52 protein-coding genes, 1 pseudogene and 1 riboswitch (1 of these 54 running past the window's edge) are annotated in these 57,671 nt (G+C 54.4%); of the genes and pseudogenes, 25 read left to right on the forward strand and 28 right to left on the reverse strand.

The genetic code is table 11. The annotated features are described in order from the left end of the window. Positions 1-310 (forward strand): hypothetical protein (locus V5T82_RS11635; RefSeq protein ID WP_332895812.1); only part of this gene is annotated, 310 nt, incomplete at its 5' end. Here the strand turns inward: V5T82_RS11635 and V5T82_RS11640 are convergent. From V5T82_RS11640 to V5T82_RS11650, 3 genes are all read right to left on the reverse strand, one after another. Continuing rightward, a complete protein-coding gene (locus tag V5T82_RS11640) occupies positions 307-1,992 on the reverse strand; it encodes a M23 family metallopeptidase (protein WP_332895813.1) in 1,686 nt (561 codons plus the stop codon). The genes V5T82_RS11635 and V5T82_RS11640 overlap by 4 nt on opposite strands. Before the next feature lie 184 nt (positions 1,993-2,176). After that, a complete protein-coding gene (locus V5T82_RS11645) occupies positions 2,177-3,094 on the reverse strand; it encodes a hypothetical protein (RefSeq protein ID WP_332895814.1) in 918 nt (305 codons plus the stop codon). Then, a complete protein-coding gene (locus tag V5T82_RS11650) occupies positions 3,060-5,084 on the reverse strand; it encodes a colicin E3/pyocin S6 family cytotoxin (RefSeq protein ID WP_332895815.1) in 2,025 nt (674 codons plus the stop codon). Before V5T82_RS11650 ends, V5T82_RS11645 begins: the two co-directional genes overlap by 35 nt. Between V5T82_RS11650 and V5T82_RS11655 the strand changes: the two genes are divergently transcribed. Beyond that, the gene (locus V5T82_RS11655) at positions 5,083-5,901 is read left to right on the forward strand and encodes a tetratricopeptide repeat protein (protein ID WP_332895816.1); all 819 of its coding nucleotides are present in this window, start codon (positions 5,083-5,085) and stop codon (positions 5,899-5,901) included. The two genes, V5T82_RS11650 and V5T82_RS11655, sit on opposite strands and share 2 nt — an antisense overlap. On the opposite strand, the gene V5T82_RS11660 is transcribed toward V5T82_RS11655, so the two are convergent. Then, positions 5,902-7,968, reverse strand: a complete 2,067-nt coding sequence (locus V5T82_RS11660; RefSeq protein WP_332895817.1) for a hypothetical protein — start codon at positions 7,966-7,968, stop codon at positions 5,902-5,904. It abuts the gene before it with no gap. A gap of 215 nt (positions 7,969-8,183) precedes the next feature. Beyond that, positions 8,184-8,261, reverse strand: a pseudogene (locus V5T82_RS18255) (hypothetical protein); the annotation flags it as partial. Between the two features lie 40 nt (positions 8,262-8,301). Here V5T82_RS18255 and V5T82_RS11665 point away from each other — a divergent pair. Then, positions 8,302-8,928: a tetratricopeptide repeat protein gene (locus V5T82_RS11665; protein ID WP_332895818.1), complete on the forward strand. Its 627-nt coding sequence runs from the start codon at positions 8,302-8,304 to the stop codon at positions 8,926-8,928. On the opposite strand, the gene V5T82_RS11670 is transcribed toward V5T82_RS11665, so the two are convergent. Further along, positions 8,929-10,701, reverse strand: a complete 1,773-nt coding sequence (locus V5T82_RS11670; protein ID WP_332895819.1) for a hypothetical protein — start codon at positions 10,699-10,701, stop codon at positions 8,929-8,931. A gap of 1,568 nt (positions 10,702-12,269) precedes the next feature. Then, a complete protein-coding gene (locus V5T82_RS11675) occupies positions 12,270-13,097 on the reverse strand; it encodes an OmpA family protein (RefSeq protein ID WP_332895820.1) in 828 nt (275 codons plus the stop codon). Between the two features lie 306 nt (positions 13,098-13,403). Between V5T82_RS11675 and V5T82_RS11680 the strand changes: the two genes are divergently transcribed. The 3 genes from V5T82_RS11680 to V5T82_RS11690 all read left to right on the forward strand — a co-directional run bounded on the left by V5T82_RS11680 (position 13,404) and on the right by V5T82_RS11690 (position 18,554). After that, a complete protein-coding gene (locus tag V5T82_RS11680; protein WP_332895821.1) occupies positions 13,404-16,676 on the forward strand; it encodes a PDZ domain-containing protein in 3,273 nt (1,090 codons plus the stop codon). A 92-nt stretch (positions 16,677-16,768) separates the two neighbouring features. Continuing rightward, positions 16,769-17,806: a Ppx/GppA phosphatase family protein gene (locus tag V5T82_RS11685; RefSeq protein WP_332895822.1), complete on the forward strand. Its 1,038-nt coding sequence runs from the start codon at positions 16,769-16,771 to the stop codon at positions 17,804-17,806. 1 nt (position 17,807) lies between these two features. Beyond that, positions 17,808-18,554: an RlmE family RNA methyltransferase gene (locus V5T82_RS11690; RefSeq protein ID WP_332895823.1), complete on the forward strand. Its 747-nt coding sequence runs from the start codon at positions 17,808-17,810 to the stop codon at positions 18,552-18,554. Here the strand turns inward: V5T82_RS11690 and V5T82_RS11695 are convergent. The 3 genes from V5T82_RS11695 to V5T82_RS11705 form a co-directional block, all read right to left on the reverse strand. Further along, complete coding sequence (locus V5T82_RS11695) at positions 18,551-20,284, reverse strand: putative bifunctional diguanylate cyclase/phosphodiesterase (RefSeq protein WP_332895824.1); 1,734 nt, start codon at positions 20,282-20,284, stop codon at positions 18,551-18,553. The two genes, V5T82_RS11690 and V5T82_RS11695, sit on opposite strands and share 4 nt — an antisense overlap. Positions 20,285-20,408: 124 nt before the next feature. After that, the gene (locus V5T82_RS11700; RefSeq protein ID WP_332895825.1) at positions 20,409-20,609 is read right to left on the reverse strand and encodes a hypothetical protein; all 201 of its coding nucleotides are present in this window, start codon (positions 20,607-20,609) and stop codon (positions 20,409-20,411) included. Between the two features lie 2 nt (positions 20,610-20,611). Continuing rightward, positions 20,612-21,388 carry an FKBP-type peptidyl-prolyl cis-trans isomerase gene (locus V5T82_RS11705; RefSeq protein WP_332895826.1) on the reverse strand — a complete coding sequence of 259 codons (777 nt, stop codon included), beginning with the start codon at positions 21,386-21,388 and terminating at the stop codon, positions 20,612-20,614. Positions 21,389-21,602: 214 nt separating this feature from the next. On the opposite strand from V5T82_RS11705, the gene guaB reads away from it, so the two are divergent. Both guaB and V5T82_RS11715 read left to right on the forward strand, forming a co-directional pair. Continuing rightward, positions 21,603-23,063: an IMP dehydrogenase gene (gene guaB / locus V5T82_RS11710; protein ID WP_332895827.1), complete on the forward strand. Its 1,461-nt coding sequence runs from the start codon at positions 21,603-21,605 to the stop codon at positions 23,061-23,063. Positions 23,064-23,150: 87 nt separating this feature from the next. Then, positions 23,151-24,455 (forward strand): RsmB/NOP family class I SAM-dependent RNA methyltransferase, encoded by a 1,305-nt coding sequence (locus tag V5T82_RS11715; RefSeq protein ID WP_332895828.1) that lies wholly within the window; start codon positions 23,151-23,153, stop codon positions 24,453-24,455. Here V5T82_RS11715 and V5T82_RS11720 read toward each other — a convergent pair. Continuing rightward, positions 24,448-25,716, reverse strand: coding sequence for a hypothetical protein (locus tag V5T82_RS11720; RefSeq protein WP_332895829.1), 1,269 nt, complete (start codon positions 25,714-25,716; stop codon positions 24,448-24,450). The two genes, V5T82_RS11715 and V5T82_RS11720, sit on opposite strands and share 8 nt — an antisense overlap. 13 nt (positions 25,717-25,729) lie before the next feature. Further along, positions 25,730-26,203 (reverse strand): hypothetical protein, encoded by a 474-nt coding sequence (locus tag V5T82_RS11725; RefSeq protein ID WP_332895830.1) that lies wholly within the window; start codon positions 26,201-26,203, stop codon positions 25,730-25,732. A 141-nt stretch (positions 26,204-26,344) separates the two neighbouring features. Beyond that, positions 26,345-26,442, forward strand: a riboswitch (TPP riboswitch). Positions 26,443-26,484: 42 nt separating this feature from the next. Between V5T82_RS11725 and thiC the strand changes: the two genes are divergently transcribed. From thiC to guaA, 4 genes are all read left to right on the forward strand, one after another. Further along, entirely contained in the window at positions 26,485-28,275 is a 1,791-nt protein-coding gene (gene thiC / locus V5T82_RS11730) for a phosphomethylpyrimidine synthase ThiC (RefSeq protein WP_332895831.1), read from the forward strand. Positions 28,276-28,354: 79 nt separating this feature from the next. Further along, positions 28,355-29,149 carry a TSUP family transporter gene (locus V5T82_RS11735; protein WP_332895832.1) on the forward strand — a complete coding sequence of 265 codons (795 nt, stop codon included), beginning with the start codon at positions 28,355-28,357 and terminating at the stop codon, positions 29,147-29,149. 14 nt (positions 29,150-29,163) lie between these two features. After that, a complete protein-coding gene (locus V5T82_RS11740) occupies positions 29,164-29,727 on the forward strand; it encodes a hypothetical protein (RefSeq protein WP_332895833.1) in 564 nt (187 codons plus the stop codon). Between the two features lie 79 nt (positions 29,728-29,806). Then, positions 29,807-31,357, forward strand: a complete 1,551-nt coding sequence (gene guaA / locus V5T82_RS11745; protein ID WP_332895834.1) for a glutamine-hydrolyzing GMP synthase — start codon at positions 29,807-29,809, stop codon at positions 31,355-31,357. A 69-nt stretch (positions 31,358-31,426) separates the two neighbouring features. On the opposite strand, the gene V5T82_RS11750 is transcribed toward guaA, so the two are convergent. Further along, positions 31,427-31,972 (reverse strand): hypothetical protein, encoded by a 546-nt coding sequence (locus V5T82_RS11750; protein WP_332895835.1) that lies wholly within the window; start codon positions 31,970-31,972, stop codon positions 31,427-31,429. 256 nt (positions 31,973-32,228) lie between these two features. Between V5T82_RS11750 and V5T82_RS11755 the strand changes: the two genes are divergently transcribed. From V5T82_RS11755 to V5T82_RS11765, 3 genes are all read left to right on the forward strand, one after another. Then, a complete protein-coding gene (locus tag V5T82_RS11755) occupies positions 32,229-32,960 on the forward strand; it encodes a substrate-binding periplasmic protein (RefSeq protein WP_332895836.1) in 732 nt (243 codons plus the stop codon). Positions 32,961-33,028: 68 nt separating this feature from the next. Further along, positions 33,029-33,826, forward strand: a complete 798-nt coding sequence (locus V5T82_RS11760; RefSeq protein ID WP_332895837.1) for a TIGR00266 family protein — start codon at positions 33,029-33,031, stop codon at positions 33,824-33,826. A gap of 155 nt (positions 33,827-33,981) precedes the next feature. After that, positions 33,982-34,404 carry a phosphate-starvation-inducible protein PsiE gene (locus V5T82_RS11765; protein WP_332895838.1) on the forward strand — a complete coding sequence of 141 codons (423 nt, stop codon included), beginning with the start codon at positions 33,982-33,984 and terminating at the stop codon, positions 34,402-34,404. Between the two features lie 2 nt (positions 34,405-34,406). On the opposite strand, the gene V5T82_RS11770 is transcribed toward V5T82_RS11765, so the two are convergent. Both V5T82_RS11770 and V5T82_RS11775 read right to left on the reverse strand, forming a co-directional pair. Next, positions 34,407-35,615 carry a GGDEF domain-containing protein gene (locus tag V5T82_RS11770; protein ID WP_332895839.1) on the reverse strand — a complete coding sequence of 403 codons (1,209 nt, stop codon included), beginning with the start codon at positions 35,613-35,615 and terminating at the stop codon, positions 34,407-34,409. Between the two features lie 120 nt (positions 35,616-35,735). After that, positions 35,736-38,051, reverse strand: coding sequence for a sensor histidine kinase (locus V5T82_RS11775; RefSeq protein WP_332895840.1), 2,316 nt, complete (start codon positions 38,049-38,051; stop codon positions 35,736-35,738). A 324-nt stretch (positions 38,052-38,375) separates the two neighbouring features. On the opposite strand from V5T82_RS11775, the gene V5T82_RS11780 reads away from it, so the two are divergent. From V5T82_RS11780 to V5T82_RS11810, 7 genes are all read left to right on the forward strand, one after another. Next, positions 38,376-39,917, forward strand: a complete 1,542-nt coding sequence (locus V5T82_RS11780) for an ArnT family glycosyltransferase (protein ID WP_332895841.1) — start codon at positions 38,376-38,378, stop codon at positions 39,915-39,917. A 30-nt stretch (positions 39,918-39,947) separates the two neighbouring features. Beyond that, positions 39,948-40,268, forward strand: coding sequence for a peptidylprolyl isomerase (locus V5T82_RS11785; protein ID WP_332895842.1), 321 nt, complete (start codon positions 39,948-39,950; stop codon positions 40,266-40,268). 205 nt (positions 40,269-40,473) lie between these two features. Continuing rightward, positions 40,474-40,659, forward strand: a complete 186-nt coding sequence (locus tag V5T82_RS11790; protein WP_332895843.1) for a hypothetical protein — start codon at positions 40,474-40,476, stop codon at positions 40,657-40,659. 96 nt (positions 40,660-40,755) lie between these two features. Beyond that, positions 40,756-42,633: an ABCB family ABC transporter ATP-binding protein/permease gene (locus V5T82_RS11795; protein ID WP_442917633.1), complete on the forward strand. Its 1,878-nt coding sequence runs from the start codon at positions 40,756-40,758 to the stop codon at positions 42,631-42,633. Then, on the forward strand, positions 42,630-43,079 hold the full coding sequence (locus tag V5T82_RS11800) for an MmcB family DNA repair protein (RefSeq protein ID WP_332895844.1): 450 nt from the start codon (positions 42,630-42,632) through the stop codon (positions 43,077-43,079). Before V5T82_RS11795 ends, V5T82_RS11800 begins: the two co-directional genes overlap by 4 nt. A gap of 510 nt (positions 43,080-43,589) precedes the next feature. Further along, positions 43,590-44,090 carry a Panacea domain-containing protein gene (locus V5T82_RS11805; protein ID WP_332895845.1) on the forward strand — a complete coding sequence of 167 codons (501 nt, stop codon included), beginning with the start codon at positions 43,590-43,592 and terminating at the stop codon, positions 44,088-44,090. A gap of 13 nt (positions 44,091-44,103) precedes the next feature. After that, complete coding sequence (locus V5T82_RS11810; protein WP_332895846.1) at positions 44,104-44,829, forward strand: hypothetical protein; 726 nt, start codon at positions 44,104-44,106, stop codon at positions 44,827-44,829. Between the two features lie 53 nt (positions 44,830-44,882). Here V5T82_RS11810 and mnmA read toward each other — a convergent pair whose 3' ends face one another. The 12 genes from mnmA to cysE all read right to left on the reverse strand — a co-directional run bounded on the left by mnmA (position 44,883) and on the right by cysE (position 54,589). Then, positions 44,883-46,001, reverse strand: coding sequence for a tRNA 2-thiouridine(34) synthase MnmA (gene mnmA / locus V5T82_RS11815; protein ID WP_332895847.1), 1,119 nt, complete (start codon positions 45,999-46,001; stop codon positions 44,883-44,885). Continuing rightward, the gene (locus V5T82_RS11820; protein ID WP_332895848.1) at positions 45,998-46,702 is read right to left on the reverse strand and encodes a DUF599 domain-containing protein; all 705 of its coding nucleotides are present in this window, start codon (positions 46,700-46,702) and stop codon (positions 45,998-46,000) included. The genes mnmA and V5T82_RS11820 overlap by 4 nt, the downstream gene beginning before the upstream one ends. 12 nt (positions 46,703-46,714) lie before the next feature. Next, positions 46,715-46,912, reverse strand: a complete 198-nt coding sequence (gene iscX, locus V5T82_RS11825; protein ID WP_442917635.1) for a Fe-S cluster assembly protein IscX — start codon at positions 46,910-46,912, stop codon at positions 46,715-46,717. A gap of 78 nt (positions 46,913-46,990) precedes the next feature. Continuing rightward, positions 46,991-47,323: a ferredoxin family 2Fe-2S iron-sulfur cluster binding protein gene (locus tag V5T82_RS11830; RefSeq protein WP_332895849.1), complete on the reverse strand. Its 333-nt coding sequence runs from the start codon at positions 47,321-47,323 to the stop codon at positions 46,991-46,993. A gap of 74 nt (positions 47,324-47,397) precedes the next feature. After that, positions 47,398-49,314, reverse strand: a complete 1,917-nt coding sequence (hscA, locus tag V5T82_RS11835; RefSeq protein ID WP_332895850.1) for a Fe-S protein assembly chaperone HscA — start codon at positions 49,312-49,314, stop codon at positions 47,398-47,400. A 31-nt stretch (positions 49,315-49,345) separates the two neighbouring features. Continuing rightward, the gene (gene hscB / locus V5T82_RS11840; RefSeq protein WP_332895851.1) at positions 49,346-49,975 is read right to left on the reverse strand and encodes a Fe-S protein assembly co-chaperone HscB; all 630 of its coding nucleotides are present in this window, start codon (positions 49,973-49,975) and stop codon (positions 49,346-49,348) included. A gap of 76 nt (positions 49,976-50,051) precedes the next feature. Beyond that, positions 50,052-50,390 (reverse strand): HesB/IscA family protein, encoded by a 339-nt coding sequence (locus tag V5T82_RS11845; protein ID WP_332895852.1) that lies wholly within the window; start codon positions 50,388-50,390, stop codon positions 50,052-50,054. Between the two features lie 30 nt (positions 50,391-50,420). Further along, positions 50,421-50,834, reverse strand: a complete 414-nt coding sequence (iscU, locus tag V5T82_RS11850; RefSeq protein ID WP_332895853.1) for a Fe-S cluster assembly scaffold IscU — start codon at positions 50,832-50,834, stop codon at positions 50,421-50,423. A gap of 47 nt (positions 50,835-50,881) precedes the next feature. Continuing rightward, entirely contained in the window at positions 50,882-52,114 is a 1,233-nt protein-coding gene (locus V5T82_RS11855) for an IscS subfamily cysteine desulfurase (protein WP_332895854.1), read from the reverse strand. A gap of 27 nt (positions 52,115-52,141) precedes the next feature. Next, positions 52,142-53,275 carry a cysteine desulfurase family protein gene (locus V5T82_RS11860; protein ID WP_332895855.1) on the reverse strand — a complete coding sequence of 378 codons (1,134 nt, stop codon included), beginning with the start codon at positions 53,273-53,275 and terminating at the stop codon, positions 52,142-52,144. A 42-nt stretch (positions 53,276-53,317) separates the two neighbouring features. Then, a complete protein-coding gene (locus tag V5T82_RS11865) occupies positions 53,318-53,794 on the reverse strand; it encodes an Rrf2 family transcriptional regulator (RefSeq protein ID WP_332895856.1) in 477 nt (158 codons plus the stop codon). Between the two features lie 36 nt (positions 53,795-53,830). Further along, the gene (cysE, locus tag V5T82_RS11870) at positions 53,831-54,589 is read right to left on the reverse strand and encodes a serine O-acetyltransferase (RefSeq protein ID WP_332895857.1); all 759 of its coding nucleotides are present in this window, start codon (positions 54,587-54,589) and stop codon (positions 53,831-53,833) included. Between the two features lie 229 nt (positions 54,590-54,818). Between cysE and V5T82_RS11875 the strand changes: the two genes are divergently transcribed. The 3 genes from V5T82_RS11875 to V5T82_RS11885 all read left to right on the forward strand — a co-directional run bounded on the left by V5T82_RS11875 (position 54,819) and on the right by V5T82_RS11885 (position 57,378). Next, positions 54,819-55,466 (forward strand): alpha/beta hydrolase, encoded by a 648-nt coding sequence (locus tag V5T82_RS11875; RefSeq protein ID WP_332895858.1) that lies wholly within the window; start codon positions 54,819-54,821, stop codon positions 55,464-55,466. Between the two features lie 167 nt (positions 55,467-55,633). Next, the gene (locus V5T82_RS11880; protein WP_332895859.1) at positions 55,634-56,455 is read left to right on the forward strand and encodes a substrate-binding periplasmic protein; all 822 of its coding nucleotides are present in this window, start codon (positions 55,634-55,636) and stop codon (positions 56,453-56,455) included. Between the two features lie 158 nt (positions 56,456-56,613). Further along, entirely contained in the window at positions 56,614-57,378 is a 765-nt protein-coding gene (locus V5T82_RS11885) for a substrate-binding periplasmic protein (RefSeq protein ID WP_332895860.1), read from the forward strand. Positions 57,379-57,388: 10 nt separating this feature from the next. Here V5T82_RS11885 and V5T82_RS11890 read toward each other — a convergent pair whose 3' ends face one another. Further along, a protein-coding gene (locus V5T82_RS11890) for an anhydro-N-acetylmuramic acid kinase (protein WP_332895861.1) crosses the window boundary here: on the reverse strand, positions 57,389-57,671 show its end. Its footprint extends 812 nt past the window's final position; the window shows 283 of its 1,095 coding nt (coding positions 813-1,095); the start codon falls outside the window, past its right edge; the stop codon is at positions 57,389-57,391.

Raw genomic sequence — 57,671 nt, forward strand, 5'->3', positions numbered from 1 at the left:
TGTACAGTATCGCATTAATACAGCAACTGTCCTTACTCAAGACGACATGGAACATGAAGACATTATTCGCGAATTTACAAACCCACCAGATTGGTGGCAACCTGGATTTGTAGATTTTATTGTCTTCCGGCCAAACGAAACCGACGGGACTTGCTCCATTACAAACTGCCGCTTTATTGATAATCCATCTGGACCAACTGGTGACGAATGCTGCAACTACACTTATATCGCCTATCCTGTAAATAATGAGTGGCATATCAAAACTTGGTCATGGTGGGGGGATCATTGCCCCCCCCTTTTCAAGTATTAATTTAAGAAATTAGGTCTGAGATCCTTATACTTTCGCAAACCTGATTTGTTGTAGATCGGCATTTGCAGGTCGCGAACTTCAACATGAACATGATTTTCCATGCCCTCATTGCCCTTTTTTGAGGCAATATCTTGCGCTTGTCCGATATTGGTTTTTCCAGCAACAACCTTGTCGCCAATTTTGATACTCGGCGAGACATAAAAGTGGCGAACAACGTAACCATCTGGGGTTTTAACATCGACAATTTTATATTTACCATCTGGGTATGGAGTACCAATGGCAACGACTTTACCGCTAACTGTTGAGTTTATTGACTCACCTGATTTGGCAATAAAATCTACTCCCCTATGACGACCATGTGTTCTTGATGCATTGTATTCACCACTACCTTGATCATCCAAAGGGCGAACTGCTCCAGTTTTCGTCGGGCTAACCATCGCGGGCGGTAGTTTTTGCCCTTCAATGCCTTCTGCTACCTTGAAGCGGTAAGCTTCGCCAATGTCCTCCTTATTCTGTTGTTCAAATGGGTTTGCCCCTTTGGCTTCACGCGGCGGTTGGTAGGACGGATATTCAGGCCCTTTTTCTCCTGATTTCAGATACTCTGCCGCACTTGCACTGCTATCCGCCACCTGCACACTGGGACCTTCTAGGCTTTCAGGCTTTAGGGGGTCTGGACCCACGGGCAGCTCCATCTCGCGCACATATTTTGCTGCTAACTCGGGGTTTTTGCTGCGCATGTATTCTGCGGTTTCTTGCAGTTCAGCTTCAGCTTGTGGACCACCGTGTTTCAAAGCATCTTGGGCATAGGGTTTGTAATCCGTGACGTCCGTCTTTTTCAGCAAGGCATCCCCTTCCCGGGCGACTGCAGAGGCACTTTCAGCCGAAAGCGGTTGTGCCTTTGGCTTGTTGAGATGCGCCTTGGGGCCGGACCAGACTTCTTGCACGCGCGACGGTTTGTTTGCGGCCGCTTGGGCAGACTTCACACGTTGGCGCGTGGCGTCGGAGAAGGTGGAGATCTGTCGCTTTGGTTTCAGTTGTTTGATCGTCTTAAAATCGTTGACGCGCAGGTATCTGCCCGTCAACGGGTCTTGCATGGGACCCTCCGGGCCTTGCAACACCGGGTTGGTTTTGGATTTGGGAACCTTGAGTGCCAGCGAGGCGTTACTGAGGGAGGACGTTTGTCGCGGTGTGCCCAGCGCGTTGTTGGGTTGCGTGCGCTTTGGCGTGCTCCGACCAACGCCACTAGCGGCTTGGCCGTTGATGCCCGGCGTGCGAAACGACGTCGTATCCTTCGTCGCAAATTGATCCGAAAACACGTCGCTGATCCCACCAGTTGAGCCCTTGCTTTGCGGCCCCATGGCGTCAATGGTGTCGGACAGGCCGCTTTGCAAAGACGAGCCCAAAGCATTTCCTAAGGTCGAGCCCAACGGCCCGCCTATGGTGTCACTGACTTTTCCTGCTGCGTAATTCCCCACCGCCCCGGTGAAGGCATTTTTCAAGCCGCCGCTGATGTCGGTGTAGGACCCGTTGCCCAAGAAGCCACCAACCGTGCCGCCGAGGATTTTCCCCACGGGGCCACCAACCTTTTCGCTGATCTTGCGCGAGGCATAATCGCCGACATATTTCCCCGCAAGACTACCCACCGCCGACCCGGCAACGGGACCGAAGAAACTGCCCGCCATGGCGCCGAGAGCGGACCCGATGAAAAATTCCGGAAGACCCGTTTCGGGATTGATGGAGCCGCCGTCGGTGACGCGGACAGGTCATATGATAAATCAATTTACTCTGACCCCATTGACACCTATTTACTCTGACCCCATTGACACCTATGACCCCATTGACACCTACACCGAACCATATCTTTGATCAAAAGTCTCCGGCATCTGGTTCTTCGTCTACGACTTCGCTCGGAACGAATGGCGGGACATATTCATAAGCCCAATCTGGTTCGCGGTCTTGAGCCACGCGCCACCATTTTTCACCGTCCAAACCATCGGGCAGAGCAACACTGAAAGGGTTCCGGGGAATGCTAGGGTCGAGCCCTTTTGCGCGCATGCGCTTTTCCCATTCCGGCCGCAAGGGCTGCGGAAGCTTGTGACCACATCGGTGGCAGTAATTGACCGGAACAATTTCGATGGGTTGATGACAAACAGGTTTGTCCATATCAATAATCCGGATGCCGAACTCCCGTGTATGCGGCAGGTACGCATACATGCCACCTGCCCAAAACCAGAGCGGCCAACAGCTTTCACAATGATGTGCAGGTATGTCGGACCACCGGCTTTGGCCGGGGCAATCGGGGTCTTGAAATGGGGTCCATTCTGCTCCCGCAGCAACAAACGGCTCAAGCTCCCACCAATCCGTTTGCCCATCAGGTGGCCTGATTTTCGTCAAAGGCGGCTCCGGCCAACGATATTCGACATCCCGGGGCACGGCCCGGTTCATCCACCATTGCTCAGAATGATATTCCTCTGGCAAGTCCAAAGGCGAAATCGTGTCGTAGTCCGATTCCTCAATCAATCCCTCTGAATAGGCGTAGTGCTTCCAATCATAACAATGAATCGGCAAAGCTTCCCCAGTCCAAGGGCAAAAGCCTTCGCCACCATAGGGTAAAACCCCCTCGGCCAGCGGCTTTGCCATGACTTCGCGCGGGACGTCACCGGGCTGGATGAACGGTATTCCAAACACGCGCTCCACCGGGCCATAGAAGAGGGCGACGTTGGGGTTTGCCAACGCCGCCTGCATTTCTTCACACGTATCTTTGTCCGTCAGAATGAAAGTCATATACCAGATCGATCTTTCGTTTCGGTTTCGCGGGCTTAATGAGCTCGCCCGTCACAGGGTCCACGACACCGTCGTGAATCAGCTGTCTTCCTTGCATGCGATAGCGTTCCATTTCGCCACCATGGTTAGGGTCCCAGTCATAATACCGTTTCTCACTGCCTTTCAACCCATTCGTGCGCAAGTCAAGCCTCCCTCCTTTAGCACTCTTCAAATCCTTTACCTCAGGCAACCTCTTATATATACCATAAGGTGTGCTGCGCACCTCGTTTTTTTTGAGGTATTCTTTGCGATCTTTGAGATCGCGTCGGTACTGTTCACTGTTTTGATAAGCCTCAACTTTGGTTTTAGCAGGGGACTTTTTGTGAAACAGGCCATCATCTCGCGACTTGTTCCCCTTGTGAAGGGGGCCCACATCTTTTGCCCCCCGCACGCCCGCGCCTTCTGCGCCAAATAGGACGCCTTGCTCGGATGGGCTGATGGGGCCTTGGGTGAGGTCGTGGTAGCGTTCACCTAACATTTGAACCCGGCGCTTAGGGTCTTGTTGATTCAGGGCATCGTTTAAGTATTTGGCTTCATCAGAGCCTTTGCCATAGACCTTGTCGATTTCTGAACGCATTTGGTTTGGATCGCTGTAGTCTCCTTTCACGAGCTTGTTGAGCAGCGTCCCCCGCGTTGGGTCATAACTTTTTGTTGGATCAGAAACGTGCCGAACATTCGGGTCAACATTAGGATTTTCAATCCGGTTGTCGTTGGCATCCCACCACTGCCCATGTTCATCCTGGCGCGGGGCGTCGAATTCGGAATCCGTTTTTGACTGAGCCGGGTTTTGTAGCCCTGCTTTATCCAACTCCAACGCTTTGAACACCTTTTCGCCATGACCGGGGTGGCGTTGTTCAATTTGGTTGAGAAGGTCTTGCGTGTTGGCTTTACCTTGCTCACCACCTGTTGCGAGGGTGTCGTCAATGTAAGGCTTCATACTGGAGAAGTCCGTCGTTTTAACCACCGACCCTGCCGTGCGCGCGTTGGCAGAAGATGTTTCGGCGGATACGCCCGGTTGTGGTTTCGGCTTATTCAGATGTGCCTTCGGACCCGACCAGACTTCTTGAACACGGGGCTCGGCTTTTGGGGCTTTGAGTTCCATGCTCTGGGCGTGCTTGGTGTTTTGGGCACGGTAGACATGTGGGCGGGGGGTGTTTGAAATTTCCTTTGTTTGAGCTTTGGGGGCTTTGGGGCCGGACCAGACTTCTTGCACGCGCGACGGTTTGTTTGCGGCCGCTTGGGCAGACTTCACACGTTGGCGCGTGGCGTCGGAGAAGGTGGATATCTGTCGCTTTGGTTTCGGTTGTTTGAGCGGTTTAAAATCGTTGACGCGCAGGTATCGGCCCGTCAGCGGGTCTTGCATGGGACCCTCCGGGCCTTGTAACACCGGGTTGGTTTTGGATTTGGGAACCTTGGGTGCCAGCGAGGCGTTGTTGAGGGAGGACGTTTGGCGCGGTGTGCCCAACGCGTTGTTGGGTTGCGTGCGCTTTGGCGTGCTCCGGCCAGCGCTACCAGCGGCTTGACCGTTAAAGCCCGGCGTGCGAAACGACGTCGTGTCCTTGGTCGCAAATTGATCCGAAAGTGCGCCGCTGATGCCTCCGGTTTGCCCGCTTGTTTTCGGGCCCATGGCGTCAATGGTGTCGGACAGGCCGCTTTGCAAAGACGAGCCCAAAGCATTGCCTAAGGTCGAGCCCAACGGCCCGCCTATGGTGTCACTGACTTTTCCAGCTGCGTAATTCCCCACCGCCCCGGTGAAGGCATTTTTCAAGCCGCCGCCGATGTCGGTGTAAGACCCGTTGCCCAAAAACCCCCCAACGGTGCCACCGAGGATTTGACCCACGGGACCGCCAACCTTTTCGCTAATCTTGCGCGAGGCATAATCGCCAACGTATTTCCCCGCAAGACTACCCACCGCCGACCCGGCAACAGGGCCGAAGAAACTGCCAGCCATGGCGCCGAGAGCAGAGCCGATGAAAAACTCCGGCAGACCCGTTTCGGGATTGATGGAGCCGCCGTCGGTGACGCGGCAGGGATATACAAAATCAATTTACTCTGACCCCGGTGCCTGTTCGCTGATGCCCCTTGGGCGGCACAGTTCCATACCTCTTTTCAACGGTTTAACCCAAGGCTATACTCACGCCATGATGGATTTTCGCTCAAAACTTCTTGGACTGCTTTTGTGCTGCAGCCTTGTCGGTGGGTGTGTTGAAGACAGTTCGTCAACACTTCCCTCCACGCCGCTGGAGCGTGGTTTGGCGTTGTACTTTGACAAGGACTACCAAGCCGCCAAACCGATTTTGCTACCGTTGGCCGAAGCCGGGGAGCCCATGGCGATGCATGCCATCGGCTACATGCATGACTTCGGTTTGACCATGCCCAAAGACCCGAGCCAAGCCTGCGACTGGTATGAAAAGGCCGCCCAGGCGGACTTGGCCAAGTCTATGTATAGCTTGGCTAGATGCTATCATTTTGGTAAAGGTCGAAAACCAGACGACGAACAGCTGCATCACTGGCTTTTGAAAGCAGCCAATCATGGACACATACGTTCAATGATTAACCTTGCCGGTATGGACGAAACTGAAGGTGAAACATATCGGTTTTGGATGAACAGGGCCGTACAGGCTGGAAGTAAATTCGCCGCTGTTGATCTGTGGTTCTTTGGGTATGAAAACGATGTCCCAGGTTTACGCAGCCAGGACATCGTTTGCAATTTCATCAGAATTACCCTGTTCGGAGAAGATATTGATGCTTGTGACGACCTAATCTGATTATTGATCTCCAGGCCATGTTTTACGATTTCTCCTTTTACGCTCAACCGCCACATCCAAAGCCATATTGGCACCAGTATCTACCGCAGTTTCGGTCACATTCCGTGCACCTGTGGCGAGAAGATCGCGCCCTTCCCTTTTTACGCCATCCCCCAACCAAGAGCGCACACGCGGCCCCGCCCAATTCGCGACTTTGCCGCCGCCAACACGGCTCAATGGTGTCGTGGCGAAGGAGAATGCACCACGGGCGCGCGCATGTTTGATTTGCTGTTGGCGCGATCCGCCATCCAAAGCGACACGTTCCGCCGTTTTCCCCGCTTCGGTAAATGGTGCGGCAATCAAATCACCAGCGACATAGGCTAGACCTTTACCAAAGCGACGATGCAAGGCGACACCGGGCATGTCTTTATAAGCATCGGGCGGTGACAAGTGGTCCAATTTCTTGTTGATGTTGCGCGTGGTGTTGGGGCTCAAGGGTTGACCCATGGTCGCTTTCACCCCAGACACAATTTGCTTTCCTTTCTCGGCAATGGGAACTTTGAACGCATTGCCATGAAAGACGGATGAGGCTTTGCGTTGGCCTTTATACACAGCATCACGCTCGCGACGCTCAACCCATTTTGTATATTTACGCATGTCCGCTTCATAGGAAGGTGACGATGGGTCGGGGGCCTCTTTCCACATATAATTGCTGTACCGGGCATCGCTGTATCCCTTTTGGAAAAGTTGCAATTCTTCCGGCATGGAGTTGATCAAGTCCGGATCCGATTGTGCCAAAGCATGGAGCTTTTGCCCCAGCGCAACAGTGCTCTTTTCATCACTTCCGCGCACGACCCGTAATTCATTTTCCCACTTCTTGATGGCATCGCGTTCACGCTGAACCTTTGCTTGGGCAGACCCGGAACGCGCAATTTTACGTTCTTCATCCGTCATGTAACTGTCGTTATGTGCGCCAGAGGAGGCCGACTGAGAATCAAGAACCTCTCGATTTCCTCCGCGCGCACGCTTGCGTTCTTGCGCATTTAAGGTGCGCCCTTCTTTGGGCGCAGGCGATGCGCTGGCATTGTGAGTGTGCAACTTGTTTTGATATTTGTCCTGCGCGGCGCGGAACGTGTCTTGGGTATCTTTCGGCTTATTCAGGTGTGCCCTTGGACCCGACCAGACTTCTTGAACACGGGGCTCGGCTTTTGCTCCACTGAGCTCCATGGTTTGGGCGTGCTTGGTGTTTTGGGTGCGGGTGATGTGTTGGCGGGTGATGTGTGAGGGGGGGGTTGAAATCTCCTTTGTTTGGGCTTTGGGGGCTTTGGGGCCGGACCAGACTTCTTGCACGCGCGACGGTTTGTTTGCGGCCGCTTGGGCAGACTTCACACGTTGGCGCGTGGCGTCGGAGAAGGTGGAGATCTGTCGCTTTGGTTTCAGTTGTTTGATCGTCTTAAAATCGTTGACGCGCAGGTATCTGCCCGTCAACGGGTCTTGCATGGGACCCTCCGGGCCTTGCAACACCGGGTTGGTTTTGGATTTGGGAACCTTGAGTGCCAGCGAGGCGTTACTGAGGGAGGACGTTTGTCGCGGTGTGCCCAGCGCGTTGTTGGGTTGCGTGCGCTTTGGCGTGCTCCGGGCAACTCCACCAGCGGCTTGGCCGTTGATGCCCGGCGTGCGAAACGACGTCGTATCCTTCGTCGCAAATTGATCCGAAAACACGTCGCTGATCCCACCAGTTGAGCCCTTGCTTTGCGGCCCCATGGCGTCAATGGTGTCGGACAGGCCGCTTTGCAAAGACGAGCCCAAAGCATTGCCTAAGGTCGAGCCCAACGGCCCGCCTATGGTGTCACTGACTTTTCCTGCTGCGTAATTCCCCACCGCCCCGGTGAAGGCATTTTTCAAGCCGCCGCTGATGTCGGTGTAAGACCCGTTGCCCAAAAATCCACCAACCGTGCCGCCGAGGATTTGCCCCACGGGACCACCAACCTTTTCGCTGATCTTGCGCGAGGCATAATCGCCGACGTATTTCCCCGCAAGACTACCCACAGCCGACCCGGCAACAGGGCCGAAGAAACTGCCAGCCATGGCGCCGAGAGCGGAGCCGATGAAAAACTCCGGCAGACCCGTTTCAGGGTTGATGGAGCCGCCGTCGGTGACGCGGTGAAGCAGCTCGGCCTCTGCGGGGTGATGTGAGCCAAGATGGTGTCGCCGTTGCGGCCCTTGGATTGCAAGTGCTGGGCCATGGCTTTAACGGTTTCACCCTCGGCATTGATGACGCCGTCGACCTTTAGGCCTTGTTTGGATTGAAAGTCTTTGATGGCGTCAAAGAGGTCGCGGTCGGGGTATTCGCTGATGCCCCTTGGGCGGCACTGGTCCATATCTCTTTTCAACAGTTAAACCCAAGGCTATACTCACGCCATGATGGATTTCTGTTCAAAACTTCTTGGACTGCTTTTGTGCTGCAGCCTTGTCGGTGGGTGTGTTGAAGACAGTTCGTCAACACTTCCCTCCACGCCGTTTGAGCGTGGCTTGGCGTTGTACTTTGACAAGGACTACCAAGCCGCCAAGCCGATTTTGCTACCTTTGGCCGAAGCTGGGGAGCCCATGGCCATGCATGCCATGGGTTACATGTATGAGAATGGTTTGACCACGTCCAAAGACCCGAGAAGGGCCTGCGATTGGTACGAAAAGGCCGCCCAGGCGGGATTGGCCAAGTCAATGTACAGCTTGAGTAACTGTTACTATTTTGGAGAAGGTAGAAAACTAGATGAAGACAAGATGCATCATTGGCTTCTGGAGGCAGCCAATGATGGTCTTATTTACGCTATGGTTAATCTGGCGGCTAATGACGAAACCGAAGGCGAAGTTTATCGGTATTGGATGAACAAAGCTGCTAAGGCTGGAAATAAAAATGCTGCTGTGAGCCTATGGATGTTCGGGTATGAAGACGATGTCCCGGATTTGCGCACCCAGGACATCGTCTGCAATTTTATCCGTATCCTTATTTTTGATGAGGACATCACAGCATGTGACGATTTAAAATAGTTACTGTGGTTGATTGCGAGACTTATCTTTTCTCCTTTTGCGCTCAACCGCCACATCCAAAGCCATATTGGCCCCAGCATCCACACCCGTTTCGGCCAAGTTCCGTGCACCTGTGGCGAGAAGATCGCGCCCTTCCCTTTTTACGCCATCCCCCAACCAAGAGCGCACACGCGGCCCCGCCCAATTCGCGACTTTGCCGCCGCCAACACGGCTCAATGGTGTCGTGGCGAAGGAGAATGCACCACGGGCGCGCGCATGTTTGATTTGCTGTTGGCGCGATCCGCCATCCAAAGCGACACGTTCCGCCGTTTTCCCCGCTTCGGTAAATGGTGCAGCAATCAAATCACCAGCGACATAGGCTAGACCTTTACCAAAGCGACGATGCAAGGCGACACCGGGCATGTCTTTATAAGCATCGGGCGGTGACAGGTGGTCCAATTTCTTGTTGATGTTGCGCGTGGTGTTGGGGCTTAAGGGTTGACCCATGGTCGCTTTCACCCCAGACACAATTTGCTTTCCTTTCTCGGCAATGGGAACTTTGAACGCATTGCCATGAAAGACGGATGAGGCTTTGCGTTGGCCTTTATACACAGCATCACGCTCGCGACGCTCAACCCATTTTGTATATTTACGCATGTCCGCTTCATAGGAAGGTGACGATGGGTCGGGGGCCTCTTTCCACATATAATTGCTGTACCGGGCATCGCTGTATCCCTTTTGGAAAAGTTGCAATTCTTCCGGCATGGAGTTGATCAAGTCCGGATCCGATTGTGCCAAAGCATGGAGCTTTTGCCCCAGCGCAACAGTGCTCTTTTCATCACTTCCGCGCACGACCCGTAATTCATTTTCCCACTTCTTGATGGCATCGCGTTCACGCTGAACCTTTGCTTGGGCAGACCCGGAACGCGAAATTTTACGTTCATCATCCGTCATGTAACTGTCGTTATGTGCGCCAGAGGAGGCCGACTGAGAATCAAGAACCTCTCGATTGCCCCCACGCGCACGCTTGCGTTCTTGCGCATTTAAGGTGCGCCCTTTTTTGGGTGCAGGCGATGCGCTAGCATTGTGGGTGTGCAACTTGTTTTGGTACTTGTCCTGAGCCGCGCGGAACATGTCTTGGGTGTCTTTCGGCTTATTCAGGTGCGCCTTTGGTCCCGACCAGACTTCTTGAACGCGGGGCTCGGCTTTTGCTGCACTGAGCTCCATGGTTTGGGCGTGCTTGGTGTTTTGGGCGCGGGCGACGTGTGGGCGGGTGTTTGAAAGCTCTTTTGTTTGGGCTTTGGGGGCCATGGGGCCGGACCAGACTTCTTGCACGCGCGACGGTTTGTTTGCTGCCGCTTGGGCAGACTTCACACGTTGGCGCGTGGCGTCGGAGAAGGTGGAGATCTGTCGCTTTGGTTTCGGTTGTTTGAGCGGCTTAAAATCATTGACGCGCAGGTATCTGCCCGTCAACGGGTCTTGCATGGGACCCTCCGGGCCTTGCAACACCGGGTTGGTTTTGGATTTGGGAACCTTGGGTGCCAGCGATGCGTTGCTGAGGGAAGACGTTTGTCGCGGTGTGCCCAACGCGTTGTTGGGTTGTGTGCGCTTTGGCGTGCTCCGGCCAGCGCCACCATCGGCTTGGCCGTTAAAGCCCGGTGTGCGAAACGACGTCGTGTCCTTCGTCGCAAATTGATCCGAAAGTGCGCCGCTGATGCCTCCGGTTTGGCCGCTTGTTTGCGGGCCCATGGCGTCAATGGTATCGGACAGGCCGCTTTGCAAAGACGAGCCCAAAGCATTGCCTAAGGTNGTGGGCGGGTGTTTGAAAGCTCTTTTGTTTGGGCTTTGGGGGCCATGGGGCCGGACCAGACTTCTTGCACGCGCGACGGTTTGTTTGCTGCCGCTTGGGCAGACTTCACACGTTGGCGCGTGGCGTCGGAGAAGGTGGAGATCTGTCGCTTTGGTTTCGGTTGTTTGAGCGGCTTAAAATCATTGACGCGCAGGTATCTGCCCGTCAACGGGTCTTGCATGGGACCCTCCGGGCCTTGCAACACCGGGTTGGTTTTGGATTTGGGAACCTTGGGTGCCAGCGATGCGTTGCTGAGGGAAGACGTTTGTCGCGGTGTGCCCAACGCGTTGTTGGGTTGTGTGCGCTTTGGCGTGCTCCGGCCAGCGCCACCATCGGCTTGGCCGTTAAAGCCCGGTGTGCGAAACGACGTCGTGTCCTTCGTCGCAAATTGATCCGAAAGTGCGCCGCTGATGCCTCCGGTTTGGCCGCTTGTTTGCGGGCCCATGGCGTCAATGGTATCGGACAGGCCGCTTTGCAAAGACGAGCCCAAAGCATTGCCTAAGGTCGAGCCCAACGGCCCACCTATGGTGTCACTGACTTTACCAGCAGCGTAATTCCCCACCGCCCCGGTGAAGGCATTTTTCAAGCCGCCGCTGATGTCGGTGTAGGACCCGTTACCCAAGAAGCCACCAACCGTGCCGCCGAGGATTTGCCCCACGGGACCACCGACCTTCTTGCTGATTTTCTGTGCGGCGTAGTTGCCGATCATCTGTCCGCCAACATTGCCGACAAAAGAGCCCACCCCTGGGCCCATAAAGCTGGTGGCCATGGCACCTAACGCCGAGCCAATGAAGAACTCCGGCAGGCCGGTGTCTGGGTTGATGGACCCGCCGTCGGTGACGCGGTGAAGCAGCTCGGCCTCTGCGGGGGTGATGTGAGCCAAGATGGTGTCGCCGTGCCGCCCATGACGGCGCACCAACTCGGCGGCGGTCTTCAGTGACGTTTCGGTTTCTCCACCCGGCTTCATCACACCGTCGTTTTTGAGCCCCGTGCCCTTTTGAAAGGTTTTGATGGCATCAAACAACGCCCGGTCGGGCACGTCTGTCACGCCCCAGTCGGGGGCTTCGTAAAGCCCCAGCTCTTGCAAGGTCAGTTTGGCTGATAAAACGTCGGCAGGATCGGCAGCGGCATTCGCTGCCAGGGATGATTTGAGTTGGACACATTTTGGCATGGATTAAAATCCTATATTAAGAGCATGCAGAAACACTCACGCCCTAAAGCGCGGTTCCGGAGCATACCGGGGTTAACAAAAACGGGAGGTGCGTCTGCGGTCTCAGACCGTCAGAAAGAAAATGCCTAGCGTGCCAACACAATACCGGGCTGCTCCGTCTGCCATTCAAAGCTCACGACTAAGCCCAACAGAAGCACCATGAAACAAAAGATAAAACATAACGCAAACAAAGTCAAGAATTATTTCCTATTTGCGGTCACCTCACATGTTTTACAGAGCGGTGCATGCACAAAAAAAGGGAGAGCCGAAGCTCTCCCTTTTGCATTTGGTGTTGCCGGGAACTTATTTGAACACGACTTCCACACGACGGTTGAGGCGGCTCTTCACGCCGTCATCCGTGGCTTCCATCGGGCTGGTCTCACCCGCATGGGAGCTGGAAATTTGCGTCCCGATGCCTTGAACCATCAAAGCCTTCGCAACCGCTTCTGCGCGTTTTTGGGACAACATCATGTTGTAGTCCGCGTTGCCGGAGGTGTCGGTATGGCCAATCACGGTGGCTTGTTTGACGCCAGCTTTTTTCGCTGCTTCTACAGCCACTTTCACTTGTGACATTGCGCCGCTGGAAACTTCTGCGCTGTCGAATGCGAAGTAAACGATCAACGGCTTGAGTTCAGGCTTAGCCATCACCGGTTTTTCGCCGACACAATCAGGCAGTGCCGTTTCAAAGCTGGTTTTCGCAGCTGCGATGTGATCGGGCTGGTGGCCTTCTTCGGATTGTTCCATCCAATGTTCAAGGAACGTTTGTGCGCGGGCACATGCATCTGAGTTCACTTGCGGAGCATTGGTGCCCAAAGCTTTCGTCAGACTTGCGTGGCCCATTTTGATGCCGTCCATATCGGCTTTCAAAGCGCGTGCGCTCGGGTCTTGCAACATCGGCGCTTGACCCATAGCAGCCATTTTCGCGTTGTCGTTAAAGAAGGCCACGGACTGCCAGTCACCTTCTTCTTTTTCAAATACCGCACGTTCACTATAGCGTTTGTGCAAGGCTGAAGCATACGCATCGCCCTGATCAGACATCATCTTAACGCCTTCAACGTCGTAGGAGCTGGCACAAGCGGCCAGCATACCCATAGCGCCCAACAGAGCACTGGCTTTCATTACATTCTTCATGGAGTTCCTCCCGAAATTACAAAAACAAAGGTCGAAATATTTATCTGGCCACTCAACCGAGAGTCTACGCATCCCACACTTAGATGTGAACCGAAATCCGTCGTTTCAATGGGAAACCGACACTCAAGTTCAAGAAATATCACTTATTTGCCTATTACATTACCCAAATGAGTTACACTCTTATGATCTTGAGACGGATGAGGACCGTAAGTGCGCATATATCGACCAGTTTTTATTGTTTTGGCATCATTGCTTGTATCGGCCCTCACAGCATGCCAAGCCACCCACCAATATGCTCCCCTCACCTTGACAAGCCTGAACTCAGGTCAATCGCGGGCGCTGGACATTGCCGCCACAGGCCCATGGCGTGACAGCGCCGTAAACGTCAAAGCCGGCGAACGTTACACAATTGCGACACAAGGCACATGGTCAGCCGGTCCATTTTGTGGAAACACGGATGCGGGCGGGCTCAAAACCGAAACTTTGATGTGCATGAAGGCCATTTTCGCCAATGCCTTCCCCCACCCCGACGCGCCCATCGGCGCTCTCATCGCCAAAGTCGGTAAGGACGGTCAACCGTTTGTCGTCTCAGATGCCCAGCCCCTTTCGATTGAACAAGACGGCACCTTGTTTTTGCGCATGAACGACCCGGACGCGATCATGTTCGACAATTCAGGATTTATCGAAGTCACAATTGAGCGACACCAAGAAACGACGGCCCAAATTCCCGAACAGTCCCCTGAACAGTCAATGGAGCTGGAGAGCGTCGGGCCTCAAGCTACGCCCCATGCACCCACGACACCGCGCGCGCCCCTTCGCTTACAACCGAACAAAACGAACCAACACGTCCATGTTCCCCGCGCCCAAGGCACGGGTTTTTACGGAGCGGAACAAGACATCGGCTTTAATGTGTTGGACAATATGGCCTATGACCTCCACACAGGGCAGCTCACCCTTGGCGGACACTTCGATCCGAGCTTAGGCGGTCCGCGCATTCCTTATCTGCAACACCTTGCCACACTGTTGGAGCAGCCTGAGCCGCAAGTGTCTTTGGACTGGACGCGCGAATTTGAAAGCCGCATTGCCGCCTTTTTCGATCGCATGGACAATGCTGAAAACATGGCCCGACTGGTGGGCTCTGGACGTTTGATGGATGACAACGGAAATGTCACACACAAGGGTCGTGTCTTTCTGCCCGTCTTCGGCGTAAAGGCCTTCGACCATGGCCGAACGGCAGGCGCACTGGGGGCAGAGACCCGTATGAAAGAACTGGGGGTGTTGGAGATCACATCCATCACACCCGGCTCGGCGGCGGATCGTGCAGGCTTGCGCGTCGGCCAAACCATCCACCACGTCAGCCGCAACGGTGGCCTCGCACAGCAGCCTTTCCTTCCTGCGACACTCACGCGTTTCGTTCGTTTTGCGGGCGAAGGTGCGCAGATCCAATTTCATATGGATGGTTACAATCCCGACACGGCAATACCCGTCACCCTGGATGGATATGCGGGAGATTCCTGGGCGCACATGACGCGCTACGACATTATTGAGCGGATCATGCGGGCCGGGAACAAGCCCAAGGCTGCAAACGTGATCCAAGCGGTCGGCGAATTCGTGCGCAACCAAAGCACGCCTGCGGGCGAACTCGCCATGCAGTCGATCATGTACGCGACCAATTCCAACCAAGTTTTTGAAACCAACAAAGCCCGCTACACCGCAGGCGACATGTCCAAAGCGGACATGATGGCGGATTGGATGCGTGCCTTGGTTTTGGGCATGGAAGACGCTATGGAGCTGCCCCGCAATGCATTGCTCAGCGTTTGGGAAACTGAATACCAGCGCACCGGCGATGCTTTGGGTGTCATTGATACCGTGATCGGGGAAATGAACCGCTTGGCCGCGCCTATGGTCGCAACAGCCCTGCGCACGGCACTTTATAAAAACGATCACATCTCAATGCCGATTTCGATTTTGGACCCGTCGTTGGATTTCACACCCGAAGTCACCCCCCGCTTTGTCGGCTTGGACCCGACGTCAGAACTTGCCCGCTTGTTTGTCGAAGCCGACTATATCGCCAAAGCCATCGTACATATGCCGGTATTGTCCGATCACGTCAGCGGATACAAAACCGAATACGAATTCGGCGAAGCCCGTCCGGGCGCCGTCACGGATACGTCCAACCGGCTGTGGATCGAGCCCGGACGCATGCAGGTCCAGCGCAATCGCGACAATTCCGCGCTGCAATTTGGCAAAACCGAAATGCGCATCAATGTTGCGCGCGCCATCAGCAGCCAAGCGGAACGTTATGACGATGGCTATTCACGTTACCTCACGCGCCTGTATGCGGACCTGGCCAAAGAGTTCTCCCCTCTCCACGAATTGCGTGAAGCGGCTAAGTTGGCTGTGGCGGCACGCTGGATCAAAAGCTTGGACCCTGGGTTTAAACTGCCCCCAAAGGGTCGCACGCGGCTCGACCTGCCAGAAACGTTGGAAGGGTTCGTCACACTGATTTGGTCCCCGAAACGCGTCAAAGTCAGCCTAATCGCACCCGGCGGCATCGATTTTAAAGTGCCTCCTATAGGTCCGTCCGGCCCCGTATTTCCCGGCGCCCAACGCGTGAACATTCCCATTGACGCCTCTGTGGTGGACCTCAGCACGTTTGACGTTGTGACGCCAAAACCCTTTGAGCCTGCGGTGCAAACAAAGGTCACGCCAAATCACAGACGTTTGCTCACACAACCACCCGTGCCGTCCAGTGTCCGACTGGTCGGGCGCGCGACGAAGGGGCAACGCACACTGAGCAGACTTGACGGGTTTCGCACGCAAGCTCTTGCACACGAAAATCGCTGCGACGGCGAACTGTCCCGGGCGACCAGTGAACATCTTGTTTATGTCCGTTCCATCGCGCAAAAACTGCAAGGGGTCGAAGATGCCCTGAACGCCATCACCGCGCAGCTGCCCGAACGTCAACGCACATTTGCACGCCTCAATATCGTCTTTAAAGACGAACAAGCCCATTTGCGCGAAGCAGCCTTGGATTTAGCATCCAGCGGCTTGCTCGGCGTTTATGACGAGCTTAAAGGGGCAAAGACATTTCGCTCCATCCAAGATTTTGAAACGCTGCTCGACACACTGCGCGCTTCCAAAAGCAAACTTCGGGATCTTTCGTTAAAGCTCGCCAACTTAGACCTCGCCATCAGCGCCGCTGCAGCGCGTTCCTTAGAAGAGCGGGAACAAGCAACCTTGGACCTGCTTCACTTTGTCAAAGACAGCATCGGCGATGCCTCAAACGTATCAGGTAGCCCGGCACTGACACGTGCACTTCGCGTTTCTGCAGCAACGTTAAACATCGGCGCAAAAGCCCAACGTGCCGTTGACGCTGTGGCCAGTCTGTACATGTTACAAGACGCAGCCGAAACCCTGAACAGCCTTGAAACCGTCACAGAAGCCGAGGGTGAAGGGCTGAAAACCAGTCTGCTGGCGCTGCAACGCACGTTGGCTGACGAGCTGAGCACAGCATTGTCTCACCCGCTCATGATGGATCTGCAAAACCCCTCGGCCAAGCTTGACTGCGCCAAGTGATGCATTGCGCCGTTTGTCCCTTTGCACTCAAGAGAGGCGTGCGCTATTGTGGGAAAATGAAAACCATGCGCGAGATATGGACTCTTTAGAATATGACGCCTCCCCGCCCTCAGTCCGCCATCAACAAGAGCGAGTTGTTCACGAACCCGGCGACGGCCTATGCCGCCATCGATTTGGGGACAAACAACTGTCGCATGCTGGTCGCACGCCCACACAAAAACAATTTCCGTGTGGTCGATAGCTTTTCACGTATCGTCCGCCTGGGCGAAGGCGTCGCCAGCGAAGGCCGCCTGCAAGAAGAGGCCATCAAGCGCACCGTGAATGCTTTGAAAGTCTGCCACGCCAAAATCCGCTCGTCCGGGGCCAGACGCGTGCGCTCGGTTGCTACTGAAGCCTGTCGCCGAGCGGAAAACGGGGATGAATTCTTGGCCCGCGTCAAAGAAGAAGCCTGCCTGGACTTAGAAGCCATCAGCCCTCAAGAAGAAGCGGAACTGACCTTAAGAGGTTGCGCGCCCTTGTTGGATCAAGCCCGCCCGCATGCCTTGGTGTTCGACATCGGCGGAGGTTCGACCGAAGTGGTGTGGATTGACGCCACACACAAAAATGGACCGCAAACCCGCGATGTCATTTCCCTGCCCCACGGCGTGGTGACCTTGACCGAAGATTTCGACGGGCGCACCAACGCGGGCGAATCTTATGAAGAGATCGTCGACTTGATCGCGCGCAATCTCGAAGCCTTTGATCAACGCAATGGCATTTCCAAAGCCGTCGCCGAAGACCGCGTGCAGATGTTAGGCACATCGGGAACAGTGACGACGTTAGGTGCGCTTCATCTTCAACTCAGCCGCTACGACCGCTCCCGCGTGGATGGGTTGAGCCTCGGCTTTGGCGACATCTGCGATGTGGTAACGTATTTGGGCAACCTAGACGCCGAGCAGCGCTTGCAACATCCCTGCATCGGGCCGCGCCGATCCGATCTGATCATGGCGGGCTGTGCCGTGTTAGACGCGGTCTGCCGCCGCTGGCCGGTGGGCTCGCTGGTCGTTGCCGACCGCGGCATTCGCGAAGGCATCTTGCTGAACCTAATGAACGAAGACGGCTATAGCTTCACCAGCCGGGACGGAGACTAGCATGGTTAAGCCGCCCAAAGGCTTCAAAGGTTCCAAACGCCGCCAAAGTGACGGCGAAGGCAAAGTGCGCATGAAGCACGAAAAAGTCAAAACCGCACGCGGACGCAAGTATTCATCCAAACTGTGGTTGGAACGCCAATTGAACGACCCTTATGTGGTCGAAGCCAAACGCAAAGGCTATCGTTCGCGCGCGGCGTTCAAGCTGCTGCAACTCAATGAGAAGTTTCACGTCTTAAAATCCGGCGCACGCATTGTGGATTTGGGCGCAGCCCCCGGTGGCTGGTGCCAAGTTGCTGCCGACGTCGTGCTGAAAGGCAAAAACGGCCACAAAGGCAAAATCGTCGGCATTGATTTGCTGGAGATGGAGCCCCTGCCCAACGTCACCTTGTTTGAAAAAGACTTCACCGATGACGATGCCCCCGACATGCTCAAAGATGCATTGGGCGGTGAAGCCGATGTGGTGATGAGCGACATGGCCGCCTGGGCCACGGGTCACAAAGCCACCGACCACTTACGCATTATCGGGCTCACCGAAGTCGCGCTGGAATTTGCCTTGGAAGTGCTCACGCCGGGCGGGCTGTTCTTGTCTAAAGTTTTGCAAGGCGGTGGCGAAGGCGATTTGCTCAACACCATGAAAAAGCATTTCAAAACGGTGAAACACGCCAAGCCCGATGCATCGCGTTCCGACTCGGCTGAGATGTATGTGGTGGCGATCGGCTTTAAGGGCCGTCCTACAGACAACGGCTAAATGTGATAGCTGATCTGCTCGCAACGGATCTTGTCATCACCGTTTTGGCGACGGCAAAATTCCACGAATTCATCGGACGGTAAGGGCTTACTGTAGAAATAGCCCTGGACAAAATCACACCCGACTTGGGATAAGAAGCTCACTTGCGAGGCTGTCTCTGCGCCTTCGGCAACGACCTTAAAGTTGAGCTTGTGCGCCATACTGGTGATGGCGTCCACCAACACCGCGTCGGCGGAATTGTTTTCCATGTTGTCGATAAAGGCTTTGTCGATCTTAATCGTGTCGACGGGCATGCGGGTCAGATAGCTCAAAGACGAATAGCCCGTACCAAAATCGTCAATGGCCATGGACACGCCGAGCTTTTTAATCCCTTCCAATTTTTCATGCACCATCTGCGTGTTTTCCATCATCAGACCTTCGGTGATCTCAAGACGAAGTGTGTTGGCTAAGGCTTTGTGCTCTTCCACAATCTCTTGAACCGATTTTGCGCAATCGCCTTTGACGCATTGGCTGGGGGAGAGATTGACCGAAACCCTAAGCGGCGGCAGTCCAATATCTTGCCAAACCTTCAAATCCATAAGCGCTTTGCGGATGGTCCAATCGCCGATGCTTAAGATAAGATCCGTGTCCTCTGCAATCGGAATAAACTCCGCAGGCGGAATCCAGCCCCGATCGATATGTTGCCAACGCAACAAGGCCTCTGCGCCCACGACATTTTCTGTGAGCAGGTCGATGATGGGCTGGTAGTTCAGCATCAACTCGTCATTTTCGAGCGCTTTGTACAGATCGCTTTCAATTTTCACGCGGTTCGTCACAAGGTCGCTGACTTCCTTGCAATGGTATTCGACGGAACCCTGGCCCTGCTTTTTGGCTTCCTCAAGCGCACTATCAGCATGCGACAACAAGCTTTCTTCCACATTACTGAGCTCTTTTGTTAACTCTTCGGAGAACGCTGAGGTGGGGAAAGCCGACACCCCAATGCTGATGGACAAACGCACTTCCGTCCCGTCGTAGGTGAAGGGAATAGCCAGCGCCTTTTGTACCTTGTCGACAATTTTGCGGATGGTGAGTTCATCTCTCATGCCAACCAAAATGACGGCAAATTCATCCCCGCCCAGGCGTGCAACGGTGTCGGTGTCGCGCACGCACCCGGTGATGCGCTCAGCCACCTGCGACAAGATCACGTCACCCGCTTCATACCCCAGCAATGTGTTGACCTGCTTAAACCGGTCAATGTTGAGCACCAAAAGAACGGTCGATAATTTGTCGCGTCTTGCGCGGGCTAAGGCTTGAGACAAGCGGTCGAAAAAGAAATCACGACTGGGTAAATTGGTAAGCGACGCCAAGCCTTTTTGCTCGACGCCTTCAAGCTCCTCACCGCGCAGTGGATAAACTGCGACATATCTGGCCCCTTCGGACTGCTCACCGCCAATGGCCGAGATCACCAATTGGCGCGCAAAAATCTCACCGTCCTTTTTACGATTGATAATCCGCCCTTGCCAACGTCCGTCTTGGTCAAGCGTGGTCCAGAGGTCTTGGTAAAACTGTTGATCGTGCTGCCCCGAACTCAATACGTTCGGATTTTGACCCAACATGTCATCGTTCGTGAAACCGGTTAAGTCCGTGAACGCATCGTTCACAAATTCGATACGGTTGTCCGAATTTGTGATCACGACTGGATTATCAACCAGGTCCAAGACCTCAGTCAGATTTTTAATGTTTTCAATCATCTGATCCCACGATCAATCTCAAAAGCACGTATTGTCATACTAATGAAAGAGCGCCCCTTATTCAACTTTAGCAGTTCAGTTGAAAAAAGCGAGGACCTCGTCGTCGAAGTGTAAAGTGACGGGGTTAATCTTGGGCGGTCTTCGGCTTCTTATTCTTCTCATCCGTGCTGAAACGAAAGCGTCCAAAGAGGATGCAGCCCTTCATGCCGGGATCGCAGACAGGCATGGTGTTGCCGTCCTCGTCCTCAACTTCCCCAATGACGGATTTCATGGAGACGCGTTTACAACGCCCACGCAGCTCGTAAGAACAGCCCCAACCGCTCATGCTTAGCCTTCCGGAATTTGTGCTTTAACCACGGGGTTGCCGTCTTTGATCCACTTTGTAATGCCGTCGGTGACGTTGTAGATCTTTTCGTAGCCCAGCTGGTCGGCCAGTGCTTTAGACAGAAATGACGTGCGACTGCCGGTGCGGCAGATCACGATGACTTCATCACCTAAGCCAGCAACCTCTTGGAATTGCGGCACGAACGCCTTGTTGAATTTGGCCCGGGCGTCAAACGCCGTAATGAGTTTGGAGCCTTCAACCACACCGGTCTTTTTCCATTCGTCTTTGCGGCGAATGTCAACAATCGGCACGCCGCGCGACAGCATCTCTTTAAGCTCGCCATTGTCAATGTTGGTGAAGTTCGGACCGACAACGTCCAACAGTTCCACGTGGAATTTCAACGTCGCGTTCGGCGGGATCGCATCGCCAGCGCCGCGCTTGCCGTAGCCCAGTTCCGGCGGGATGATCAGTTCGCGCTTGCCACCGACTTTCATGCCTTGCACGCCTAACTCCCAACCCGGAATGACGCGACCTTCACCCAGCGTGAAAGTGAACGGTGTGCCGCGATCCAAGCTGGAATCGAACTTGTTGCCGTCCAGCGTCCAGCCCGTGTAGTGCACGTGCACTTCGGAAAAGACCTGGGCTTCTTTACCGTCGCCGACTTTTAAATCGTTGACTTCCAACGCCGGGCCGTCCGCAGCCAGAGCCGAAGCCGAGAAGCCCCCCATCACAGCCACAATCAACGTGGCGAGGGTTTTCTTCAAAGATTTCACAGTCATGCGGGCTTCCGATCTTGTCTATTTTTAAGCGTGTGCGCGGTTCGTTGTGATCCATGATATAGTGTGAAAAATACGGCCAGACAATGGCGGAATTCCGGGGTTGAGCGGCGCCCCATTTAGAACGTCTAAAAATCGCGGTTTTCCGTATCAAAACGGCTTGGCAAGCGGGCACTTATCTGTATGATTACGCGCCAACTCTGGACCAGGAGGTGGCATGTCCATCCAAGAAGCTCTCACATTCGATGACGTACTGCTAACCCCGCGGGAATCCGACGTTTTACCCGCCGAGGTGGACACGCGTACGCAGCTCACCAAAACCATCACTTTGGGAATCCCGTTGCTGTCCGCCGCCATGGACACAGTGACCGAAGGCAAAATGGCCATCACCATGGCGCAAATGGGCGGCATGGGTGTGGTTCACAAAAACCTGGATGTGGAAGAACAGGCGGCCGAAGTGCTCAAGGTCAAAAAGTTCGAAGCGGGCATGGTTGCCAACCCCGTCACCATCACGCCGGAAGCGACCCTGGCCGAAGTCATGGCGCTGAAAGACCAGTTTGGTTTTTCCGGTATTCCGGTGGTCGAAGAGGGTTCTCAAAAGTTGGTCGGCATCATCACCAACCGTGATGTGCGCTTTGCCCGCGACCCGTCCCAAAAAGTCGGCGAGTTGATGACCAAAGAAGTCGTCACCGCGCCGTTGGGGGTTGATCGTGACGAAGCCATGCGCTTGCTTCACCAAAATCGTATCGAAAAGCTGGTGGTGGTCGATGAAAGCGGCCGTTGCATTGGCCTGATCACGGTGAACGATATTCAAAAGGCTCAAGAACACCCCAACGCGTGTAAAGACGACCAAGGCCGTCTGCGCGTTGCGGCGGCCACCGGCGTTGGTCCCGCCGGAATTGAGCGCGCCGAAGCTCTGGTCGCTGCGGGCGTCGATCTTTTGGTTATCGACACGGCCCACGGTCACTCCAAGGGTGTGGCCGACGCGGTTCGCGAAATCAAAGCCCAATCCAACGAAGTGCAAATCATGGCCGGCAACATCGCCACGGGCGAAGCCGCCGAAGCCTTGATCGCAGCGGGCGCGGACGTCGTGAAAGTCGGCATCGGACCGGGCACCATCTGCACCACGCGCATGGTCGCAGGTGTGGGCGTTCCGCAATTGTCAGCCGTTTTGGAAACCGCTGAAGTTTGCAAAAAGACCGGCACGCCTTTGGTGGCCGACGGCGGCATTAAGTATTCCGGCGACATCGCCAAAGCCATCGCGGCGGGTGCCAACGCGTGCATGATGGGCTCCATCTTCGCAGGCACCGACGAAAGCCCGGGCGAAGTGTTCTTGTACCAAGGCCGTTCTTACAAATCGTACCGCGGCATGGGCTCCATGGGCGCCATGGCGAAGGGCTCCAAAGACCGCTATTTCCAAGGCGACGTGTCCGACAACCAAAAGCTGGTCCCCGAAGGCATCGAAGGCCGCGTGGCTTACAAAGGGCCCGTGGGTCCGGTCATCCACCAAATGGTCGGCGGATTGAAAGCGTCTATGGGCTATACGGGATCGCGCACCATCGACAACATGCAAGAACGCGCCATCTTCCGCCGCATCACCGGTGCGGGCTTACGTGAAAGCCATGTGCACGATGTCACCATTACGCGCGAAGCGCCGAACTATAGGTCTGGAAGCTAAAGCTTCCTAAGCCCCACTTTTTTAATGCCGCACGCGGCTCTGCCGCTTCGCGGTGGGCGCCGGGCTTGTGCACAATAAGGAACGATTATGCTCCCTGCCGCACGAACCGAAGCTGCCATTTATCTGTTGGGCAAAATTGCCGATGAACGCCGTCCGGCGGACGACATTGTGCGCGCGTGGTTTCAAGCGCGTCGGTTTGTCGGCGCGAAAGACCGCCGCGCCATTCGAGAGCGGGTCTATAGCGTCTTGCGTTCTCTCAACCGTTTAGACTGGCACTTGGGCGAGGCCGAGACGTCTGCGCGCAACCGCGTGCTGGCCGCCATCGTACTGGAAGGCGGGGACGCCGAGGCTAACTTCGACGGCTCCAAACATGGCCCCACCGCACTCACAGACATTGAGCGTGCCTTGGCCGAACGCCTCGCGGGAAAATCCTTGGACGACCCGGCCCAGCCCGACCATGTGCAGGCCGAACTGGCCGAATGGCTCAGCGACAAACTCAAGCCTGTGCTCGGCGATGCGTTCGAAGATGAAATGGCTGCCCTCAACGAGCCTGCGCCCATGGACCTGCGGGTCGCGTTAGGACGCGTATCGCGCGACCAAGCCCTGAAGGCTTTGGCCAAAGGCGGCATTCAAACCGAACTCACGCCGTTCTCACCCATGGGCCTGCGCCTGCACGCCCACACCGACGTCGGACGCACACAAGCCTTTCGCAAGGGCTTTGTCGAAGTCCAAGACGAAGGCTCGCAACTGTTGGCGCTGTTGGTCGGAGCCAAGTCGAACATGCGTGTACTGGACTACTGTGCCGGTGCAGGCGGCAAGACTTTGGCGATTGCGGATCGCATGGGGCTGACGGACGGCATGTCCACCGGCGAGTTGGTCGCCACCGACATCGAAGCCGCCCGCCTGGACCGCATGACCCAACGCCTCAAACGCGCCAAGCTCATGGACAAGGTGAAACGTATTACGCTGGACGGCACAGAACAACTGGGCGATTTCGACCGCGTGTTGATCGACGCCCCGTGCTCCGGCTCCGGTACCTGGCGCCGCCACCCCGAACAAAAACGCCGCCTGACCAAAGGGCGCTTGGAAGAGCTGCTCATCACGCAAATCAATATCCTGACCAACGCAGCCCCCATGGTAAAACCCGGCGGCCGCCTGATCTACGCCACCTGCTCGCTGCTGGCGGATGAAAACGAACAACCGGTCGAAGCATTTTTAAACAACCACCCAAACTTCCAACGCATCCCCATCCAGCAAGCCTGGGCCGAAACCATCAAGAAAGTCCCGTGTCCAGAAATGAAGACAGACGACCTCCGCCTCACCCCGGCCGAGCATGGGACGGATGGGTTCTTTGTGTGTGTGATGTGTAAATCCAATGAAGGCTTTAAATAGAAGATTCTTCAACAACAACCATTTCCGAGATAAACCTCATCAATGGAACTTCTTTGATAAGCTCACGATCATCACTAAATGGAGTGTATTTTCCCATATCTCCATCTTTACTATGAACTAAAGCATTTCTTGTTGAATATATCCTTTTAGACAAACTTTTATATATAGCATCTTCATCATCCAGCTCTAAATCCACTACTTTCCCGCCAGAAAAGGGGACTGATTTTTCAGAATAGTACTCAATCAAACCTTCATCATAATCGTTTAACTTCACAATCAAATCATCAACATCAACATACTTCATCAAACATAATTTTAGAGCTTCAGATTCACTAAAACTTATACTATCCCTTTTTATTTGAAGAGATTTATTAATCTTTTTGATCAGAGCAGCAATATCAGATTTCCTCTTGTAAGAAAAACCTGGGCTCGTGATGTTTTCTCGAACTTTTTCAACTAGATCCTCGTTAAATACCGTTTCAAAAAAGTGCTCAAGCACGTGATAATAAGAGAGATATTCGATTACAGGATTATCTGTTGAGACTGCCAGCAAGTAATGCTGAACAAGTGTCTCATTATAGATTCTTTTTGGAGGGTCTAGCTCTTCAATACGTGACCTTCTCATTCTACTGATACGACCACGCCTCATAATCTCTTCCAGCAACCGCTGAGGAACAAGAGCAATATCTAAGTTATACCCTATATGAAATAGGACTGAGTGAGTAAGTTTCGAAAACCTGGATGCTGTGACGCTCCTATCAGAAGAAATTTTTAGTGATAAGAAGCGGAAAGAAGTTAGCCGTATGAAATCGAATGGGGAAACTTTATCGCCTTCATCAAGAACCCTTTCTAGTCTGCCTCCAGGAAAGGGCCCTGAGCGCATAGTCCTAGGAGAAAGCTTCTTTGACATCTCGCCGAGCAACCAGAGCAAGTACCGATCTGAGGCTGGTGACAATTCATACGTCACGTGTTCTTCTTCATTTGTAAATCGAATGCAATCATCTCTAAGCCTTCGAATAGGGAAAGATGTTTCCTCCCTTACGATAACCTCATAATTATTGTCATTATGAAGCGAGGTCTCATCATATTGAGTAAAATGTTCCAAGCCTTCCAAAAGAGACCGTAAATACTCTTTATTTAAGGTCAAACAAGCGTCCTCAAACCTTCTGTTTTCGAAGGTGAAAACGTAATCATTATCCACCAACTCACATGTTGAGCGGCAATAACCCGAAAGTATTTCTAATGCTTCATTTAATTCCATAATTCAATTTCTCTCAATACTGCGGCCGCATCAGATTATCCACGTACCCCCACGGTGACGTGAACGAGCTTTGGCCGCGGTGGATGTCGTAGGTCATTTGGCCCATCTGGCCGTTCATGGACGAGATGTGTACCGACATGTTGCGGATGTCGCCGGTCATGGTTTGCATGGAGATGCGCATGGCGTCCATGTCTGCGGCCATCAGTTGCTCAATGCGCGACATCTCCGCCGTCATCTCATCAACGCTGCCGTCCAAGTGCTTCATGGTCTTGCGCATGGAGTGCATATCGCCCGCCATGCTTTGCATATTCCCGCCCATGCCGACGATCACTTGAGTCATTTTCGCCATGTTCGACGCCATGGAGTACATCACCACCGCAAAGAACACCATCACCACACCGCCGCCGAGCGCGCCGAGGATGATCCATGGACGCCAAGAAGTCGTTGGTTTTTCAGTCTGTTCTGTTGTGGTTTCGGGATTGCTCATTGCTCGCTCCATACTTATCCAGTCCACGGAATGGCTACCATAAATTGTGCCGTAACAACACTTAAAACCTCATGTGATGACAATTTTATGGGCGGCTTCATAAAGCAAAGCTTGACCTTTGGGCTCGGCTTCTCCAGATTCACCTCATCCGAGGGGCGGCCCCGAGTTTAGGAGCCTGAGACGAACCCTTTGAACCTGATCCGGGTGATGCCGGCGGAGGGACGGAGCTTATCTCTTCATAGAGCGTCCCCCCGGCACCCCAATACTGAGGAGCCTGTTTTATGGACGCCAAAACCGAGACCATCAACGTCACCACCGGACCTATTCAAGGGTCGCACAAACACTATGTGGACGGTCCGGGTGGCATCAAAGTCGCCATGCGCGCGATCCCGTTGGAGCCCAGCTCGGGCGAAGCCGACGTCTTGGTCTATGACGCATCAGGCCCCTACACCGATCCCGACGTCGCCATCGACATCAACAAGGGCTTGGACAAACTCCGCCACGACTGGATCTTGGCCCGTAGCGATGTGGAACAATACGACGGGCGCGACGTCCAGCCGGAAGACAACGGCAAAAACGCCTCCGTCCCCGAATGCCCGGCGGTGAACAAACGCCCGCTGCGCGCCAAGGACGGTCAAGCGGTCTCCCAACTCGCCTACGCCAAACGCGGCATTGTGACGCCGGAAATGGAATACGTTGCCATCCGCGAAAACGAAGGGCGTATGGAAGCCTACAAAATCGGCGATGGCGAAGACTTCGGGGCGGAGCTGCCGGAAATGGTCACGGGCGAATTTGTGCGCGCTGAAATCGCGCGCGGCCGTGCGGTGTTGCCCGCCAACATCAACCACCCGGAATCTGAGCCCATGATCATCGGGCGCAATTTCCTCACCAAAATCAACGCCAACATCGGCAACTCCGCCGTGACCAGCTCGGTCGCCCAAGAAGTCGACAAAATGGTGTGGTCGACGCGCTGGGGTGCGGACACGGTGATGGACCTGTCCACGGGCAACGACATCCACAACATCCGCGAATGGATCATCCGCAATTCCCCTGTGCCCATCGGCACGGTGCCCATGTATCAAGCTTTGGAAAAAGTCGGCGGCATTGCCGAAGACCTGACCTGGGAGGTTTTCCGGGACACCTTGGTGGAACAAGCCGAACAAGGCGTGGATTACTGGACCATTCACGCAGGCCTTCGTTTGGCCCACATTCCACTGACGGCCAAGCGCACCACGGGGATTGTGTCGCGCGGTGGTTCCATCATCGCCAAGTGGTGTTTGACGTACCACAAAGAAAGTTTCCTTTACGAACACTTCGACGAAATTTGCGATTTGGCGGCGCAGTACGACGTGGGCCTCAGCCTCGGCGACGGTCTGCGCCCCGGCTCCATCGCGGATGCCAACGACGCCGCACAATTTGCCGAGCTGGAAACCCTGGGTGAGCTGCAAAAAATCTGCTTTGCCAAAGACGTTCAAGTCTTCATCGAAGGCCCCGGCCACGTGCCCATGCACAAAATCAAAGTGAACATGGAAAAGCAGTTGGAAGTCTGCGGCGAAGCCCCGTTCTATACGCTTGGGCCCCTGGTGACCGACATTGCACCCGGGTACGATCACATCACGTCCGCCATCGGTGCCGCCATGATCGGGTGGTACGGCACGGCCATGCTGTGCTACGTCACACCGAAAGAACACTTAGGCCTGCCCGATCGCGACGACGTAAAAGTCGGTGTGGTGACCTACAAGCTTGCCGCCCATGCCGCCGATCTCGCCAAAGGCCACCCCGGCGCACAAATCCGTGACGACGCCATGAGCCGCGCGCGCTTTGAGTTCCGCTGGAAAGACCAGTTCCACCTTGGCCTCGACCCGGACACCGCAATGCAATACCACGACGAAACCTTGCCGTCCGAAGGGGCCAAGCAAGCGCACTTCTGTTCCATGTGTGGGCCGAAGTTCTGCTCCATGAAAATCAGTCATGAGGTCAAAGCTGTCGCCCAACAAGGCATGAACGAAATGAGCAAAAAGTTCATCGAAGAAGGCGGCGAGATCTATCACAAGACCGACGCGGCGGAGTAATCCACCCTATCGCTTTGGCCTATATACAACCAGAGGCATAACTCTTTATGCTGTTGGTTGAATTTGGGCGGGCATACGTATGGAATTTGGTTATGAGGTTCTGGGCTGGCTGTTTTTGGCCGGACTGGCAGGTGGGTTCGTGGACTCCATTGCGGGTGGCGGCGGTCTCATTTGCGTGCCTGCGCTGATGATGTCCGGAATGAACCCAGCCGCCGCGCTTGCGACCAACAAAGCCCAAGCCATGTTCGGCACGTTCACCGCGACGTACACTTATGCTCGCAAAGGCCACGTCAAACTATCCGACATGAAAGTCGCCATCGCGTTTACGGCGGTGGGCTCCGTCATTGGCACATTTTTGGTGCAGTATTTGGCGTCCGACATCATGACCCAGATCATCCCGTTCTTGCTGGTCGGTGCGGCCCTGTATTTCCTGTTCGGACCCAAAATTGGTGAAGCCGACCGTCATCACCTGATGGAACAGGTCCCCTTCTATCTGGTTTTCGGATTGAGCCTCGGCTTTTACGACGGCTTTTTCGGACCGGGCACGGGCAGCTTTTGGTCCCTCGCGTTTGTGGCGGTCCTGGGCTTTAACATGCTCAAAGCCACAGCGCACACCAAGGTCGTGAACTTCACGTCCAACTTTTCATCGTTTGTATTTTTTGCCTTCGCGGGCCACGTGCTGTGGGTTCCCGCTCTGACCATGGCGGCCGGACAACTGATCGGCGCCCGGATCGGGGCCAACACAGCCATAAAACACGGCAGCCGCGTGATCAAGCCCTTGCTGGTCACGGTGTCGCTGGTCATCACCGCAAAGCTGGTTTATGACGACCCGGAAAATGTGCTACACGTATTGGTGCGCCAGCTCATCGGCTAGAGGAGCCCCCAGATATGTCGCCCACACCGTTCGAAGCCCACTTGGATGTCACCAAATCTCTGGTCGGGATGGCCTTGATGATCTTGATCGCCGTCGGCGGCTTGGTTTTTGCCTGGACCAAACGCGGCGGCGCGGAAGGCAGCACCTTTAGCGGCCCAATGATCATCGGCGTGGCCGTGTTTTTCGTCATGGCGGGCGTGGCGTTCAAGCAGTTCAAGACCTATCAAAAAGGCCAAACGGGTCCGGTGGTGCGGATTGACCAGAGCGGCATCTTGGATGTGCGCGTTGGATCGAAAGTCATCCCCTGGTCCGCCATCACCGATGCCAAAATCGCCAATGTGGCCACAGGTGGAAAGCTGAAGGCCACCGACGACGACAAGCGCGAATACGAGACCATGGGCATCGTCTTAACGGTCACCAACGCCGCCAGCTACGCCGACGGAGACGGTGCTTTGGCCGCGGCAGGCAAAGCCGTGGGCGAAGCCACGGGCCACGACGTCATCCACATGCGCGCAGACGGCCTCAAAACCACCCCGGAAGAGATTTTGGCCGCCATTGAGGCCCATCGGACCAAGTAGGAATCCCCTAGCGAATCACCTGCGTTTGAGCTAATGTCCGGCCATTCTTATAGCCCCAGGACGTCATAGGTTTTCACCCATGCATGAGCGCATTCTCATCATCGATTTCGGTTCTCAAGTCACCCAGTTGATCGCACGGCGTGTGCGTGAAAGCGGTGTGTATTCCGAAATCCAACCGTTTAACGCCGTCACGTTGGATTCCATCAAGGAATTCAACCCCAAAGGCGTGATCTTGTCGGGTGGACCGGCGTCCGTCACGGGCATTGACACGCCCCGCGCCCCCGAAGGCTTGTTTGACTTAGGGCTGCCCGTTTTCGGCATTTGCTATGGCGAACAAACCATGTGTGCTCAGCTGGGTGGCAGCGTTGAAGAATCCGACCACCGTGAATTTGGTCGCGCCTACGTCGACGTGGTCGAAGACTGTGAACTGTTCCACGGCGTGTGGGACGTGGGCGCCAAAGAACAGGTGTGGATGAGCCACGGCGACAAAATCAACGCCATTCCCGAGGGCTTTCGCCCGGTGGCCGTGACCGAGGGCTCGCCCTTTGCCGCCATCGCCAACGATGAAAAACATTTTTACGGCGTGCAATTCCACCCCGAAGTGGTGCACACGCCCCACGGCGCAAAGCTGATCGAAAACTTCACCCACCGGGTCTGCGGTTGCCAAGGCGACTGGACCATGGGCAAGTTCCGCGAAGAAGAAATCGCCAAAGTCCGCGAACAAGTGGGTGACGGCCAAGTGATCTGCGGCCTGTCCGGCGGTGTGGACAGCTCCGTCGTCGCCGTTTTGCTGCACGAAGCCATTGGTGATCAGCTCACCTGTGTGTTTGTCGATACCGGTTTGATGCGCAAAGGCGAAGCCGAAGAAGTCGTGTCGATGTTCCGCGACAACTACAAAATCAAACTGGTCCACCGCGATGCTTCGGATTTGTTCATCGGCAAACTGGACGGCGTGTCGGACCCCGAAAAGAAACGCAAAATCATTGGTGCGACCTTTATCGATGTGTTCGAAGAAGAAGCCAAAAACATCGGCGGTGCCGACTTCTTAGCCCAAGGCACGCTCTATCCGGACGTGATCGAGTCGGTGTCTTTCACAGGTGGGCCGTCGGTCACCATCAAATCCCACCACAACGTGGGCGGCTTGCCCGAACGCATGAACATGCAACTGGTCGAACCCCTGCGTGAACTGTTCAAAGACGAAGTGCGCGTTTTGGGCCGTGAGCTGGGCTTGCCGGAAAACTTTGTCGGCCGCCATCCGTTCCCAGGCCCGGGCCTTGCCATCCGTTTGCCGGGCGGCATCAGCGCCGAGAAACTGGAAATCCTGCGCAACGCCGACGCGGTGTATCTGGAAGAAATCCGCAACGCCGGGCTCTACGATGCGATTTGGCAGGCCTTTGCCGTGCTGCTTCCGGTGCAAACCGTGGGCGTCATGGGCGATGCTCGAACGTATGATTATGTCTGTGCTCTGCGCGCCGTGACCTCCACCGATGGCATGACGGCTGACTTCTATCATTTCGATATGGAATTCTTAGCCCGCGTGAGCAATCGCATCATCAACGAAGTCAAGGGCATCAACCGGGTGACCTACGACATCACGTCGAAGCCGCCGGGAACCATCGAGTGGGAATAACTCAGCCCACGTTCAATTGAGCGCTTCAATCTCTGCTCGCGCCCTTCTCGAGGTGCTTACTGGTCGTCTTCATGGGCCGTCTTCACGGGCCCGGCGGTCCACTTTGCGAGACGGATGGCTGGCCCAGTCCATATCGTCGCCGAAATCGACAAAAGCTTCATAGTGGGCATGGGGGGCAGGTATCCGGCTTGCATGTTTGATCGGACACCAGTGGTACTCCGTCCTTGCCGCCAGTTCCCGCCCAAAAGCCATGACACCATTTGCATAGCCGCAATACATACAATGGAACTTTTCCATTGCATTGAGATAGGTCAGCTTGTGACGATCAATGACGATGAAATCTGATCGAGGTGCGCGGGCGATCCCCCATAATCTGAAGCAGACCGCTTGGTAGATGACGAGGCAAACATCCAAAAAGAAAATGGGAACAATCATGCCGTAGATAAACGGACCCGACAATTGCGTCTGCCACGGCAGCCCTAAGACATACCTCCAAACGGGTATAACCGTAGGCGGAGTTGCAGGGGCTGCAGTTCCGGTTGAACCAGAGCTCTTTGAGTTGTGGTCTTGGTCAAATTCCGTTTCCGGTGTGTCCTTTTCAGGATGATCAGACATTTAATTCCCTCGTTGGTCCATGCGCGTTCCCCGCTACGTTGAAAAGCAGTTGCCGTGTGTGTTGCTCTGCGCCCCCAATTCATGTTTCTAACATAATCTGCCATAGCGTTGATGAGAAGAGGCGTCTTTGACCTGTCACCATTGCCGGCACGCACGATATTGTGCTGACTTCTGTGTCGGGCTAAAGTGACTCAGTCCGTGGAATGGGGAAACGTGCGTGCACTGAATTCAAATTATAGTCGTCCTTAGCTTAACTGTGCTGACCGCCCTGTGGTCAACGCCTCTGTATGCCGACGTTCGTGCAAAAAACGAACTTGTCATCGCCACGCGTGATAAAGCCATAACCAACCGCTTTGCAGAACTTGTTCTAAAAAAAGTATATGCCAGCCTGGGTATACCTGTGCGTTTCCAAGTCTACCCCGACGCCCGTTCTGTCATGGAGGCCAACAAAGGCCATGCTGACGGTGGAGCAGCGCGCTTATCTGTGGTATTGAACACGTATCAAAATTTACGGTTGGTTCCGGTGCCGCTGTTTTACTCAGAACTTTCGGCGTTTGTTCGAAGCGACTATGCCCTGGACATCTCGGACTGGGAATCCCTTGGACAATACCGTCTGGCTACGGTTCAAGGTTTCAAACTCGTCCAAGACAAGCTTGCCGATTTTTCCCTACACACTTTTAGCACATCCCAAGAGGTCATCCAGCGCGTCGAGGCCAGCCGGATTGAGGTTGGTGTGCTCAACCGCTTTTTGGGACAATTGGCAGCCCAACGCCTGAACGCTAAATTCGTTAAAGATGTGAGCCCCCCACTGGAGCGGTTGCCCGTGTTTCATATGGTTCACAAAAACCAAGAGCACCTGGTCCCCAAACTCACCGATGCTTTGCGCGACATGCAAGACCGGGGAGAGCTGCAATCTCTTTGGAACACTTTTGTGCAAGAACACTTAGCCAAAGCAAACGAAGCGAACCGCACACAAGAAACGGATTGAGACCTAAGAGCAGACCCCATTCACGCCGTTTATAGTCTGACAAGCCATCGACACAGGAGAAAACCGCCATGTCCCGTCAATGTCATGAAGTTGAATACAAACTGATCGGTGACGACATTCAAGTCGTCGAAGTCATTCTCGATCCCGGAGAAACAGTCATCGCCGAAGCCGGTGCCATGAACTACATGGAAGGCGGCATCCAGTTCGAAGCCAAAATGGGTGACGGCTCCAACCCCGACGCGGGTATGTTCGGCAAGCTTTTGGAAGTGGGCAAACGCGCCATCACGGGCGAAAGCATTTTCATGACCCACTTCACCCACACAGGAGCGGGAAAATCCCGTGTTGCCTTCGCAGCCCCCTACCCCGGTAAAATCAAAGCTGTCGATATGGCCGCTATTGGTGGCGAGCTGATCTGCCAAAAAGATGCCTTTTTGTGTGCGGCGTTGGGCACGAAGGTGGACATCGCGTTCAGCAAACGCCTTGGCGCAGGCTTCTTTGGTGGAGAAGGATTTATTCTGCAACGCTTAAGCGGCGACGGTTTAGCCTTTTTCCATGCGGGCGGCACCATCATTGAAAAGGAACTCAACGGTGAGACTTTACGGGTCGACACAGGCTGTATCGCTGCCTTTACCTCCGGCATTGATTACGACATTCAACGCGCGGGCAACCTGAAGTCCATGTTCTTTGGCGGCGAAGGTTTGTTCCTCGCCACGCTCAGCGGGCACGGCAAGGTCTATTTGCAAAGCCTGCCGTTTTCCCGCCTGGCCGACCGCGTTTTGGCCATGGCTCCATCCATTGGGGGCAGCGACAAAGGCGAAGGCTCGGTCCTGGGCGGTGTCGGTCGTCTCTTGGATGGCGACAACTAGAGGCAAAACCTTCCTAAACAACCGATAAGGCACGCTGAGATTTCCCAGTGTGCCTTTCGAGCCATGCAGAACGGCAATACCCTCCCTTGCCAAAGGACAATTCACTTCTGCGACCACAGCGCTTATGATGGGCTCTTCAGTAATGGAGTAGATGAATGTTAGACCCTGTCGATAAAGCCGCCGCGTCGGCCATTCACATCGCCGAAAAAATCGGCCTGTTCTTGATCGCGATCGCGACCATCATCGCCATCGGCCAGGAAGTCGAGGTTATGATCAGCATCAAGACGGTGCGTCTAGCGGATCTTCTGTTGCTGTTCATCTATCTGGAAGTGCTCACCATGGTGTCGAGCTACTTAAAATCCGGAGCCATGCCCATCCGCATGCCGCTCTACATCGCCATGGTCGCCTTGGCGCGTTACATCGTGCTGGACGTCAAGGGGATGGAGAACTGGGAACTGATTGCTGTCACCAGCGGCATCTTAATCATCTCACTGGCCGTCTTGGTGCACCGTTTCGGCCATGTGACATACCCCTACCCAGGGGCCAGCGTCAAAGATGACGAAATAGACGTCAAATAGACCTACTCGGCAGCAACCGGAACCGGGCCTGACACCACACGATCGCGACCTTTTTCCTTGGCTTGGTAGAGGTTTGCATCCGCGTGTTCGAAGACATCTGCAAGATCATCGCCTGGACGCGGCACAATGGTGGCCACGCCGACACTAATGGTGATGTGATCGGCCGCACTGGAATGTTCGTGCAGGATGTTTTTAGCCGCGACCGCTTCGCGCAGTTTTTCCGCAATCTCGTCAGCACGTTCATTGGGCGTATCGGGTAAGATGCAAGAAAACTCTTCACCGCCATAGCGCGCCAACAAATCGGTCGAGCGCACAATGACATCAGCCATGGCCTGTGCCACTTGGATCAAGCAATCATCGCCAGCGCCGTGACCGTAGGAATCGTTGTAGTTTTTGAAGTGGTCGATGTCCATCAAGATGATCGACAAGGGTGTGGATGAGCGCATCGCGCGAGACCACTCCATTTCCATAAAGTCGTCCAACATACGCCGATTGGCAATGCCCGTCAGGCCGTCCGTCGTCGACAGCTCAGCCAGTTCGTCACGGTGCTTGCGCAAACGCCGGGTATTGCGGGCTTCACGCAAAGTCACCAACATACCAATCAACGCCGCAAGGGCCACCGCCGCGCCGCTCAAAAACAGCATGTTTTTCTGGGTTTTGGCTATGTCCCTAGCTGCGGATTCGGCTTCGCGGGCAGAAGCGGCTTCAACAACCGTTATGAAGCGGTTTATTTCTTCGATAACGGCAGATTGTCCATCCAGGGCGACGCGCATTTGGTTGAGCGCTGACTCGTTGTCGCCACCATCCACAACCAAATCCATAGCAGCATCGATAACCGGACGGGCCTGCGAGACGCGCCCAATGAGAATATCCATCGCCACTTTCTCTGGCGGCGTCATGCGCAACTCGACGAGCTTTTCTCGCGCCTGCAAAAAGTTTAGAGCCTTGGAATTGTAGAGTTCGCGCTGTTCATCGCGGTCGAAAAAGTCATCCATGGTGGTGGCGAACGTCAGGTGAAAGGAGCGTTCGCGCACTGCTTCGCGCAGCAAAAAGGCTGCACGGACTTTCTCCCGGAACAAGGCATCGCGTTGCCATGCACCACGGGTCTGATCCAAGTGTTCAAAACCGATATAGATACTGCCCATCATGCAGGCCAGTATGGCACCAAAGCCTATGCCTAAACCGACTGTGGTCTGACGAAATATCCTCACGCTCCCCCCCTAGGAAGTGTATGGCGCCTCATGTCTTCTTTCATTGTGTTTGTGTATTTAATCAGCCGATCACCACAAAGTCGAGCTTCTTCACACAAAAAGTCAACTTAAGGTCAATTTTCAGCGCCAAAGAACCCGGTCTGATGGCAGCGTCATAATGGCCCGGGTCCCGGCACCCAGATTGCTTTCCAGGTTCAAGGTGCCGCCGTGCTTTTCGACCAATTTACGGCTGAGCGGCAACCCCAGACCGACCCCATCATATTTGCGCGATAGGGACGTATCCACCTGGCCAAACATGGAAAAGACCTTTTCGATATCTTTGGAATCAATGCCTATACCTTCGTCGATAACGCTAATGCACAAATCCTCCCCTGGCTGGCACGTGGCCTGGATCTGGATGGTGCCCCCTTTTTCGGTGAACTTGATGCCATTGTGCAATAGATTCAGCAGCACCTGCTTGATCCGGCGCTGATCGGCTGTGACGGATGGGAGGTTCACGGATTCCTCAAACTTCACCACATTGCCATGTTCATCCGCACGGCCTTGCACCAACGCCACACATTCATTAATCATGTCTTGGACGGGGAAAGCGTCTTCGTGCAAGGGGAACTCATCCGTTTCTATGCGCGAAACGTCTAAGATGTCATTGATCAAGCCATAGAGATGGCGACCCGAGCCGGAAATGTATCCCAGGTATTCCAAATACCGGTCTTCACCCACGGGGCCGTAAGTTTCACTTTCCATCATTTCGGAATAGCCAATAATGGCATTAAGCGGCGTGCGAAGCTCATGAGACATATTCGCCAAAAACTCTGTTTTTGTGCGATTGGCCTGCTCCGCACGATCTTTGGCTTCTCGAAGCTCGTCTTCTTTATAATGACGGCGGATAACCCCCGCCAAGGCATCGGCCACGGACCACACCAAACGGTGCTCATGTTCGTTCACTTTATGCCCGTGGGGAATATAGAGATTCAACACACCCAACGTTTCTTCTGCATACTTAATAGGGACACAAAAGTGTCCGTGCTCCTGCATCCCAGCCGGGTGATGGGTGTGGTCATCATCGACACAGCTTTTTTCGATGGCCTCGCTGCGTTCCGCGACTTTACCGCACAAGCACGCACCATAATCAATGTTGCCACACATCGCACGCAGTTCATCGGAAAGGTTGGATTGCGCACGCATTTCCAAAGTTTGATTTTCCTGATCGGTCAAAAAAACGCACCCCTTGCCTTGCAAATCCAAATTATGCCGATCCAAAATCAGCTCCAAGGCCTGCTGTAAAATGTAGTCGAGATCATCCGACGTCAGCGACAAGCGCAAGATGGAGGCAACAATGCCGTTATCATCGGCGAGTATGCGCGCTTCGTCCTCGGCACGTTTTTGTACGGACAGATCACTGATCACGCCAACGAATTTGGTCTCGCCTGAAATCTGCATGCGGTTCAAGCCAAGCCAGATGGGGAAGCTTTCACCGTCTTTGCGCAACCCCACGAGCTCACGCCCGCCCCCCATAATGCCCGCCGGTCCACCTGCGTTGTACTTGTTCAAATATCCATCATGACGCCGCGCATCGCTTTCCGGCATCAACATATTCACACTTTCGCCGATAACCTCGTGCGCGGCATAACCAAATATCTTTTGTGAAGCTGGGTTAAAGGCTTCGATCCGCCCTCTGTTATCCGTGGTCACGATGCTGTCGGCGGCGGTTTCAAAAATGGTACGAAAGTGCGTTTCGCGTTCCGCCAACATCGAAGTGCGTTCTTCCACCCGCCGTTCCAACTCTTTGGTGTGTGCCAACTCCCGGCGCACAACAAACGTCCCGATCAACAAGGACAACAGAAACAAGAACCCTCCCAAAACCGGAATGGTATGCATTTCGTTAGACCGGGCTTTGTGCAATTCAGAAAGCTTTTGATTGGTTTCGCTTTCCACCACTTTGACAAAATGATTGAGCGCCTTGTGCACCATTTCATAGTGATTGAGGGCATCACTGATTTGCGCCTGCACATGCAAGCCCCACTGCTCTTCCACGGCGATATCCATCGCCGCTTCAACGGTCGGCTGGGTATCGCGCACGCTGGCAAGAATGGCTTCGAAGGCTTCTTTTTCACGCACGCTTAAAGCGTTGAGGTTGATCAGGTTTTGCGCATTGATGAAATTGACGGCCTCGGCATCCATTTTCAGGCGAATTTCGTCCCGATCGAAATAGTCGTCCAAGGTCGTGGCACGAAACAGACTGTATGTCCGCTTTTCCGCCGCATCGCGCATTTTGTAGGCCGCGAAATTCTTGTTCAATAAATCCGCGCGCAGCTGGTCTTCCGCGATCATGTTGTTGATGAGAATGAAGAACATCAACAGCAAGCTCGCCATGCCCAACAGGGTCACAGCGAAACCGACAATCAGAAGCTTCGTACTCTTTAATCTCTCGATCATATCCGTTCGTTGCACACTTTATTTTGTTTATGCCTCATGCCCCTCACGCAAGTAGGAGGCTTTGCGCATGCAAACGTGATCGTTTAGGGGAATGTTTTCCCTCTAGAACCACTCATCAAACAAAACCTTACGTCTGAAACGTATAATTATCAAATGATAGTTTTAACAATTACAAAGTTTACAAAAAAAATTAATTCAAACTTTGAGTGTTATTGTAGTCATTTCACGAATTGCATATGTGCATCCTCTTAGAGGCCCGTTTGCCATCTTGAATGAAGGTGATAGGATCGCGCAGTTCCAACCGTATGCAGTTCATTCCTTTTCATGACCAAAGCCCTTTCCCTCTTGCAAAAGCCCTTAGCTGTTCACGGCTTGGTATTCGCTATCGTCTGCGCCTATGCCTTGATCCGCCTGACGTTGATGAGTGCATTGGGGGGGGATGAAGCCGAACAGGTCCTGTTTGCCCAAGCGCTCACCTGGGGCTACGACGTCACGAATCCGCCGCTCTACACTTGGATGTTGAGCGGCATATTCGTCGTGTTGGGTAAAAGTGCTGCGGTCTTGATGGCGGTGAAACTGACGGTCGTCGGTTTGCTCTACATCACACTCTACCACGCGGCGCGCATGTGCTTGGGTCCGGGGCGTGAACTTGACTGGGCCCTCGTCGGCTTATCTCCGGTCTTACTGTTCGTTGTCGCCTGGCATGCCATCTTTAGCTACAGCCACAGCCTGCTCAATGGCGTCTTTGTCGTGGTGACGTTCATGGTGTTGCTCAAAATCGCCACGCAGGCGCAGTGGCGTTGGTATGCCTTGCTGGGCTTGGTGGCCGGGTTAGGCGTGCTGACGAAGTATTCCTATGTGATGTTCTTAATCGCCGTCCTAGTGGCCGGCGTAACGCTCCCGGCGATCCGTGCACGGTTGTTCAACGCCAAGATTTTCCTGAGCCTTATCATTGCCCTCACCATCATCACACCGCATGGATTGTGGCTGCTGGATGCGTCCAAGCAGATGGAAGACGCCGTTGTCTATAAACTGCAGATGGACCAAGACTTGAGCTACGTCCAAGGCGTCGCCAAGGGGCTTTGGAACTTGATCCGCGCTTCGTTTGCGTTCCTCTCTCCGCTGTGGCTGGTGTTGCTGTTGGTGTTCCCGGCTTTTGTGAAACGGCCTGCAGACTGCGACGCCCTCCCCTTCTCATTCGTCGAACAACTTTTGCGCCGCACGTTTTTGATTGTCGTGGCTTTGATGATTTTGATGGTTCTGGGTGGCGCAACCCAGTTCCGCCCGAACTACCTGTTCTTGCTGATCTTGCTGCCGCTTTGGGTGTTTGTGCGCTTACCCGTTGAAGCGAACCCCAACACACGGCGCAAAGTGTACGCGGGCATCGTCATGGCTGGATGTGCGGCGTCCGTCTTGGGATTGGCCGTCAAAGCCGTCACAGATCCAATGAACTGCACCAAGTGCCAACACCTGATGGACTACGCCACAATTGCCGAGGAACTGCGCGCGCGCGGTTTTGAAGGCGGATCCATATTGGCGCACTGGTATCCCAACCCGCTGCCGGGAAATCTAGGCTTAGAGTTTGAAGAGGCCCGAATTGTGTCCACCAAATTCCCAACCTTAACCCCGCCCTTAGCAAAGAATGCGGATGGGCAGTGTCTGCTCATTGCCATCTCGGCCAACCAAGGCGGCTCGGATATGGCGAATTTGTCTGCGCGTGCAAAAGAAGCCTTCAACCTCGACATTGCCCGCGACTATCCCTTGCAAAGCTTCACCGTCCCCTACGAACGTATGTCTGGACATTCGGTCCAAATTGACTATGTCTTGCTGAACGCAAATGAACACGATCTGGCCGATTGCCGATGATCAAAACACCCCAATTAAAGGAGCCCCTCTATGTCCGATAAAGTTTCCGCCTCTCACATCCTGCTGATGTATGCAGGGTCCATGCGGTCCACCGCCACCCGTTCCAAAGAAGAGGCCCAGGAACAAATCGCCGCTTTGAAAGCGGACATCGACGGCGGCGCCGACTTCGCTGACTTGGCGAAAGAACACTCCGACTGTCCGTCGGGCAACGACGGCGGCTCTCTGGGTACCTTTGGCAAAGGCCAAATGGTCAAAGAATTCGAAGACTCCGCCTTTTCCATGGACGTGGGCGAAACCAGCGATGTGGTTGAAACCGATTTCGGCTATCACCTGATCCAGCGCACGGGCTAATCCAGCTCCACGCTTCACAAAATCAAAACCCCGCCGTCTTCCTGAGATGGCGGGGTTGTTTTTGTCGGGCGTCCAACAAAATGCCTGAGTAATCCTAATATCATATGGCTGCGGCGCAGAGAATCCGATATACGAGGTTGGACATTACGTCAGAGTGCCCAACACTCATAATCAATGCTTAAAAACCCAGGACTGAGCTCCCGCCATGCAGGACTACGAACGTCTTAATTTGATCCGCGCGCAAGCCAGAATCGCCAAGCAGGCTTTGCGTGGCGTGCCCAAAGACGCGGCAGCTCCTCTGGTCGAAAATCTGGAACAAGCCGTCTTGGCCATAGAGGCCATTGCGTTGCTGTCCGACGAAGACTTCCACTCCAAAGACACCGCCGCTTAAGCGCATCTTTTTTGCGGCCCGGATATGGCGTAAGCACTTCAACGCGCTTATGATCAAAGCCAACAGCAAGACAGCATTCCCCATGAGAGGGCCCCAATGAAAGGCATGAAAGGGCGGATTCCGCCCGAAGACCAGAGCGCGCCCCGCAATGATTGGCACACCATCCGCACGTTGATGCCCTATTTGTGGCCCAGCACGCGGTTCGATTTGCGCGTGCGCGTGATCCTCGCCATGGTGTTTTTGTTGACAGCCAAGGGCGCCACCGTGACCGTGCCGATTTTGCTCAAATACGCCGTGGATGAGTTGAGCGCGCCGACCATGTTGATCGGTCTTGCCGCTGTGCCCGTTGGCTTGTTGTTGGCTTACGGTGCTGCACGGGTGATTTCGCTGGCGTTCAAAGAATTGCAGTCCGCCGTGTTTGCCAACGTCACCCACTTTGCCATCCGCGAAGTGGCGCTGGAAACGTTTAAGCACCTGCACAAGCTCTCACTGCGCTTTCACTTGGAACGCCAAACCGGGGGGCTCAGCCGCGCCATCGAACGGGGCTCCAGCGGCATTGAGTTTTTGTTGCGCATGTTGTTGTTCAACATCGTGCCGACCATGTTCGAAATCGCCATGGTGGGGGTGTTGATGTGGGCGTTGTTGAGCGGCTCGTTCGCACTCGCCACCATGGGCACCATTGCGGCCTATATCGTGTGGACCGTGGCGCTGACCAATTGGCGCACGCGGTTTCGCCGGGAAATGAACGAAAACGATTCGGTTGCGCACACCAAAGCCATCGACAGTTTGCTCAACTACGAAACCGTCAAATACTTCGGCAACGAAGCGCACGAATCCCAGCGTTTCGACGTGGCGCTCGCGGGCTATGAAAAAGCCGCCATCAAGTCCAAAACGTCCCTCGCCCTGCTCAACACCGGACAAGGGGCCATCATCGCCATTGGTGTCACCATCGTCATGCTCATGGCCGGCTTTGGCGTTGCGGACGGATCGCTCACCGTGGGCGATTTTGTGTTGGTGAACACGTATCTGTTACAGCTCTACCTGCCGCTCAATTTCTTGGGCTCGTCGTACCGCGAAATCAAACACTCGCTCACCGATATGGAAGAGATGTTCTCTCTCCTCGACGCCAACGAAGAGATCGAGGACGCCGACAGCGCCGAGCCGCTCAACGTCACGGGCGGTGAAGTGAAGTTTGAAAATGTCAACTTCGCCTACGACCCGCGCCGCCCGGTTTTGAAAAACGTGAGCTTCTCCGTGCCTTCGGGAAAATCCGTCGCCATCGTCGGCTCATCCGGTGCGGGCAAGTCCACCATTTCACGCTTGCTGTTTCGCTTTTACGATATTGACGACGGCAGCATCTCCATCGACGGGCAAGACATCCGCGATGTGCAACAGGCGAGCCTGCGCGCCGCCATCGGTATCGTCCCGCAAGACACGGTGCTGTTCAACGACACGGTCTATTACAACATTGCCTATGGCCGCCCCGGCGCGACACCGTCAGAAATTGAAGAGGCCGCCAAGCTCGCCAAAATCCACGACTTTATCCAGAGCTTGCCCGACGGCTATCAAACCATCGTCGGCGAGCGCGGCCTGAAACTGTCCGGCGGGGAAAAACAACGCGTCGCCATCGCGCGCACCATTTTGAAAGCACCGCAAATTTTGCTGTTCGACGAAGCCACCTCGGCGCTGGACACCCACACGGAAAAAGAAATCCAGGCGTCCTTGCGCGAAGTCGCTGCGGGCCGCACGTCGTTGGTGATCGCGCACCGTTTGTCCACGGTGGTGGACAGTGACGAGATTTTGGTGCTCGACCAAGGGGAAGTGGCGGAGCGTGGAACCCATGCTGACTTGTTGGCCAAAGACGGTCTTTACGCCGCCATGTGGCAGCGCCAGCAAGAGGCCAGCGAAGCCATCGAGACACTTAAACGCACGGGCGAGCAAGCCGACAGGGTGGCTGCTGAAGTGGCGAAATGACGGAGACACTTACCGCACAAGACATCTCACGCGGGGTTCTCCGCATGCTCGCCACCCAAGGCTATCGCGGCGTCACGGAACTGCCGCTCACCAACAACCGGCGCTGCGACATTGCGGCGCTGGGGCCGCGTGGTGAGGTGGTGATTGTGGAAATCAAAAGCTCGCGAAATGACTTTCAGTCCGACACCAAGTGGCCGGAGTACGTAGACCACTGCGAACGCTTTTTCTTCGCCGTCGCACCGGACTTTCCGGTTGAGCTGCTGCCAATTGAGCAAGGCCTGATCATCTCCGACGGCTACAGCGCCGACATCATCCGCGACGTCGAACCGCGCAAACTCGCCCCGGCCCGGCGCAAGTCCATCACACTGAGGATTGCGCGCACGGCGGCCCATCGATTGCACGCTGAGCTTGATCCTGCATTCGATCAAAGCAAGTCGCCGATTTAACGTCCACAATGGCCGAAACCCAGCCCGAGTAAGGCAATATTTAGAACAAAACCACCCCGTTTTAGAACAAAAACACCCCGTCGCTCCTGCGAAGGCAGGAGCCTATGGGCTTCTCGTTTTAGAGTCTCTAACGGTTCCAGCTGAGCAACCGCCCATGGATTCCTGCCTTCGCAGGAATGACGACTATTGGGGCTTCACGCAGGGAGTGGGGGGGATAAGCTTGTGTCCGAGCATCTGTTCACGGGCATTGAGAATGTGGCATTTGAGATGGATGCTTGAAGGGTTGCCTAGACACAATTCTTAAGTAGGGAGCCATATATCGATTCTTTTTTCATTCTCATACTGAATGGCTTACAACGGATAATCTTTTAGTTTCAGCCCCATTTTAATTGATCAATGGATTCAATGGGCTGATCAACATATTGCGCTACAAACAGTACAAGCAACATCATATGGTTGATTTGTACGCTATGAACTGCTAGAACACTTCAAGAACATGGAACTATGACAATGAGTTATGATGGACGGGCTATTGCAAACTTCGTCTTGGACTATTGTGAGGATAACGGTCACCCAATAACAAACCTCTCTCTGCAAAAGATTGTCTACTTTTGCCACGTTTGGTCACTGATAACCTTGGGAAGACCATTAATCCGGCACCAATTTGAAGCTTGGAAATATGGGCCAGTACTTCAGTATCTGTATAGAGAGTTCAAGTCATTTGACGATGACATTATTACAAACCGAGCGAAGCAACTTGACCCCAAAACAGGAATAAAGCAAAACGCTGTTTGTGATTTTGACCCAGTTACAGAAGAACTCTTAAGAGATGTAGTTAAATTTTATAGCCAGCTTAGCGCTGGCCAGTTGGTAGACTTAAGCCATGTAACGGGAGGACCATGGCATCAAGTCTGGAATCATGATGGTGACGTTCAACCTGGAATGAAAATTGAAAATAAAGACATTCTTGAATTTTATTCCAAGGCATCGGCTCCATTCACAATACAATGAGGTTAATCACCATATGACTAAACTCAGAGTACCTTCCCTTCAGCATTTAGCGCGTAACTGGCACCCTGATTCGAAAAAAATCACTAAATCATTAGTCCGATTAGCAGAGAATCCGCCAAGATTTAATTACAACCCTTTAAGTAGCGCAGCATTAGACCTGTTGTTGTTTGGTCAACCTTATGATCAAGTTCGGCTAGGAATAATTCGTGCTGTTAAACGTGAAGGTGTACGCGATAACTATCTGGAAATACTCTCTCTGATGCACAAGCACTTTGAAAGTATATCTCCTGACTTCGTGCAACAAGTTGACACAAGGATGTATCCAATCACACGGGGGCTAATGATCCCCTTTACGCCGCCTCTCATCTATGGCCTTGGAGGACAAATCTATTTCCCTTGGCTTAGTTTTTGGCGTGCTAACCCTTTATCTAATAAGCGTCTTGCATTGTTCGTATCGCTTGTACGAGAAGTTCTGGTTGAAGATCCTGATCTCGAAAATGCACGTTTCCAAATTTATGACTTCAGTGCACCTAAGCCAAAAACTCCGCGAGAACTAGCTATTATTGAAGCAAGAGATGTTCCTACGCTATCTCAGGATGAAACAAAAGAGATGCTAGAAATATTTGCCGAAGGTTTCTTCAATGCCCAAGCTGAACTTGCAGGTAAAGTATCAACGCAAAAAGATACGGAACGGCAAGATTCCTTCGAAGACCATCGTCAGCGCGACCTTTTTAAGTAAATTGATTTCATGCAGAGAGTGTTTCTACGAGGACTATTATATAGTCCTCGTACTCACCCCTTCTCAATCCACCCACCACCCAACAGCCGCTCGCCGTCGTAGAACACGCAAGCCTGCCCGGGCGCGATGGCGGAGAAAGGTTCTTTGAGGTGGACTGTGGCGCGGCCGTCTTGCATTGGCGTGATGTGTGCGGGGACGGCGGGGCTTAAGGAGCGGAGCTTGACGACGCAGTCGATGCCGTCCGCCGGTATCGTGTCCCCATCCCCAATCCAGTTGACGTCGCGGATGGTGAGCGCGTTCGCGAGCAGGTCGGCTTTGCAGCCCACTACCACTTGGTTGGTGTCCGCATCAATCTTCACCACGTAGATGGGTTCGGGGCCGGAGATGCCGAGGCCTCTGCGTTGGCCCACCGTGTATTTGATCACGCCGTCGTGTTGGCCCAAAACGTTGCCGTCCATATCCACAACATCGCCGGGCTCCAGTGCGCCGGGGCGAAGTTTGTTGACCACGTCTAAGTACTTACCTTCGGGCACAAAGCAGATGTCTTGGCTGTCGGGTTTTTTGGCGATGTCTAAGCCTAAGCGCTCGGCCTCGGCCCGCGCTTCGTCTTTGGTGCACGCACCCAGTGGAAACCACAACATCTCCACAGCGTCCCCGGGCGTGGAAAACAGGAAATAGCTTTGATCGCGGCTATGGTCTTGGCCCCGGTGCAGCTCCGCCCCATCCGGACCGTCCAAGCGCCGCACATAGTGCCCGGTCACCAGAGCCTCCGCACCTAAGTCCTTGGCTTTGTCCAACAAGTCTTTGAACTTGATGGTGTCGTTGCAATGCACGCACGGGATCGGCGTTTCGCCCGCCAGGTACGTGTCGGCAAAGACCTCCATAACCTCGGCCTTAAAGCGTTCTTCGAAGTCCAGGACATAGTGCGGGATGCCAATGTCGTCGGCCACGCGGCGCGCATCGTGGATGTCGCGGCCCGCGCAGCACGTGCCGGGCTTGTCGATGGCGATGCCGTGGTCATAAAGCTGCATGGTGATGCCCACCACGTCGAAGCCTGCTTCTTTCAACAAGGCCGCCGTCACAGAGCTGTCCACCCCGCCGGACATGGCAACGACCACACGGGTCTCGGCGGGCGGTTTGTTGTGGGCACTTTGGGGCAGGTCGAGCTTCACGGCTTGCCCCCCATGCCCGGAATGCTGTGAAGATACCCCAAGGTTTGAGAACGAAATTCCCGGCGATAGACCACCGCCGTCACCCAAACAGTCGCAATGGCAAACAGCACCGGATGCAAAAACCAGCTGAGCGCGGCAAGCCCGTAATAGTAAGACCGCATGGCGCGGTTGAAGTTGGCCACGGCCAAAGCGAGAACTTCAGACGCCCCTTCGGCAAAGGCCTGGGCGTCATCGCTGTCGGCCTCGGACGGCGGCGGCGCAGCACCCACCAAAATGACGGAGTAGTTGAATTGGCGCAAAGACCAAGCACATTTGAAAAACGCGTAGATGAAAATCAGGAGTAGGAGCAGGATTTTCAGCTCCCACGTGGCTTTGGAGGCCTCGCTCAAGTACGGCACACCCTCGACCAACGCTTGAACCTTATCGAGCGAGCCCAAAATCGCCAACAGCCCGGCCAAGATCAGCAACGTGATGGACGAAAACAGTCCGACGCTGCGCATCAAGGCGCTCATGATGGTGGTGTCCACCATGCGCATGTCACGGCGCAAAAGCTGCTGCATCCAGCCTGCACGGTGCTTTTTCATCACACTCATCAAATTGTGCCCGCCGTGTTTGAGACGGTCGGCATAAAGGATATAGCCATTCCAGACGATGAAAAACCACGCAAGTGCGGCCAAGTCGATGATGGCGATGTCGGGCATCGGGTTTCCTAATCAGTCGTCGCGTTCTTCGAGCCACGCCATTTGGATGGCTTCCAAGATCTTCTCGCTGGATTTTTCCGGGTCGTCGTCGAAGCTGGGCAGCTCTTGCACCCATTTCCACAAGTCCGTGAAGCGCACGTGCATGATGTCAGCGTCCGGGTGCGCGTCTTCCAGTTCAATGGCAATATCGTATACGTCGGTCCAACGCATTGTGATAACTCCTGCAAAAATACGAAGGGGGGCTGGATTGAACCCCGCCCCCCTCAATCCTGTAATCGTTCGAGGCGCTTAGTCCAGCAACATGTTGCGCGTGCCGGCGGGCAGCGTCACTTCCAAGCCGTCCAAGTCTTCGGTCATTTTGATCTGACAGCCCAAACGCGACGTGTGGGTCAGGCCAAACGCCAGGTCGAGCATGTCTTCTTCTTCCTCGGTCGCTTCGTCCAGTTTGTCGAACCATTTGTCTTCGACAACCACGTGACAGGTCGAGCACGCCAGCGAGCCTTCGCAAGCGCCTTCCAGATCCAAACCGTTTTTGTGCGCAATTTCCAGGACCGAAAGGCCAACCGGTGCGTCCACTTCGGTGCGTTTGCCTTCGTCATCGATGAACGTCATTTTCGGCATATTGAGAGGTCTCCTCGGAATTTAATTATCTGTTGAGCATTGGTTTAGCGCGGCCAAGGCCCGGAAACAAGGGATTATTGCCCCTCTTCCCCCTCAACCACGGAGGATTCCAGCTTGTCCATACTCACACCCGTGAGCGCATCGCGGATGCCTTTGTCCATGCGCTTTTCGGCAAAAACCTGGGTCGCCGTGTCGAGTTTTCCTGCCACTTGATTAATGGCGTCTCTGTCCGTGCCTTTGATGGTTTCAATCACTTCGTCCATGACTTCGCCAATGGCTTCGCGTTCTTCGACGCTGAGCAAACGGCAATCGGCTTGCAAAGCGGCGCGTACAGCCAACATGGCGCGTTCGGCCTCAACGCGAGCTTCGGTGAGCAAACGCAGCTCCATATCGTCCTTGGCGTGGGCCATGGAATCGTAGAGCATCTGCGACATTTCGTCTTCCGACAGACCATAAGACGGTTTGACTTCTACCTTGGCTTCGATGCCAGAGGTATCTTCGCCTGCCGTCACGGTCAAAAGGCCGTCTGCATCCACCTGGAAGGTCACGCGGATGTGTGCAGCCCCGGCCGCCATTTGCGGTATTCCGGTCAAGTTAAAGCGCGCGAGTGAACGGTTTTGGTCCACCATTTCGCGTTCACCCTGCACCACATGAATGGCCATAGCGGTCTGGCCGTCTTGATAGGTGGTGAATTCTTGGGCTTTGGCAACCGGGATGGGGGTGTTGCGCGGAATGACTTTTTCGACGATGCCGCCCATGGTCTCAAGCCCCAGCGACAACGGCGTGACGTCCAACAGCAAGGTGTCTGAGCCCACGGTCAACGCTTCGGCCTGCAAAGCCGCACCCACGGCGACCACTTGGTCGGGATCGATGTCGGCCAAGGGTTCGGAGCCGAAGTAGCCTTCGACGGCGGCGCGCACGGCCGGAACGCGGGTGGAGCCCCCCACCAGAACCACACCTTTGACGTCGAGGGGGTCGTAGCCCGCTTCGGTCAGGACCTCATGGCAGATTTTGATGGTACGTTTGACCAGATCGGCAGACAACCCGTCGAACTCGGCACGGGTCAGGGTGTGCTTGGTGGACGTGTCGCCCGCTTGCAGCATCCACTCGCCGCTGTCTTCGGTGGTCAGGCATTCTTTGGCCAAACGTGCCGTCATCAACGCCACTTTGACTTCGCCGGAGTTGAGCTCCGTCTCGCCCAATTCAGCTTTGCGTTGGGTCAAAAAATGATCGGCAATGGCGTGATCGAAATCGTCACCGCCAAGTGCTGCATCACCGCCCGTCGCCAACACTTGGAACACGCCCTTTTCCATGCGCAGCACGGACAAATCGAACGTGCCGCCGCCCAAATCATAAACCGCGTACAAACCTTCGGCTTCTTTGTCCAAGCCATACGCCAATGCCGCGGCTGTCGGTTCGTTCACCAGACGCAAAACGTCAAGCCCCGCCAAACGCGCGGCGTCCTTGGTGGCGACGCGTTGAGCATCGTCGAAGTAGGCCGGAACGGTGATCACGGCTTTGCCGATTTTGGCACTGAGATGTTCTTCGGCCCGGTCACGCAAGGCCCGCAAAATGTCGGCGGAAATTTCGATGGGCGTCATTTTGTGCCCACCAATGTTGAGGCGCACCAGTTGGCTTTCGCCTTCAACGTGGGGCTCGATCTCAAACGGCAGCTGACCGCCCAAGCCTTTGACGTCTTCCGCACCGCGCCCCATCAAACGTTTGATGGAGCTCACCACGCTGTCGGGGCGGCTCAACAACAAACGCTTGGCCAACTCACCCACAATGGGGGAGCCGTCCGGCGCATAGGCCACGATGGATGGGACCAGAGCCGTACCATCGTCGTCCTTCAACACATCGACGGAATTTTCAGAACTGACCGCAACGACCGAGTTGGTGGTGCCGAGATCGATGCCGATGGCGAGCTCAGACTCCCCTTCGTGGGGAGCTGGTGTTTCGCCGGGTTCGTGAATTTGCAGAAGGGTGACCATGTTTAAATCTTTTTGTTTTCAGTATGTGTGTTTAGGCTAAAAGGCGCGCACGAGCTTGGCGCACTTCACCCATCATTTTGTCGAGGTATTTGAGCCGCGTCGTCAGCTGACACGCGCCGTGAATGTCTTCGCCTTGAAACGCCAAAGACAGCGCCTTCAAAACATCGTCGATTTCCGACTTGGTTTCGCGCTGAATGTCGTTCAGCGCCGCCATGCTGTCGGCCATCATCAGCTTTTCGCGCATCTCCATGGCTTCCATCAAGATGGCTTGATCGTTCACCAAGTTGCAGCCTTCGGGAAACACATCCACACCCAACACATGGACCAAATAGTCGGCTCGTTTGAGCGGGTCTTTCAACACTTCGTAAGCATCGTTGAGAGCGGTGGCTTGCTGTTGGCTCAACGCCTTTTCCTTCGGGGCTTTGGTGGCAAAACGGTCCGGGTGGAGCTGGCGCTGCAGATCAAAATACAATCGGTCTATCGCGGACACATCAACATCGAACGTGAGATTAATCCCTAAGCGTTCAAAATGATTGACCGGCGCAGGCCCTTGTACGGCTTCACAGGTGGAGCAAAACAAGCTCGCAACAGGCACCGGGCCTTTGCATGACCAACAAGGTTTCAGTGTCTCGTTTTGAACGTGTACGTTTTCGTCATTCATCAACAGATATTCCAAAAGCGAACCGCCCCACGGGGAAGTTATGGGGGGGGTGGTTCGGATATTTGGGCTTTAAGCCTTAGACGTGGAAAGATTCGCCGCACCCGCAGCGTCCCTTTTCGTTGGGATTGGAAAACCGAAAACCGCTTTCCAACTTGTCTTCCACGTAATCCATTTCGGTGCCGATGATAAACATGGTGGCTTTGGGATCGATTAAGATGGTCAATCCGTTCACTTCCATTTCGTCATCAAACTCGTTCTTTTCGTCGGCAAACTCCAGGGTGTAGGACAAGCCCGAGCACCCCTTGGTTTGCACACCGATGCGGATACCGGCAGATGGTTTACCGCGACCGTCCAACAACGCTTTGACCTGGGTCACAGCGGCGTCGGTCAGATGTATTGGTGCAGGCATGTTCATAATCAGTCCCCTTGATCCTTCACGATCTGGTTATTCGGCAGCGTCTTGGCCTTCGTCTTGAACGTCGCCGGTTTTGCCTTTGTAGTCTTCGATAGCCGCTTTGATCGCGTCTTCGGCCAGGACCGAACAGTGGATCTTCACCGGCGGCAAAGCCAGTTCTTCGGCGATGTCGGTGTTTTTGATCTCACCGGCTTCGTCAATGGTTTTGCCTTTGACCCATTCGGTGACCAGCGAGCTCGACGCGATGGCCGAACCACAGCCGAACGTTTTGAACTTGGCATCTTCGATGATGCCGTCCGTGCCGACTTTGATTTGCAGCTTCATCACGTCACCACACGCCGGTGCACCCACCAAGCCTGTGCCGACATCGCCGTCGCCGTCTTCCATGGCGCCGACGTTGCGCGGGTTTTCGTAGTGATCGATGAGTTCTTTACTGTAGGCCATTGTCTATTCTCCTTCACTGCTCGGGGATGGCAGTGCTGTGGTTGAACTTAGTGTTCCGCCCATTTGATGGACTTCAAATCGATGCCGGCTTGCGCCATGTCCCAAAGCGGGCTCAGTTCACGCAGGCGGTTGACTTCTTTGGAAATGCGCTCGATGGCGTATTCAACGTCGTCTTCGGTGGTGAAGCGTCCCAGTCCCAACCGCAACGAAGTGTGCGCCAATTCGTCTTCAACGCCTAAGGCGCGCAGCACGTAGCTGGGCTCAAGAGAAGCGGATGTGCACGCCGAACCGCTTGAGACCGCCAAGTCTTTGATGCCCATCATCAAGCCTTCACCTTCGACGTAAGCGAATGAGATGTTCAAGTTGCCGGGGATGCGGCTTTCCAGATCGCCGTTCAAAAAGATTTCCGGAATGCGCTGGCGCAGGCCTTGGTAGAGGCGATTTTGGAAATCGCGCAGGCGTTCGGCCTCCGCCGCCATTTCTTTCTTCGCCAATTCACATGCTTTGCCCAAGCCAACAACCAACGGCGTCGGCAAGGTGCCCGAACGCATGCCGCGTTCTTGGCCGCCACCGTGGATCAGCGGGACCAGGCGCACGCGTGGTTTCTTGCGCACATACATGGCACCAATGCCCATGGGGCCGTAGACCTTGTGGCCGGAAATCGACATCATGTCGATGTTCATTTCGTTCACATCCAGCGGAATTTTGCCGACCGCTTGGGCCGCGTCCGTGTGGAAGAACGTTTTGTTTTCGCGGCACAGCGCACCGATTTCTTTGAGCGGCTGGATCACGCCAATTTCGTTGTTCACCGCCATGATGGACACCAACAAAGTCTTGTCGGTCATCGCTGCTTTCAATGCGTCCAGATCGATCAAGCCGTCTTCTTTGACGTGCAGGTATGTCACCTCAAAGCCGTCTTGCTGCAAGGAACGGCAGGTTTCCAACACACACTTGTGTTCGGTAACACAGGTGATGATGTGATTTTTCTTATCGCCGTAAAACTTCGCCACACCTTTGATGGCGAGGTTGTTGGACTCGGTCGCGCCAGAGGTGAAGATGATTTCCTTCGGGTTCGCACCGATGAGATCGGCGACATTTCCGCGCGCGACTTCGACCGCGTCTTCCGCTTCCCAACCAAAGTGGTGATTGCGCGAATGCGGGTTGCCGAACTTGGTCGTCCAATAAGGGGCCATCGCCTCAACCACGCGGGGGTCGGTGGGGGTAGTGGCTTGGTAATCCAAATAGAGAGGATCGTTTTGGGTCCACGTTTTTGCGGTCATATTTTTTATTTCAACCTTGCTGTTTGTCTAAGCTGCCGACTGGGCGGTGTTTGGGGCTGTATTCTTACGTTGATATAGGTTCGTCCAGACGGAAATAAAGTGTTCGATCTCTTCAATTTTATTTGTTTGGGCAAGCGAAACACGCACAGCAGACCGTGCGATGTCCGCAGGCAAGCCCATGGCCGTCAAAACGGCGCTCGATTTCGTTTTACCCGACGCGCAGGCTGATCCTGCACTGACGGCGATGCCTTCCAAATCGAAATTCATCACTTGGGTCTCTGCGTCGACGCCGGGCATGGCGATAAAGCTGGTGTTGGGCAGGCGGTCCCACAATTGTGCGATGACGGTTGCATCTGGGGCGCAATCGAGAATGCGCGCTTCCAATGTGTCGCGCAGCGCTTTGACGTGAGCCATGCCCGCCAATTCGGCTATCGCAATTTCTGCGGCCAAGCCAAAGCCGACGATACCGGGCACATTTTCCGTGCCGCCGCGCACGCCTTTTTCCTGACCGCCGCCGGGGTTGATGGCGGTGAGGTCTACGTCTTTGGTGGCGATCAAGGCACCCACACCCAACGGCCCGCCGATTTTGTGTGCGGACACGCTCATCATATCGACGCCAAGGCTTTCAAAATCCACATCGACTTTGCCCAATGCTTGAACAGCGTCGGTATGGACCAAAGCCGAGTAACGATGCGCGATGTTGGCGATGCCTTCGAGTTGTTGCAACACGCCAGTTTCATTGTTGGCCAGCATCACCGACACCACAACATCGTCGCCGCCGCCCGCGAACAGCTCATCCAATTGGAACGGATCGATGAGACCGTTGACGTCTACGGGAATGATCTCGACATGATCTGCGACCCGGAGCACGGCGGCATGATCCGTCGCCCCGGCCCAAATTTTGTCTCGCCCTGTGCACGTCAGCGCCAAGGTGTTGGCTTCGGTCCCACAGGACGTAAAGACGATCTGCGCACTTTTGGGGGCGTTGACGGCTGTGCGGATTTGTTCGCGGGCATCTTCAACGGCGCGGCGCGCTTTGCGGCCAGAGGCGTGAACGGACGAAGGATTGCCTCCGGCTTCCATGGCGCGCACGACAGCGTCGCGCACTTTCGGGCGCGTCGGCGACGTTGCGTTATGATCCATGTAAACCTGTTGGCTCATGGTAGATGCCTTCCGTTGAGAATGCCTAAAGTCTAAAAGCGTTTATTCCGCAGCTATGATATCGGTGGGAATGTTGGCAACCATTTCTTCGAACAGTTCCGGCTGCGGACCCAAAACACGGCGTGCGCAGACGTCGGCCAAAGTGACCGAGCTCAGATACAAGTGGATTTGATAGCTCAGCGCTTGCCACAGGTCATGGGTCAAGCAACGCGCTTTGTCGGAATGACAGCCCTCGGCTTTGGAGCAGCGGGTGGCCGAGATCGGTTCATCCACCGCAGTGATCACATCCGAGATGCGAATTTCGGTGACGGAGCGCGACAGCAAATATCCACCACCCGGTCCACGAACACTTTTGACCAAACCTGCACGGCGCAGTTTGCCAAACAGCTGTTCCAGATAAGACAGCGAAATTTCTTGGCGGTCGGCAATGTCTGCCAATGCCACGGGTTTGCCTGGTTCGTTCTTGCCGAGGTCAGCCATCGCCATAACGGCATAACGTCCTTTGGTGCTCAACTTCACGTCCGTTCTCCTTCTTCTTTTTCGTTCCAGGCGGACTTAAGCATCTTCGCTCAAGTTCACCACTTTTTTCTGAGCGCTTGCGGACCCAGCTTCGTCTTTCGACTTGGCCGCAGCGTCCTGCTCGTATTCCAATTCTTCGACGCGCTCCATCAATGTCGACACCTGCGCGCGCAAATTATCGATGGTGCGCAAAACCGGGTCCGGGCAACCGTCGGACGGTGTACCGTAGGCCACGAAGTCTTTCGCATGTTCTTTGTCGCGCGGCATAACAACACGGGCCGGGATGCCCACAGCCGTCACACCCGAAGGGACATCGCGCGTAACCACGGCGTTGGCGCCAATGCGCGCATCCTTACCCACCGTGATGGGGCCCAAAACCTGCGCACCGGAACCAACGATCACACCATCTTCCAAAGTTGGGTGGCGCTTTTGGTTCACTTGCGTGTGGCTGTCGACGCTGGGCGATGTGCCGCCCAAGGTCACAATTTGATAGATCGTCACGTCATCGCCGATTTTACTGGTTTCGCCAATCACGACACCGTCACCGTGATCAATGAAAAAACGCCGGCCAATGGTCGCACCCGGATGAATTTCAATGCCCGTGAAGAAACGGGCCGCCTGAGAAATCATGCGCGCAATGAAGCGCACATCGTGCCTCCACAGCCAATGTGACAGGCGATAAGCCTGGATTGCGTGGAACCCCGGATACAGCAACGCGACCTCCAAACGAGTCCGCGCCGCAGGGTCGCGAGCGATAAATGAATCGATATCTTCTTTAAGCCTCTTGAAAATCATGGCCTATCCAATATGTTTGTGCACAAGCGACCACATGCGGTAAAAGGTCTATTCCCTTGACCGCCGTGTGCAAGTGGCGCACACAATGTTGCATTACATGCTCAGAATATAAGATACCCGACTACCAGGGTCAAGTATTCTAGGGCAATTTACGGAAAAAAAGTTGTGAAAATGCTGCAGCGTGTCAAAAATCGCAACCCATTGAAACTTAAGCGGTAAAATAGAGCAAATGCCCGAAGTCATCTTCAACGGACCCGAAGGCCGCCTGGAAGGGCGCTACCATCATTCCAAAAAACCCGGAGCGCCGATTGCGCTTATTTTGCACCCGCACCCACAGTTCGGCGGAACCATGAATAACAAGGTCGTGTACGCCATGTACCAGGCCTTCGTAAAACGCGGTTTTTCAACTTTGCGGTTTAATTTTCGCGGAGTCGGCCGTTCTCAGAGCACTTTTGACAACGGTCAAGGCGAAATGAGTGACGCGGCGTCGGCCCTGGATTGGATGCAAGCCCACAACCCCAACGCTTCAGATTGCTGGATCGGCGGCTTTTCGTTTGGGGCTTGGATTTCCATGCAGCTTATGATGCGCCGACCGGAAATCAGCGGCTTTATCTCCATCGCGCCCCCTGCGAGCCAACATGACTTCACCTTCCTGGCACCGTGCCCGGCGTCCGGTATTTTGGTGCATGGCGATCGTGATGAGATTGTCCCCGTAGACAGCGTCGATAAACTGGCCGCGAAGCTTAAAAGCCAAAAGAACATCACCATCGACTATGAAGTGGTCAAAGGGTGTGATCACTTCTTTGGCGATCACATGGATGAGCTGACCAAAATCGTCGACGAATACCTGGACAAATCCCTGACCCAGGTGGCTTAAGTCTGCAATAAAGACGTGAATTTCAAAAAAGTGTGGCGCGCCAATGTGGTGGCCGCACTTTTTTTTGTGAAAAATCCATGCAATACGGCGTATATCCGATATTATAAATATAGTTGTTAGGGCTATATACGTTCTATAGCTGAGTGACGCATGTGGGGGCGACGACTTTGTTTTTGACACACTGTTATACGGGGCGACTCAAGAATCTGACCCTCAGCTTTGCTGTCGTCGTCGCTCTCCTGCTCGACAGTTTTGCATCTGCCGACCCACAAAACACGTCCATTGAGTTCGGATTCTGCCCCGTGGAAGGCTTTGTCGATGAAGAGCCCAAAGGCGTTGGATATGAGCTCATGACCGAAGTGCTCATGCGGCTGCGCGCTCAGGGGTACCAGATCAACGAATCCTTCGTCCCCGCCATGCGGCTTTTAAACGGCTATAAAAACAAGCAATACGACGTGATCTTCCCGATCATGAAAATCAAAAACTTCACGTTGAAGAGCTTTCAAAAATGGGGCTTCGATCATATCCCGCTCTATTCCCGGCCGCTCTATGACGGGGGGCATTTTGTCATCTATACCCACGTCGAAAATGACCGCCTCAACCGGGTCAAGGACCTCAAAGGCAAATCCACAGTCGTCATCGCAGGCGCTTACATCCCCGTCGATTTGGTCACGCCCACCCCTTATAACGTCGAGTACGTCGACACAGCCGAACAAGCCTTCAAAATGGTTCAGTTCGGGCGCGTAGACGCCTTCCTTGTGCATAAAGGTTGGGGACAGCATGTTCTTTCAGGTTTGGACTTACCGGAACTGCATCACGGCGAGCCCTTTGAAAACATCCGCGGCGGTTTTATCGCGCAAGAAAACGAGTTGGGCGAAGAGCTGGTCTCAGCGATTGACCGTGTAATCGCCGACATGATTGAAGACGGCAGTTACGCCAAAATTCTCGAAAAATTTCCAGACACGAAGTTGGTCATTCACCCCGATTAAACCAGAAGACCTTATCGATGTAGAAAACTTTTGGGTTCCAATGCGATTGCCTTAGCCGCTAGACTGTTTTATCGAGACTCAACACCAAAAGGATCAAAAGCTTGTCTTTGACTAAACTGTTTTCAAGATTGAAGACAACGCTTTGTTTGCGCCTTGCCTTGACTGCTTTCGTGTTCTTGGCGAGTCCCGCATCGGCCGAGCCCCCGCAAAAAACCTTAAATTTCGCCTACGGTGTTGTCGAAGGTTTTATCGAAGAAGAGACCTCGGGTGTCGGCTATGAGCTGATGCGCGCCGTGCTCTCTCGTCTTCAAAACCAGGGGCATGAAATATCGGTCACTCTGGTTCCGTTTACGCGATTGTTAAATGGATTTCAAAAGAAGCATTACGACTTGGCCTTCCCCATTGTGAAGGTGAGCAATTTCACATTAGCGAGTTACAAAAAATGGGGCTTTGACGAAATCCCACTGTATTCAAGGCCGCTTTATAACGGTGGTGAGTTCGTCATTTATACCCCGGCAAAATCCGCACGACTGAGCGCGTTGCGCGACCTTATCGGGCGCGACACGGTTGTCATCGCGGGTGCGTACATCCCCATTGACCTTGTTCCACCGACATCTTACTCCGTCGAACAGGTCAATTCGGGACATCAGGCTTTTAAAATGGTGAAGTTTGGGCGCGTGGATGCCTTTTTGGTTCATGAAGGCTGGGGGAAATCCGTGCTCACCGAATTGGACATTTCTGATTTGCACCACGGCCAGCCGTTTGGAACCATTGAAGGCGGTTTCATTGCGCAGAACGATGAGCAGGGCAAAAGTCTGATCGCCGCCATCAATCAAATCATCTCAGACATCATTGATGACGGCACATATGCCAAAATTCTTAAAAAGTTTCCCGACAGCACATTCGTCTTTCGACACGAGTAAGAAAGCGTTTTTAAACGGCGTGTAAAGTTCCGCCGCTCAATGGCGCGGCGCCCCCTGTGGTGGTTGGAAACGTGATGGGTAACCCCAATTTCGAGCGTACCGCCATATACGCAAACGCTTGCGCTTCTAGGGCATCGCCATTCCAGCCCAAAGCCTCAACAGGCAAGACATCTGCCCCCGTAGCAGCGCGCAGGTTTTCCAACAATACCGGGTTCAAGCGCCCGCCGCCCGTCACCACCCAGGTGGCCGCAGGCGCGGGGAAATGTTCGGCGGCTTTGGCGATGGCGCGTGCC

Origin of the sequence: Magnetovibrio sp. PR-2 (genome assembly GCF_036689815.1) — a bacterium.
In the GTDB taxonomy this organism is placed as follows: Bacteria; Pseudomonadota; Alphaproteobacteria; order Rhodospirillales; family Magnetovibrionaceae; genus Magnetovibrio.

Bases quoted from the DNA above. Each gene is read 5' to 3' on its own strand.
- V5T82_RS11640 (WP_332895813.1), bottom strand. From the start codon at position 1,992: ATGGCGGGCAGTTTCTTCGGTCCCGTTGCCGGGTCGGCGGTGGGTAGT.
- V5T82_RS11645 (WP_332895814.1), bottom strand. From the start codon at position 3,094: ATGACTTTCATTCTGACGGACAAAGATACGTGTGAAGAAATGCAGGCG.
- V5T82_RS11655 (WP_332895816.1), top strand. From the start codon at position 5,083: ATGGCGCCGAGAGCAGAGCCGATGAAAAACTCCGGCAGACCCGTTTCG.
- V5T82_RS11650 (WP_332895815.1), bottom strand. From the start codon at position 5,084: ATGGCTGGCAGTTTCTTCGGCCCTGTTGCCGGGTCGGCGGTGGGTAGT.
- V5T82_RS11660 (WP_332895817.1), bottom strand. From the start codon at position 7,968: ATGGCTGGCAGTTTCTTCGGCCCTGTTGCCGGGTCGGCTGTGGGTAGT.
- V5T82_RS11665 (WP_332895818.1), top strand. From the start codon at position 8,302: ATGATGGATTTCTGTTCAAAACTTCTTGGACTGCTTTTGTGCTGCAGC.
- V5T82_RS11675 (WP_332895820.1), bottom strand. From the start codon at position 13,097: ATGAAGAATGTAATGAAAGCCAGTGCTCTGTTGGGCGCTATGGGTATG.
- V5T82_RS11685 (WP_332895822.1), top strand. From the start codon at position 16,769: ATGACGCCTCCCCGCCCTCAGTCCGCCATCAACAAGAGCGAGTTGTTC.
- V5T82_RS11690 (WP_332895823.1), top strand. From the start codon at position 17,808: ATGGTTAAGCCGCCCAAAGGCTTCAAAGGTTCCAAACGCCGCCAAAGT.
- V5T82_RS11695 (WP_332895824.1), bottom strand. From the start codon at position 20,284: ATGATTGAAAACATTAAAAATCTGACTGAGGTCTTGGACCTGGTTGAT.
- V5T82_RS11700 (WP_332895825.1), bottom strand. From the start codon at position 20,609: ATGAGCGGTTGGGGCTGTTCTTACGAGCTGCGTGGGCGTTGTAAACGC.
- V5T82_RS11705 (WP_332895826.1), bottom strand. From the start codon at position 21,388: ATGACTGTGAAATCTTTGAAGAAAACCCTCGCCACGTTGATTGTGGCT.
- guaB (WP_332895827.1), top strand. From the start codon at position 21,603: ATGTCCATCCAAGAAGCTCTCACATTCGATGACGTACTGCTAACCCCG.
- V5T82_RS11715 (WP_332895828.1), top strand. From the start codon at position 23,151: ATGCTCCCTGCCGCACGAACCGAAGCTGCCATTTATCTGTTGGGCAAA.
- V5T82_RS11720 (WP_332895829.1), bottom strand. From the start codon at position 25,716: ATGGAATTAAATGAAGCATTAGAAATACTTTCGGGTTATTGCCGCTCA.
- V5T82_RS11725 (WP_332895830.1), bottom strand. From the start codon at position 26,203: ATGAGCAATCCCGAAACCACAACAGAACAGACTGAAAAACCAACGACT.
- thiC (WP_332895831.1), top strand. From the start codon at position 26,485: ATGGACGCCAAAACCGAGACCATCAACGTCACCACCGGACCTATTCAA.
- V5T82_RS11735 (WP_332895832.1), top strand. From the start codon at position 28,355: ATGGAATTTGGTTATGAGGTTCTGGGCTGGCTGTTTTTGGCCGGACTG.
- V5T82_RS11740 (WP_332895833.1), top strand. From the start codon at position 29,164: ATGTCGCCCACACCGTTCGAAGCCCACTTGGATGTCACCAAATCTCTG.
- guaA (WP_332895834.1), top strand. From the start codon at position 29,807: ATGCATGAGCGCATTCTCATCATCGATTTCGGTTCTCAAGTCACCCAG.
- V5T82_RS11750 (WP_332895835.1), bottom strand. From the start codon at position 31,972: ATGTCTGATCATCCTGAAAAGGACACACCGGAAACGGAATTTGACCAA.
- V5T82_RS11760 (WP_332895837.1), top strand. From the start codon at position 33,029: ATGTCCCGTCAATGTCATGAAGTTGAATACAAACTGATCGGTGACGAC.
- V5T82_RS11765 (WP_332895838.1), top strand. From the start codon at position 33,982: ATGTTAGACCCTGTCGATAAAGCCGCCGCGTCGGCCATTCACATCGCC.
- V5T82_RS11775 (WP_332895840.1), bottom strand. From the start codon at position 38,051: ATGATCGAGAGATTAAAGAGTACGAAGCTTCTGATTGTCGGTTTCGCT.
- V5T82_RS11780 (WP_332895841.1), top strand. From the start codon at position 38,376: ATGACCAAAGCCCTTTCCCTCTTGCAAAAGCCCTTAGCTGTTCACGGC.
- V5T82_RS11785 (WP_332895842.1), top strand. From the start codon at position 39,948: ATGTCCGATAAAGTTTCCGCCTCTCACATCCTGCTGATGTATGCAGGG.
- V5T82_RS11790 (WP_332895843.1), top strand. From the start codon at position 40,474: ATGCAGGACTACGAACGTCTTAATTTGATCCGCGCGCAAGCCAGAATC.
- V5T82_RS11795 (WP_442917633.1), top strand. From the start codon at position 40,756: ATGAAAGGCATGAAAGGGCGGATTCCGCCCGAAGACCAGAGCGCGCCC.
- V5T82_RS11800 (WP_332895844.1), top strand. From the start codon at position 42,630: ATGACGGAGACACTTACCGCACAAGACATCTCACGCGGGGTTCTCCGC.
- V5T82_RS11805 (WP_332895845.1), top strand. From the start codon at position 43,590: ATGAGTTATGATGGACGGGCTATTGCAAACTTCGTCTTGGACTATTGT.
- V5T82_RS11810 (WP_332895846.1), top strand. From the start codon at position 44,104: ATGACTAAACTCAGAGTACCTTCCCTTCAGCATTTAGCGCGTAACTGG.
- V5T82_RS11820 (WP_332895848.1), bottom strand. From the start codon at position 46,702: ATGCCCGACATCGCCATCATCGACTTGGCCGCACTTGCGTGGTTTTTC.
- iscX (WP_442917635.1), bottom strand. From the start codon at position 46,912: ATGCGTTGGACCGACGTATACGATATTGCCATTGAACTGGAAGACGCG.
- V5T82_RS11830 (WP_332895849.1), bottom strand. From the start codon at position 47,323: ATGCCGAAAATGACGTTCATCGATGACGAAGGCAAACGCACCGAAGTG.
- hscA (WP_332895850.1), bottom strand. From the start codon at position 49,314: ATGGTCACCCTTCTGCAAATTCACGAACCCGGCGAAACACCAGCTCCC.
- hscB (WP_332895851.1), bottom strand. From the start codon at position 49,975: ATGAATGACGAAAACGTACACGTTCAAAACGAGACACTGAAACCTTGT.
- V5T82_RS11845 (WP_332895852.1), bottom strand. From the start codon at position 50,390: ATGAACATGCCTGCACCAATACATCTGACCGACGCCGCTGTGACCCAG.
- iscU (WP_332895853.1), bottom strand. From the start codon at position 50,834: ATGGCCTACAGTAAAGAACTCATCGATCACTACGAAAACCCGCGCAAC.
- V5T82_RS11855 (WP_332895854.1), bottom strand. From the start codon at position 52,114: ATGACCGCAAAAACGTGGACCCAAAACGATCCTCTCTATTTGGATTAC.
- V5T82_RS11860 (WP_332895855.1), bottom strand. From the start codon at position 53,275: ATGAGCCAACAGGTTTACATGGATCATAACGCAACGTCGCCGACGCGC.
- cysE (WP_332895857.1), bottom strand. From the start codon at position 54,589: ATGATTTTCAAGAGGCTTAAAGAAGATATCGATTCATTTATCGCTCGC.
- V5T82_RS11875 (WP_332895858.1), top strand. From the start codon at position 54,819: ATGCCCGAAGTCATCTTCAACGGACCCGAAGGCCGCCTGGAAGGGCGC.